This is a genomic window from Corynebacterium stercoris, assembly GCF_024160105.1.
Taxonomy (GTDB): domain Bacteria; phylum Actinomycetota; class Actinomycetes; order Mycobacteriales; family Mycobacteriaceae; genus Corynebacterium; species Corynebacterium stercoris.
Genome location: NZ_JAMFTQ010000020.1, coordinates 1 through 40,731, shown reverse-complemented (window position 1 = coordinate 40,731; position 40,731 = coordinate 1). Strand labels below are relative to the sequence as shown.

43 protein-coding genes are annotated in these 40,731 nt (G+C 64.2%); 15 read left to right on the top strand and 28 right to left on the bottom strand.

The features are described 5' to 3' along the window. Nucleotides 1–96: 96 nt before the first annotated feature. Nucleotides 97–723, top strand: a complete 627-nt coding sequence (locus M5J20_RS11535; RefSeq protein WP_253579464.1) for a GNAT family N-acetyltransferase — start codon at nt 97–99, stop codon at nt 721–723. Here the strand turns inward: M5J20_RS11535 and M5J20_RS10770 are convergent. After that, nucleotides 720–1,361, bottom strand: a complete 642-nt coding sequence (locus tag M5J20_RS10770) for an Rv2732c family membrane protein (RefSeq protein ID WP_253579462.1) — start codon at nt 1,359–1,361, stop codon at nt 720–722. The two genes, M5J20_RS11535 and M5J20_RS10770, sit on opposite strands and share 4 nt — an antisense overlap. A 154-nt stretch (nt 1,362–1,515) precedes the next feature. On the opposite strand from M5J20_RS10770, the gene M5J20_RS10765 reads away from it, so the two are divergent. Next, nucleotides 1,516–1,686 carry a toxin HicA gene (locus tag M5J20_RS10765; RefSeq protein ID WP_253579460.1) on the top strand — a complete coding sequence of 57 codons (171 nt, stop codon included), beginning with the start codon at nt 1,516–1,518 and terminating at the stop codon, nt 1,684–1,686. A gap of 404 nt (nt 1,687–2,090) precedes the next feature. Here the strand turns inward: M5J20_RS10765 and miaB are convergent, their stop codons facing one another. Then, nucleotides 2,091–3,635, bottom strand: coding sequence for a tRNA (N6-isopentenyl adenosine(37)-C2)-methylthiotransferase MiaB (gene miaB / locus M5J20_RS10760; protein WP_367614971.1), 1,545 nt, complete (start codon nt 3,633–3,635; stop codon nt 2,091–2,093). Between the two features lie 176 nt (nt 3,636–3,811). Between miaB and gluA the strand changes: the two genes are divergently transcribed. From gluA to M5J20_RS10740, 4 genes are all read left to right on the top strand, one after another. After that, complete coding sequence (gluA, locus tag M5J20_RS10755) at nt 3,812–4,537, top strand: glutamate ABC transporter ATP-binding protein GluA (RefSeq protein ID WP_253579468.1); 726 nt, start codon at nt 3,812–3,814, stop codon at nt 4,535–4,537. Nucleotides 4,538–4,568: 31 nt separating this feature from the next. After that, entirely contained in the window at nt 4,569–5,468 is a 900-nt protein-coding gene (locus M5J20_RS10750; protein WP_253579458.1) for a glutamate ABC transporter substrate-binding protein, read from the top strand. A 72-nt stretch (nt 5,469–5,540) separates the two neighbouring features. Next, a complete protein-coding gene (gene gluC, locus M5J20_RS10745; protein ID WP_253579455.1) occupies nt 5,541–6,227 on the top strand; it encodes a glutamate ABC transporter permease GluC in 687 nt (228 codons plus the stop codon). Continuing rightward, on the top strand, nt 6,227–7,183 hold the full coding sequence (locus M5J20_RS10740; RefSeq protein ID WP_253579454.1) for an amino acid ABC transporter permease: 957 nt from the start codon (nt 6,227–6,229) through the stop codon (nt 7,181–7,183). The genes gluC and M5J20_RS10740 overlap by 1 nt, the downstream gene beginning before the upstream one ends. Nucleotides 7,184–7,250: 67 nt before the next feature. Here M5J20_RS10740 and M5J20_RS10735 read toward each other — a convergent pair whose 3' ends face one another. From M5J20_RS10735 to M5J20_RS10715, 5 genes are all read right to left on the bottom strand, one after another. Continuing rightward, nucleotides 7,251–8,426, bottom strand: coding sequence for an aminotransferase class I/II-fold pyridoxal phosphate-dependent enzyme (locus M5J20_RS10735; RefSeq protein WP_253579452.1), 1,176 nt, complete (start codon nt 8,424–8,426; stop codon nt 7,251–7,253). Further along, entirely contained in the window at nt 8,423–9,151 is a 729-nt protein-coding gene (locus tag M5J20_RS10730) for a 6-carboxyhexanoate--CoA ligase (RefSeq protein WP_253579449.1), read from the bottom strand. Before M5J20_RS10730 ends, M5J20_RS10735 begins: the two co-directional genes overlap by 4 nt. Before the next feature lie 63 nt (nt 9,152–9,214). After that, nucleotides 9,215–9,850, bottom strand: a complete 636-nt coding sequence (gene recX, locus M5J20_RS10725) for a recombination regulator RecX (protein WP_253579447.1) — start codon at nt 9,848–9,850, stop codon at nt 9,215–9,217. Continuing rightward, nucleotides 9,819–10,952, bottom strand: coding sequence for a recombinase RecA (recA, locus tag M5J20_RS10720; protein WP_253579446.1), 1,134 nt, complete (start codon nt 10,950–10,952; stop codon nt 9,819–9,821). The genes recX and recA overlap by 32 nt, the downstream gene beginning before the upstream one ends. Nucleotides 10,953–11,165: 213 nt before the next feature. Beyond that, nucleotides 11,166–11,381, bottom strand: coding sequence for a DUF3046 domain-containing protein (locus M5J20_RS10715; protein WP_253579444.1), 216 nt, complete (start codon nt 11,379–11,381; stop codon nt 11,166–11,168). A 272-nt stretch (nt 11,382–11,653) separates the two neighbouring features. On the opposite strand from M5J20_RS10715, the gene M5J20_RS10710 reads away from it, so the two are divergent. From M5J20_RS10710 to M5J20_RS10700, 3 genes are read left to right on the top strand one after another with little or no spacing between them, the layout of a single operon-like run. Then, nucleotides 11,654–12,262 (top strand): biotin transporter BioY, encoded by a 609-nt coding sequence (locus M5J20_RS10710; RefSeq protein WP_253579442.1) that lies wholly within the window; start codon nt 11,654–11,656, stop codon nt 12,260–12,262. Next, nucleotides 12,262–12,951 carry an energy-coupling factor ABC transporter ATP-binding protein gene (locus M5J20_RS10705; RefSeq protein ID WP_253579440.1) on the top strand — a complete coding sequence of 230 codons (690 nt, stop codon included), beginning with the start codon at nt 12,262–12,264 and terminating at the stop codon, nt 12,949–12,951. The genes M5J20_RS10710 and M5J20_RS10705 overlap by 1 nt, the downstream gene beginning before the upstream one ends. A gap of 7 nt (nt 12,952–12,958) precedes the next feature. Further along, complete coding sequence (locus tag M5J20_RS10700; RefSeq protein WP_253579438.1) at nt 12,959–13,573, top strand: energy-coupling factor transporter transmembrane component T family protein; 615 nt, start codon at nt 12,959–12,961, stop codon at nt 13,571–13,573. 82 nt (nt 13,574–13,655) lie between these two features. Here M5J20_RS10700 and M5J20_RS10695 read toward each other — a convergent pair whose 3' ends face one another. From M5J20_RS10695 to pgsA, 6 genes are all read right to left on the bottom strand, one after another. Further along, a complete protein-coding gene (locus M5J20_RS10695) occupies nt 13,656–16,043 on the bottom strand; it encodes a lamin tail domain-containing protein (RefSeq protein ID WP_253579436.1) in 2,388 nt (795 codons plus the stop codon). Between the two features lie 225 nt (nt 16,044–16,268). After that, nucleotides 16,269–16,820 (bottom strand): hypothetical protein, encoded by a 552-nt coding sequence (locus tag M5J20_RS10690; protein ID WP_253579435.1) that lies wholly within the window; start codon nt 16,818–16,820, stop codon nt 16,269–16,271. Between the two features lie 390 nt (nt 16,821–17,210). After that, a complete protein-coding gene (locus tag M5J20_RS10685) occupies nt 17,211–18,122 on the bottom strand; it encodes a PspA/IM30 family protein (RefSeq protein ID WP_253579433.1) in 912 nt (303 codons plus the stop codon). Between the two features lie 64 nt (nt 18,123–18,186). Then, nucleotides 18,187–18,591, bottom strand: coding sequence for a helix-turn-helix domain-containing protein (locus tag M5J20_RS10680; RefSeq protein ID WP_253579431.1), 405 nt, complete (start codon nt 18,589–18,591; stop codon nt 18,187–18,189). Between the two features lie 8 nt (nt 18,592–18,599). Beyond that, entirely contained in the window at nt 18,600–19,157 is a 558-nt protein-coding gene (locus M5J20_RS10675; RefSeq protein WP_253579429.1) for a CinA family protein, read from the bottom strand. Further along, nucleotides 19,154–19,687 carry a CDP-diacylglycerol--glycerol-3-phosphate 3-phosphatidyltransferase gene (gene pgsA / locus M5J20_RS10670; RefSeq protein WP_253579427.1) on the bottom strand — a complete coding sequence of 178 codons (534 nt, stop codon included), beginning with the start codon at nt 19,685–19,687 and terminating at the stop codon, nt 19,154–19,156. The genes M5J20_RS10675 and pgsA overlap by 4 nt, the downstream gene beginning before the upstream one ends. A gap of 57 nt (nt 19,688–19,744) precedes the next feature. Between pgsA and M5J20_RS10665 the strand changes: the two genes are divergently transcribed. Then, entirely contained in the window at nt 19,745–20,032 is a 288-nt protein-coding gene (locus M5J20_RS10665; RefSeq protein WP_253579425.1) for a YciI family protein, read from the top strand. A gap of 15 nt (nt 20,033–20,047) precedes the next feature. On the opposite strand, the gene M5J20_RS10660 is transcribed toward M5J20_RS10665, so the two are convergent. The 10 genes from M5J20_RS10660 to dapB all read right to left on the bottom strand — a co-directional run bounded on the left by M5J20_RS10660 (nt 20,048) and on the right by dapB (nt 31,513). After that, nucleotides 20,048–21,217, bottom strand: a complete 1,170-nt coding sequence (locus M5J20_RS10660; protein ID WP_253579423.1) for a TerC family protein — start codon at nt 21,215–21,217, stop codon at nt 20,048–20,050. A 184-nt stretch (nt 21,218–21,401) separates the two neighbouring features. Then, nucleotides 21,402–21,992, bottom strand: a complete 591-nt coding sequence (locus tag M5J20_RS10655; protein WP_253579420.1) for a DJ-1/PfpI family protein — start codon at nt 21,990–21,992, stop codon at nt 21,402–21,404. Between the two features lie 14 nt (nt 21,993–22,006). Continuing rightward, the gene (locus M5J20_RS10650) at nt 22,007–25,174 is read right to left on the bottom strand and encodes an FtsK/SpoIIIE family DNA translocase (RefSeq protein WP_253579418.1); all 3,168 of its coding nucleotides are present in this window, start codon (nt 25,172–25,174) and stop codon (nt 22,007–22,009) included. Nucleotides 25,175–25,252: 78 nt separating this feature from the next. Next, complete coding sequence (locus M5J20_RS10645) at nt 25,253–25,879, bottom strand: TIGR03085 family metal-binding protein (RefSeq protein WP_253579416.1); 627 nt, start codon at nt 25,877–25,879, stop codon at nt 25,253–25,255. 21 nt (nt 25,880–25,900) lie between these two features. Continuing rightward, a complete protein-coding gene (locus tag M5J20_RS10640; protein ID WP_253579414.1) occupies nt 25,901–26,332 on the bottom strand; it encodes a hypothetical protein in 432 nt (143 codons plus the stop codon). 23 nt (nt 26,333–26,355) lie between these two features. Then, complete coding sequence (locus M5J20_RS10635; RefSeq protein WP_253579412.1) at nt 26,356–26,820, bottom strand: hypothetical protein; 465 nt, start codon at nt 26,818–26,820, stop codon at nt 26,356–26,358. A 98-nt stretch (nt 26,821–26,918) separates the two neighbouring features. Then, nucleotides 26,919–29,036 carry a ribonuclease J gene (locus tag M5J20_RS10630; protein WP_302467804.1) on the bottom strand — a complete coding sequence of 706 codons (2,118 nt, stop codon included), beginning with the start codon at nt 29,034–29,036 and terminating at the stop codon, nt 26,919–26,921. 2 nt (nt 29,037–29,038) lie between these two features. Continuing rightward, entirely contained in the window at nt 29,039–29,947 is a 909-nt protein-coding gene (gene dapA / locus M5J20_RS10625; RefSeq protein WP_253579410.1) for a 4-hydroxy-tetrahydrodipicolinate synthase, read from the bottom strand. A 65-nt stretch (nt 29,948–30,012) separates the two neighbouring features. Further along, nucleotides 30,013–30,765 (bottom strand): FAD-dependent thymidylate synthase, encoded by a 753-nt coding sequence (gene thyX, locus M5J20_RS10620; RefSeq protein WP_253579408.1) that lies wholly within the window; start codon nt 30,763–30,765, stop codon nt 30,013–30,015. A gap of 4 nt (nt 30,766–30,769) precedes the next feature. Next, on the bottom strand, nt 30,770–31,513 hold the full coding sequence (dapB, locus tag M5J20_RS10615; RefSeq protein ID WP_437177648.1) for a 4-hydroxy-tetrahydrodipicolinate reductase: 744 nt from the start codon (nt 31,511–31,513) through the stop codon (nt 30,770–30,772). A gap of 89 nt (nt 31,514–31,602) precedes the next feature. Here dapB and M5J20_RS10610 point away from each other — a divergent pair, with 89 nt between their 5' ends. The 3 genes from M5J20_RS10610 (at nt 31,603) to M5J20_RS10600 (ending at nt 33,762) form a co-directional block, all read left to right on the top strand. Beyond that, nucleotides 31,603–32,283, top strand: a complete 681-nt coding sequence (locus M5J20_RS10610) for an AMIN-like domain-containing (lipo)protein (protein WP_253579404.1) — start codon at nt 31,603–31,605, stop codon at nt 32,281–32,283. A gap of 27 nt (nt 32,284–32,310) precedes the next feature. Then, entirely contained in the window at nt 32,311–32,541 is a 231-nt protein-coding gene (locus M5J20_RS10605; protein ID WP_253579403.1) for a hypothetical protein, read from the top strand. An 81-nt stretch (nt 32,542–32,622) separates the two neighbouring features. After that, nucleotides 32,623–33,762: an oxygenase MpaB family protein gene (locus M5J20_RS10600; protein ID WP_253579401.1), complete on the top strand. Its 1,140-nt coding sequence runs from the start codon at nt 32,623–32,625 to the stop codon at nt 33,760–33,762. Nucleotides 33,763–33,812: 50 nt separating this feature from the next. Here the strand turns inward: M5J20_RS10600 and M5J20_RS10595 are convergent, their stop codons facing one another. From M5J20_RS10595 to M5J20_RS10585, 3 genes are all read right to left on the bottom strand, one after another. Then, nucleotides 33,813–34,148: a cupin domain-containing protein gene (locus tag M5J20_RS10595; protein WP_253579399.1), complete on the bottom strand. Its 336-nt coding sequence runs from the start codon at nt 34,146–34,148 to the stop codon at nt 33,813–33,815. Further along, on the bottom strand, nt 34,136–34,888 hold the full coding sequence (locus M5J20_RS10590) for a helix-turn-helix domain-containing protein (protein ID WP_253579397.1): 753 nt from the start codon (nt 34,886–34,888) through the stop codon (nt 34,136–34,138). The genes M5J20_RS10595 and M5J20_RS10590 overlap by 13 nt, the downstream gene beginning before the upstream one ends. A gap of 69 nt (nt 34,889–34,957) precedes the next feature. Further along, on the bottom strand, nt 34,958–35,161 hold the full coding sequence (locus M5J20_RS10585; protein WP_253579395.1) for a hypothetical protein: 204 nt from the start codon (nt 35,159–35,161) through the stop codon (nt 34,958–34,960). 1,116 nt (nt 35,162–36,277) lie between these two features. Between M5J20_RS10585 and M5J20_RS10580 the strand changes: the two genes are divergently transcribed. Continuing rightward, nucleotides 36,278–36,805: a cupredoxin domain-containing protein gene (locus M5J20_RS10580; RefSeq protein WP_253579393.1), complete on the top strand. Its 528-nt coding sequence runs from the start codon at nt 36,278–36,280 to the stop codon at nt 36,803–36,805. Here M5J20_RS10580 and M5J20_RS10575 read toward each other — a convergent pair whose 3' ends face one another. Together M5J20_RS10575 and M5J20_RS10570 are read right to left on the bottom strand one after the other, a co-directional pair. Next, a complete protein-coding gene (locus M5J20_RS10575) occupies nt 36,806–38,068 on the bottom strand; it encodes a copper oxidase (protein WP_253579391.1) in 1,263 nt (420 codons plus the stop codon). It abuts the gene before it with no gap. A 53-nt stretch (nt 38,069–38,121) separates the two neighbouring features. After that, a complete protein-coding gene (locus M5J20_RS10570) occupies nt 38,122–40,407 on the bottom strand; it encodes a polyribonucleotide nucleotidyltransferase (RefSeq protein WP_253579389.1) in 2,286 nt (761 codons plus the stop codon). A gap of 114 nt (nt 40,408–40,521) precedes the next feature. Here M5J20_RS10570 and M5J20_RS10565 point away from each other — a divergent pair. Beyond that, the coding region (locus M5J20_RS10565; protein ID WP_253579387.1) for an immunoglobulin domain-containing protein at nt 40,522–40,731 on the top strand (210 nt) is incomplete at its 3' end.

The window sequence follows — 40,731 nt, the reverse complement described above, 5'->3', positions numbered from 1 at the left end:
AACACGTGGCCTGGGTGCAAAACGAGCTCAATGAAACACCCCGCCAAATCCTCAACGGCGCAACCCCACGTGAGATACTCCACGAAGTATTCAAACGTGGCGCAAACACCGCATGACACCGCCTCGCCATTATTGGGGCATGACTATGGGGTTCTGGAGATCTCGGTTGTCGAGGGCCCCGGCTTCGCGGCTGCGCTGGCCGCCTCTGACACCTACCCGGGAGGCGAGGCAGCGTGGGAACGCGAGACCGAACAGTTCAGCGCTCTGCTCACAGCGGCATCGCGAGACTACCCGCGCGGCGAGCTGCGGATGGACACCATCGAGTGGGATCTCGATCGCATCACCGACGCCGGTGCGCGGCTAATGGACCGCGGCGGCCAGCAGCTCACCGGCATCGCCCGGGTTCAGGACGCGAATGGCGAGCCAACCATCGTCGGCCTGTGCGAGGCCGTGCACTACTCCTCCGACGACGACGCCGTCTGCGAGCTCGGGCTGATCTATGTGCTGCCGGAGTACCGCGAACGCGACATTGGCACAGCACTCATCGGCGGGACCATCGCGCGGGCCCGCGCGGTGTGGGAGGACCTGGAAACCATCTACATCTCCTACCCCGCTGACTCCCCTGCTGCTCGAGCGATCACTGCACGGATCGGTGCCGAGGCGGTGTCGTCGACGACGGCGTGGCAGCAGCTTCCGAGCGGGGACCTACCGAGCGGGGACTAACCTTCTGCGCGCTTGTGGCGCTCGGCGGCGCGCTTGCGGCGGTCGTCGATGAGCAAGGGGTTCTGTTCGTGCGAGCGCTCGGTGGCGGCTCGCTGAGCAACCGCGATGGCGTCGGTGCCTTGCAGCGCGGCGCGCTGCTCGGCGATCGCGGTCTGCTCCTCCGCGCGGCGGAAGATCGCCGGCAGGTAAGCGAAGACGGCGACAACCACGGGCAGCATCGCCAGGTAGATACCGGGTCCGTGGTGGTAACCGTGCTCCCAGGTAGTGGAGGAGCGCCGCAGCCAGAGCGCGAGGATCGAGAAGACCATCGCGATGCCGGTGATCATCCACCCCGGCACGGCAATGCGGTACCGCTTCGTCAGCATGGCGATTGTGGTGAGCACGACAAGGCCGATGAAGCCGAACCAGACGAAGAGGTACTCGGTGAGCTTGCCCTCAACCGCGCGGGAGGCTTCGCTGACGGCAAGGAATTGCAAGCCGGACACATCGGCAGCGAACGGCAAGAACATCGCAACGAAGAAGAGCGCGGCGCAGGCGAGAAGGATCCAGCGGAAGACGCCGTCGGCTAGCGTGGCGCTCGCCTTGCGCTCAGCCTCTGCGAGTGCCCGTGCGTCCTTAGGTGCTGCTGCTTCGCTCACGTCGGGTCTCCTTAGATTGGATTGCTTAAACTCCGGGATTCACTCTAGACGCTCGGAGATCTCAAGCGTTGTCCGCCCGATTCTGTCAAAGAGCACTAGACAGCCCAAGTCAAATCGGATTAGCCTAGGGGACGTGACAAAAAGGACCGAGGTCTTGAAGAAGATCGCAAGGTTTGCCAAGGCCACAGGTCAGGAACTGAAAATCAAAGAAGGCGCGTCTCACACACGAGTCTGGGTCGGTACCGAATACACGACAGTGCCTCGCCATAGCGAAATCCCAAACAAGCTGGCTGCGAAGATCTACAAACAGGTAGGTATGGAATGAGTCCCGAAAATTCGTTTCACGCAAACGTTGAACGCGCAGAAGGCTGGTGGATCATCCAACTCGAGGAAGAACCCGGCCTTCTCACTCAGACGCGCCGACTAGATCAGGTTCAGGACGCCGTGAGGGACGCGCTCACCCTCTTTCCTGAGCTAACAGAACACCCAGAATCTTCTGTTGTAGAAGTCGTTCTAATGGGCGACTACGAGGTGCTTCAAGAACACCAGAGAGCTCAAGCGGCGGCGAAGGCAGCACAAAGACGCGCGAATGAAACTGCAGCAGCAACGTCAAGAGCCCTCCATGAATCTGGTCTCTCATATCGGGACGTTGGGCATCTTATGGGCATCACGCACGGGCGAGCTCAGCAGTTGGCATCGCAGTAGCGGTTTCTGCCGTCTGCTGTAGCCCTACTCCCCGCAGCACCCGCTAGTGGCTGCGGGGACGGCGTCGGGTCGGCCGATCGTCGGCAAGCCGAGGCCCACGCCGACGGGCGCGGTGGTGAGCACCTGGCCCGCGGCGGAGTTGTCGCCGGCCTTGGTGCGACGGTGGGACAGGACACCGGAGTCGGCGATCAGGTAGTGCGGCGCGGCATCGGTCACGCGGACGTGAACGTAGTCGCCGGGGCGGATGTCGCGGTCGATGGCACCGGGCGCCTCAGGAGCGTCAACGACGGCGAAGTGCACGAGGCGGCCGTCGCGGGCGCGGCCGGAAAGGCGCTTGGTGTCGGCGTTCTTCTTACCGCCGCCGTCCTGGACAAGAAGCTCCACCTCGGTGCCGACGAGCTTGGCGTTCTCCTCCGCGGAGATCCGCTCCTGGAGTGCGAGGAGGCGCTCGAAACGCTCCTGCACCACGGCCTTGGGCACCTGGTCGCCCATCTCCGCGGCCGGGGTTCCGGGACGCGGCGAGTATTGGAACGTGAACGCGGAGGTAAAGCGCGCCTTCTCGACGACATCGAGAGTCGCCTGGAAATCCTCCTCCGTCTCGCCGGGGAAGCCCACGATGATGTCGGTGGTGATGGAGGCGTGCGGGAGCTTGGAGCGGACCTCGTCGAGAATCGCCAGGAATTTCTTCGAGCGGTAGCTGCGGCGCATGTCCTTGAGCACCTTGTCGGAGCCGGACTGCAGCGGCATGTGCAACTGGGGGCAGACGTTCGGGGTCTCGGCCATGGCGTCGATGACATCGGAGGTGAACTCTGCTGGGTGCGGAGAGGTGAAGCGGACGCGCTCGAGGCCCTCGATGTCGCCGCATGCGCGCAGCAGCTTTGAAAACGCGGAGCGGTCGCGCTCCATGTCGGGGTCGACGAAGTGCACGCCGTACGCGTTCACATTCTGGCCCAAGAGGGTGATCTCGGAGACACCCTGGTCCACCAGCGCCTGCACCTCGGCGAGAATGTCGCCCGGGCGGCGGTCAATCTCTTTGCCGCGCAAGGACGGCACGATGCAGAACGTGCACGTGTTATTGCAGCCCACGGACACGCTCACCCAGCCGGCGTAGGAGGACTCACGCTTGGCCGGCAGCACGGAGGGGAAGACCTCTAGCGCCTCGGCGATTTCGACCTGGGCGGCGTCCTCGACGCGAGCGCGGTCAAGAAGCGCCGGCAGCGCGGAGAGGTTGTGGGTGCCGAAGACTGCGTCCACCCACGGGGCGCGGGTGACCACCGCGTCCTTGTCCTTCTGCGCCAGGCACCCGCCGACGGCGATCTGCATGCCCGGGTGCGCGTCCTTGACATGCTTCAGCTGGCCGAGCGTGCCGTAGAGGCGCTGGTCGGCGTTGTCGCGCACCGCGCAGGTGTTGAAAACCACGAGATCGGGAGTTTCACCAGCGTCGGCGGCTACGTAGCCCGCGTCTTCGAGCATGCCGGAGAGCCGCTCGGAGTCGTGGACGTTCATCTGGCAGCCGAACGTGCGCACCTCGTAGGTGCGGGCGGGGGTGGGGGTAATCGCCGTAGACACGGCCAAGAGTCTAACGGCCCAGCATGCGGTGGCATAACCGCGGAAAACTTGAGTCGGCACAAGGAATCGTCGACACGCGCCCGCGTACCCCCGACGTAACTTTTCGGCCAAGTTGTAGTCTGCGTCACGGTTTTGTTGTAAATGTATTGCCCATGACACAGGCGACTGCGCAACCGATGATCCGCATCCAGGGAGTGAACAAGCACTTCGGCGATTTCCACGCCCTGAAAGACATCAACCTCGAGGTCCCCCGCGGCCAGGTGATTGTGGTGCTGGGCCCGTCTGGTTCGGGCAAGTCGACGCTGTGTCGCACGATCAACCGGCTCGAAACCATCGACACCGGCGTGATCGAGATCGACGGGAAGAAGCTGCCCGAAGAGGGCAAGGAACTGGCCAAGCTGCGTTCCGACGTCGGCATGGTGTTCCAGCAATTCAACCTCTTCCCGCACCTGACGATCCGGGACAACGTCACCCTCGGCCCCACCAAGGTGCGCAAGGCGAAGAAGGCCGATGCCGCCAAGCGCGCGAATGAGCTGCTTACCCGCGTGGGCATCGGCAACCAAGCCGACAAGTACCCGGCGCAGCTCTCGGGCGGCCAGCAGCAGCGCGTGGCCATCGCCCGCGCGCTGGCAATGGATCCGAAGGTGATGTTGTTCGACGAGCCCACCTCCGCCCTCGACCCAGAGATGGTTGGCGAGGTGCTCGACGTGATGACCGAGCTCGCGGCGTCCGGCATGACCATGATCGTGGTCACCCACGAGATGGGCTTCGCCCGCAAGGTGGCCGACCGCATCATCTTCATGGCGGACGGCGAAGTTGTGGAGGACACCGACCCGGAGTCCTTCTTCACCAACCCCCAGTCGGATCGCGCCAAGGACTTCCTGGGCAAAATCCTCCACTAATTCTCTGCCTCACTAGCTAAGGAGATCAACGATGAACCGTGCATTCCGCGTCATGGCCGCCACCGCGGCAGCTGCAATGAGCCTCACGCTGGCCGCCTGCGGCGGGTCCGACAGCGGCTCCTCCACCGCGGGCTCCGGCGCCGCCCCGGCCGGCGACGGCCTGCTCGCCCACATCGAGGCCGGCAAGGTCACCCTCGGCACCAAGTTCGACCAGCCGGGCCTGGGCCTGCGCAACCCGGACGGCTCCATGTCCGGCTTGGACGTGGACATTGCCACCTACGTGGTCAACTCCATCGCCAAGGACAACGGCTGGAACGAGCCGGAGATCACCTGGCGCGAGACCCCGTCCGCGCAGCGCGAGACCCTGATCCAGAACGGTGAGGTGGACATGATCACCGCCACCTACTCCATCAACAAGTCCCGCTCCGAGGCAGTGAACTTCGGCGGCCCGTACCTGCTCACCCACCAGGCGCTGCTGGTGCAGGAAGCGAACAACGACATCAAGGGCCTCGAGGACCTCGACGGCAAGATCCTCTGCTCCGTCACCGGCTCCACCCCGGCCCAGAAGGTCAAGGACACCCTCCCGGGCGTCCAGCTCCAGGAGTACGACACCTACTCCTCCTGCGTTGAGGCACTCCGCCAGGGCAATGTCGACGCCCTGACCACGGACGCGACCATCCTCGGCGGCTACTCCGCGCAGTCCCCGGGCACCTTCAAGGTTGTCGGCCTGGAGAAGGACGGCAAGCCGTTCACCGATGAGCACTACGGCATCGGCCTGAAGAAGGACGACGCGGCCGGCACCGAGGCCATCAACAAGGCCCTGCAGGCGATGTACGACGACGGCTCCTTCGACAGGTTCGTCAACGACAACGTCGCCGGCGGCGAGGGCGTCGAGAAGAACAAGCCTGGCGACCTGTCCTTCCTGAACTAATCCGCTCACCGGCGGGCTGCACCCAGGCCCGCCACGGGAGCTTTCGCTTTTCGACGTAGGAGACCCAACGCAATGGATGCACTGTGGGCAGATCTGCTGCCCAAGCTATGGCCAGCTTTTTGGACCACGATCAGGCTCACCGTCTACTCGGCGATCGGCTCGCTCGTGCTGGGCACGATCCTGACCGCCATGCGTGTCTCCCCCGTCGGTATCCTGCGCTCCATTTCCGCGCTGTACATCAACACGGTGCGCAACACGCCGCTGACACTCGTGATCCTGTTCTGCAGCTTCGGCCTGTACCAGAACCTGGGTCTCCAGTTGGCCAGCCGCGATTCCAGCACGTTCCTGGTGGACCAGAATTTCCGCCTGGCCGTGCTGGGATTCATTCTCTACACCTCGTGCTTCGTGGCCGAGTCGCTGCGAAGCGGCATCAACACCGTGCACTTCGGCCAGGCTGAGGCGGCCCGCTCCCTCGGCTTGAGCTTCGGGCAGACGTTCACCCAGATCATCTTCCCCCAGGCCTGGCGCGCGGCACTGGTGCCCTTGGGCAACACGCTCATTGCGCTGACCAAGAACACGACAATCGCGTCCGCGATCGGCGTTGCCGAGGCCTCACTGCTGATGAAGTCCACCATTGAGTTCCACGCGAACCAGCTTTTCGTCATCTTCGGCGTGTTCGCGCTCGGCTTCATCATTTTGACCCTGCCCATGGGCCTCCTCGTGGGCCGTCTCGCTGACCGTCTGGCGGTGAAGAAGTAATGGCGAACGAAGTACGCGCTACAGTCCTCTACGACGCTCCCGGCCCCCGAGGCGTGATGCTCAACCGCATCTACACCGCCATCACCCTCGTCGTCATCGCGCTGGTTGCCTGGTGGGTCTTGGCAACCTTGGGCTCCAAGGGCCAACTCGACGCCGCGAAGTGGACCCCGTTCCTCCACGCCAACACGTGGAAAACGTACATCCTCCCCGGCCTGTGGGGCACCATCAAGGCAGCGGTCACCAGCATCATCCTTGCGATCATTTTCGGTGTCGTGTTCGGCCTCGGCCGCCTCGCGGAATCCCGCCTCGTGCGCGGCCTCTGCGCCGTGATCGTCGAGTTCTTCCGCGCCATCCCGGTGCTGCTGCTGATGATCTTCCTGTACCAGCTGTTCGCGATCTATAACGTCGTTCCGCCGCGCGGCCTCGCGTTCTGGGCCGTGACCATCGCGCTGACGCTGTACAACGGCTCCGTCATCGCCGAGATTCTCCGCGCCGGCATCCGCTCCCTCCCGAAGGGCCAGACGGAAGCAGCCCGCGCGCTCGGCATGTCGCACTGGCAGACGATGTGGACCATCCTGCTGCCGCAGTCCATCGCGGCAATGCTCCCGGCGCTCATCGCCCAGATGGTCATCGCGCTCAAGGACACCGCGCTCGGCTACCAGATCGGCTACGTCGAGGTCGTCCGCTCCGGCACCCAGTCCGCCTCCGCAAACCAGAACTACCTCGCGTCCCTGTTTGTGGTCGGCCTCATCATGATCATCATCAACTACGCGCTGACCATGCTCGCCGAGCGTGTGGAGAAGCAGCTGCGCGCCGGCCGCGCCCGCCGCAACATCTTCGCCAAGGTCCCCGAGGCCGCGGGCGCCGGTGTCGGCCTCGAAACCAAGGACTCGGTCAACGTCGACTGGCACGCACCCGGCTACACCCCGCTGGAGAACCCGGACCGCGGCCACTAGCGCGACCGCATAACCTCCCACAGCAGGGCCCCGTTTCACGCCGAAAGCGTCGAATCGCGGGCCCTGCTTACCGACGTTCGAGAGCCTCCACCAGCGCTTCAATCTGCCCGATTGTGTGCGTGGCCATCACGGTCACGCGCAACATCGCCTTGCCGCGCGGCACGGTTGGATAGCGGATCGCCGGAACGAAAAACCCCGCTTCGCGCAGCGCCGCTGCGGCGGCCATCGCTTCGGCCTCGTCGCCGATCCAGATAGGAATGATAGGACTGGGCCATTCGGTGTAGCCGAGCGCGCATGCAAGCCGGGCGACATTGCGGTGGAGTGCACGCACCGGGCCGTCGTCGGAGTGCGCCGTGCGCTCCAGGACCTCGATCGCCGCGCGCACCGCCGCGCAGTTCGCGGCACTTGTCGACGTCGAGTACACATACGGCCTCGCCTGCTGCCGCAGCATGTCCGCTACATGCCTCGTCGTTGCCACTGCCCCGCCCTCCGCGCCGAGCGCCTTCGACGCGGTGGCCACCAGGATGTCGGGCGGCGTGTCCTGCAACCCGAAGTGCTCGACGATGCCGCGACCAGTGGCGCCCAACGTGCCGGTGCCGTGCGCGTCATCGACCATGAGGGCCACACCGTATGCGCGGCAGACCTCAGTCAGCTCAGGCAGCGGCGCGAGCGTGCCGTCCATGGAGAACAACCCGTCGGAGACAACCAGCGCCCGGGCGCCGGTGTTCGCAGCGGCGTGCTGGTCCAGCAGCTCGGCGAGGTGCGCCGGATCGCGGTGCCGGTACACCTTCGTCGCGGCCCCGGCCTGCTTGGCTAGGCGACAGCCGTCGATGATGCTGGCGTGATTGCGTTCGTCGGAGAAAATCGTCAGATCCGGGCCGGCGAGCGTGTGCAGCACCGCCGTGTTGGCGTGGAAGCCGGAGGAAAAGAACACTGCGTCCGGGTAGCCGAGGAAGCGAGCGAAGGCCTCCTCCACCAACCGGTGTTCGGCGGTGGTGCCGGTGGTGAGCCGCGAGCCGCCCGAGCCCGCGCCGTAACGCTCAAGCGCACCACGGGCAGCAGCGACAACGTGCTGGTCCGTGCTCAGACCCAAATAGTTGGAGGAGCTGAAGAGCACACGCTCGGCACCGTCGATGGTGGCTACCGGGTCTTGCGCCGAGGCGAACACCGCGGGCGTGCGCTCGAGCCCCTGATCGCGCCAGGCCTCGAGCGCTGTGGTCGCGTGCGTGTCCAGCCAGCTCATTCGTCGCCCCCGACGAGCACCGGGGTTTCTTCGAGGTACGTGATGAGACCCTCGAGCTGTTCCGCATCGACGATGAACACCCGCCCGCCGATCTCTGAGCCGAGCGGCTTCATGTTGGGGATGCGCACGTAACCGATGTCTTTGGTGCTTACGTAGCCGGTGGTGTAGTCCGGATCGTCGGAAATGCAGACCTCGGCCAGCACAGCCGGGTGGTGCGCCACCTTCGCCGCGAGAACGCGAGCTTCGGTGACGCGGTCCTTCGCGGGCGTGCGCTCCGCTACCGCGTGGTCGTCGTCCGCAATGCGCACCGCGTCCATGTTGGTGACCCGCACGCCGCGGGCTTGGTCGGGCTCGAGGCGCTCACCTGTGGCTGCATCGAAAAGCACGGCGCCCCGCATGTTGCGCACTGAGGTGACGAGATCCCACGCGGCCTCGGCGTGCGGCGTGCATGCGCGGATGTAGCCGAGCACCGTCTCGCGGGCTTCGGCTTCGTCGGCGCACTCGGCTGCGTCCCAGGGCAGGAACGGGACGCGGACGATTGCATCCGGGTCGACTTCGCGCACCGTCACGTTGACGGTGTCCGGGCACCCCTTAGGGTGGGCCAGCGCCCGGCGGCTCATCGCGGCGCAGACATCACTCACGTCAGCGGCATCGACGATTCGCTCGGCACCGGAGATGTGAGTCCCATCGAGGCTGGCGCGCATCTTTACGCTGTACAACGGCATGGGAGCCAGTGTAAGACCCCGCCTTGAACAGTGTTCAAGAAATGACGAATCTGGTGTGCCGGCCTACCCCTCTTGGAGGTCTGCAATCCGCGAATCGAGGGCCTCGCGGGCGAGCTGCATGCTCATCCCTGCGTTGTAGCCGCGGCGGGCCAGCACGCCCACGACCCGGCGCAGCGCCTTGTCGTACTCCGCCCGGTCCGCCGGCGGCGTCTTCACCTCGCGGGCCTTTTTCTCGGCAAATGCGCGGGCTTGACGAGCCTCATCTTCCTCGGTGATCTGGTCGAGAGCCTCGGCGCGCACGTCAGCGGCAACGCCCTTGTCCCGCAGCTCCATGTCGAGGGCGCGCGCGGACTTGCCTCGGCGAGCGGCACGTTGGCGGACCCATTCGCTTGCGAACACGCGATCGTCGAGAAGTCCTGAACCCTCGAGTGAATCCAGGACATCGTCGACAAGCTCCGGCTCGAACTCGGCGTCGATGAGGCGGCCGCGTAGCTCGTGCCGGGAACGTGCGCGCTGGTCGAGTAAGCCCAGCGCGCGTTTGCGGATCGGCGCGAGCGCCTCCTCGCGGGTGCGGTCGAAGAGGCCGGTGCCCTCCCCCGACTGGGACTGCTCCTCGTACGCCTCGAGCGCGCGCTGGGGTTTGGCGACCTTGGCCGGGTCGGGCTGGTTACTGGCCGCCGCCGAGGAGTTCATCGTCATCGTCGTCGAAGTCGATGTTCGGCACCATGTCCACCGGGTCGTCGCTCAACGCGTCGTCGGCCGCTTGATCCTGGTTCGCGTAGGCGCCGACGCCGAGGGCGCGGAAAATCTTGTCCTCAATCTCATCCGCAAGCTCCGGGTTGTCCTTGAGGAACATGCGGGCCTTTTCCTTACCCTGGCCGAGCTGCTCGCCCTCGTAGGTGAACCAGGAGCCGGACTTCTTCACAATGCCGTTGTCCACGCCCATGTCGATGATGGAGCTCTCGCGGGAGATGCCCTCGCCGTACATGATGTCGAACTCGGCGATCTTGAACGGCGGGGAGACCTTGTTCTTCACCACCTTGAGGCGAGTACGGTTGCCGATGGAATCCTGGCCGTCCTTCAACGTCTGGATACGGCGCACATCGCATCGCACGGAGGCGTAGAACTTCAGCGCCTTACCGCCGGTGGTGGTCTCCGGCGAGCCGAACATCACGCCGATCTTCTCGCGCAGCTGGTTAATGAAGATCGCGGTGGTGCCCGAGTTGTACAGCGCGCCCGTCATCTTGCGCAGCGCCTGGGACATCAGGCGTGCCTGGAGACCCACGTGGGAATCACCCATCTCGCCCTCAATCTCCGCCTTCGGCGTCAGGGCAGCCACGGAGTCAATCACAATCATGTCGATCGCGCCCGAACGCACCAGCATGTCCGCGATCTCCAGCGCCTGCTCACCGGTATCCGGCTGGGAGACCAGCAGATTATCGGTGTCCACGCCGAGCTTCTTCGCGTATTCCGGGTCGAGCGCATGCTCTGCGTCGATGAAGGCCGCAATGCCGCCAGCGCGCTGCGCCTGGGCAATCGCGTGCAGCGCTACCGTCGTCTTACCCGACGATTCCGGGCCGTAAATCTCCACAACGCGGCCGCGCGGCCAGCCGCCGATGCCCAGCGCCACGTCAATCGCCGTGTTGCCGGACGAGATGGACTGAATCGGCGGGCGGTTCTCATCGCCCAGGCGCATAATCGCTCCCTTGCCGAAGTCCTTCTCAATCATCGCCAGCGCAGCATCAAGCGCGTTCTGACGATCATTGCCAGAACCCGCGGCTGCCTTCTTCTTCGTTGCCATGAAACTCTCCTGTGGTGTTTGAAACGTGCGGTGTGCAAGTACTAGGTATTAGACGCTCGAACTGGGGGTTTCGGTTCCATCCGGGCGGAAACTTTTTGTGCACCGCTCACCCTACGGGGCGGCTCCGACACTCCAGACCATACACGAAAGGCTGTTCGAAAGTGTAACGAACACGCGGTAAAACGAACGTCGGAAAGCGACGTGCCCTGGAGGCTAGGTGCCGGGACGGTCGATGCCCAGCCTGCGTTCCTCCGGGATATCGAACGCGTCGCACAGGCCCTGCCAAACTCGACGCGGATCGACACCACTTTCGATGAGCTCCTCGGCCGTTTTATCCCCCGGCGGCAGCACCTGGGACTGCACAATCCACTGGGCGCGTTCCGCCCCGAACTCATCGCGCACGAGCTGATGGAACTCCGTCAATCGCATGGTGACTAACCTACCCGCGGGGTGCGGGAAGCGGAGCGGTGCGGGGTGCGGGGCGGTGCGGGGTCCGGGAAGTGAGGGAGTCTCGCCGCTAATGAGCTACATAATTGATTCCGCGCACATACGTGTGCGGGCCACACATAAATCTTCGGAATCCAGGATTTGTCGCAATACGCCGAAAGGGTTGCGATCTTCAGTGAGCAGCCCCCAGGCCCCAGCGGGCCAGCGCACCCCGTAACGCGAGACTTGAACGCCGTTTAGGTACGCTTCCACTCATGACAACAGCGCAGCCGGCAGGCACAAACCCAGGAAAAAGCAGGAACACAACGGCCACTGACATCGCGTACATCGCGGTTTTCGCTGCGATCATCATCGTCCTCGGCTTCGTCGCAATCCCCGTCGGCGCGGCCGGCGTGCCGATCGTGCTGCAGAACGCCGCCGTGATCCTCGCGGGTCTCGTACTCGGACGCCGCCGCGGCCTGGCCACCGCCGCGATCTTCCTCGCCGTGGGCCTCGCGCTGCCGGTACTCGCGGGCGGACGCACCACCATCGCCGCGCTGGGCGGCGCGACCGTGGGCTACCTGGTCGGCTACCTCGTCTCCGCCTGGGTCGCGGGCGCGATCGCCTACACCGCGCCATTCCGCACGAACCGCGGCGCCGCACTCGGCATCCTCATCGTCGCCGGTTACGTTGCGCTGTTCTTCCAGTACCTCTTCGGTGTCTTCGGCATGATGTGGCGTCTCGACATGACGTTCGGCGCAGCGTGGGCGGCCCAAGTGCCGTTCCTGCTTCCCGACGCCGTCAAGGTCGCCCTCATGATCGCCATCGCCGCCGCCGTCCACGCGGCATTCCCGGATCTGCGCCGCGCCCGCGCCCGCGCGTAATGCCGCAGATCGCCTTCGAGGGCGCATCCGTCTCCTACGACGGCGTGCAAACCCTCGCGCCGCTCACCGCCACGCTCACCGAGCAGCGCATCGGCATCATCGGCTCCAACGGCTCCGGCAAATCCACCACCGTCCGCCTCATCAACGGCCTCATCGAGCCGACCACGGGGCGCGTGCTTTACGACGGCTTAGACCCACGCACCGACGGAAAAGAAGTGCGCAAGCGCGTGGGCTTCGTGTTCTCGGACGCGGAATCCCAGATCGTCATGCCCCGCGTTTCTGACGATGTCGCGTTCTCCCTGCGTCGCTTCAAGCTGCCCCGCGAAGAGGTGCGGGCCCGCGTGGCCGCGGTGCTCGAGCGCTTCGACCTCACCGATCGCGCCGAGAACTCGCCGCACACCCTCTCCGGCGGCGAGAAGCAGATGCTGGCCCTGGCATCCGTGCTAGTCATCGAGCCGGACACCGTTATTGCCGATGAGCCCACCACGCTGCTCGACCTGCGCAACCGCCGCCGCATCATCCGCGAACTGATGGGCCTCGACCAGCAGGTCATCGTAGTTACCCACGATCTCGAGATGCTCCGCGACTTCGACCGCGTGCTGTGCATCGACGATTCTCAACTGGTCTATGACGGCGCACCCGCCGACGCCATCCGCTTCTACGTCGACCTGATGGACCGAAAGCCGTGAGGCCGCGATGATCCGCGAACTCCCCTTAGGTGTCTACGTCCCCGGCGACACCATTCTCCACCACGCCGGCCCAACCTTGAAGTTTGTCCTGCTGGTGGCGTTCATCATCTTCGCCACCGCCTGGCCGTCGCAACCTTGGCACTCTCTGGCGCTGCTGGTGTTCGTGCTGGCATGGTACGCCGTCGCCCGCATCCCAGCGAAAATCGCATGGAATCAGCTGGTGCCGCTGCTGCCGATTCTGCTCTTCCTCGGCGCCTTCATGTGGTGGCAGAACGGCCTTGCCGGCGCGCTGACCACGATGATCGGGCTCTTAGCGACCATCGCCGCCGCCAACCTGCTCACGCTCACCACAACCGTCGAGGAGCTCCTCGACGCCCTCGATCGCAACCTCGCCCCACTCGGGCGCATCGGCGTGCCGGTGGAGCTGATCACGCTCACCATCGCGTTGACGATCCGCCTCATTCCGCTCATGCTCGCTACCGCGAATGAGGTGCTTGACGCCCGTAAGGCCCGCGGCGCAGGTTTTTCCCTCACCGCGTTCGGTATCCCGCTGGTCATCCGCTCCGTCCGCCGCGCAAAGCTCATCGGTGAAGCGTTGATGGCCCGTGGTGCGGTAGACTAGTGGCTCCGGGAGAGCGTCGGAAAGCACAAAGGCAAAACAAAAAGCGGCGAGGAAATATCCCCGCCGCTTTCGCTATCTCGGATTAACGAGATGACAGATCGACAAGACGTGCCGTCGTAGCGACGGTCGTCGTCGAGGTGTTGCCGCAGGAGTCCGCGATGGTAGCCACAGCCGTGATACCAAGCGCGAGAGCTGCCAACAGCGGACCAGCCTGGGCCGCGATGTAGCCCAGGCGGGCAGTCTGCGCCGCCAGTGCCGGGTTAAAGAACCCGAGCTGCGCCTGCGCAGCCGCATTGAACTGTGCAAACACATCGTTCACCGGAGCGAGGAGGTTCGCCGCGAGCGGAAGACCGAACTGCGCCAGCAGTGCCGCAGGAATCAGCAGCGCCGCGGACACGCCCCAACCCGTGAGGGTGTCAACGCACTTCTGGCTAATCTCCAAGCTGCCCGGCTCTACTGCAGTGGTATCCGGTGTGGTGGCGCCAGGTGTCGTCGTCGCCGGTGTCGTCGTCGTAGTTGTCGTGGAAGTCGTGGAAGTCGTACTGGGAGCGGTGGAGGTCGCCGGAGTGGATGGTGCCGGTGCAGGGTAATACCAATCGCTGCCACCCGACGTGGATCCCGGCGTCTCGCACGATTCTTCCTTAGTCTCGATAGCGCTTCGGAGAGCCACCTTGCCAGTCGCACCGTCGTCGGCCCAGAGATGACGCGTGGTCGTAGTCTTCTTGCCGTTCTTGCACGCGCTGACCTTGGTGAACTTCGCGTAACCCTCGTTGGCGTAGTTCTCAGTCATCGCCGACGGGCGGTCCTGCACCTTGGAATCCTCCACGAGTTCACCACTGTTGTACTTCAGCAGAATCGACTGACCAAAGCACACCTCGTCGCAGAGTGCGCGAAGTTGCTTCGCATCCGCATCCCAATCCAGCGCCATGACTCCTTGGAACGGCGATTTGTAGCGCTGCTTCAGCGTGGACTCGCCGTCGGAACCCAGCTCGACGAGCAGCACTTCACCACTAGCCTCCACGCCGACTGCATACACATTGCCCTCGATGTGTTCGACTGCCTCGAGGCCAGCGTTCGCCCCAATTTCACCCACGTGGTTCTTCAGATTCCACTCCTGCGTGGCTTTGAGCTCCCCGCTTGCCGACGAAGGAATTTCAAACCTCAGCACCGACGGACGAGACTCGTTCTTGTTTGCGTTGTCGCGTTCAGTCGCGACATAGAGGGCACCGTCATCCCCCACCGAAATGCCCTCGGAATCCGGTTTGCCGGTCCCATCCGGGTAGCGGAGAGTCCACTGGCCTGCGAGCGAATAGGTCTTCTTGGCCTCGTCGTAGTCGACGGCGAAAAGCTTGCTGTCCCCGTTGTTGACGATCCAAGCGCGTCCGTTCTCGTCAAAGTCGACACCCGACATGTCCTCCACGGCGAAGTCCGCACCGAGATCGACGGTGCCAACGACGATGGAATCGTTTGGCCACGGCTCGCCAGGCTGTGGCTTGGGCTCCTCGAACTCCTCGTTAGCAGCGCCTGGGGTCGACATCGTGTTGACGAAATCACCCGTGCCGTCCGGCACCCGGCCATACGTCTCGTTGGCGTGCTCTTTCCAGCTGGCTTCGGCCGCAAGTTCGTTCTTGGGGGTGAAGATACGGACGCTATCGGCTTTGCCTAGACCGAAGCCCTCACCGCCGCCCAGAACCTCTGCGCCCTCGGTGTAGAAGCGTAAGAAACTCTTCGGCGCGATCACAGTGCTTCCCGGGAAAACCAGCGGCGCGTGCTTGTCATCATTGTCGATTACCAGCCAGCCGGAGATGTCGACAGGCGCGTCGCCAGTGTTGTAGAGCTCAACCCAGTCGGCGACGGGGTCGCCGTTGCTCTCAACCTCGTTGATGACAACCGTAGTCGCCGGCTGCAGCGGCTGAGCGTTCTTCGGATCGAAGGTTGGCGTCGCCGGATCCTCGGTCTTTCCTTCCGGGGCCTTGTTCGGCGCGTTGCGCGTCGACTCGCCAGTTACACCGAACTCACCGGTCTTGTCCGGTAGGCGCCCCCACGAAGTCTTCTGGCCGTTGTGCTCTGCGTGAGAAGTCCATGTGTATGAAGCAACCTCGTCGCCGTGTGCAGTACGAATGGTGATGGAATCATCACCACCCAGACCAAAACCCTTCGACCCGTCCGGAGTGTTGACGTTCTTCTCGGTATAAAACGAGTAGTAGCCACCTGCAGCCACGATCGTGCCCGTTGGAAAAGTGATCGGCGTGCTCTTCTTGCCGTTGTCTATCGCGGTCCAACCGGCGATATCGATGTCCGCGTCGGAGGTGTTGACAAGCTCAACCCAGTCGGCGACTGGGTCTTCATTCGTAACGACCTCGTTAATCTTGATTGGACTCTCGGGCGCACCCGTTGCCGGGACCGTCCAAGCAGTAAGCGCCAGCGCCGCCGCGAGCGGTGCGGCGAGGGCTTTCTTCCACTTCTTCATATTTCTCCTACCTGCCTCAAATGGGGCATGCCCCTGAAAGCCTGCCACCTACGAGCTGGAACAGACCTGCCAAGGTTATGGGAGCAAAATGAACGGATGATGACTTAGAGATGACGACTTGGGGTTCACCCTTGGCCGGTTCAAGTAGCGCAAAAAGCGGCAGCCCCGAAGCAGGGACCACCGCCTACTCCTAAGTAGCTAGAAAACTACGCATCGCCGGAGGTTTTATCCGCATGCGGATGCGGTAGTTGCGACAGCGAGAGTGCTGAGTGCAAGCCCGGCGAGGATCGGGGCATTCTGGCTCGAAAGCGCTCCAAGGTGTCCGACTTGGTTTGCGAGATCCTCGCTGAATGCACCGAGCCGCAGCTGCAGCACCGCAGTTGCCTGCTGGAGCACATACCTTGACACACCGAATACCGTAAGGACGGTGGGATTGCCCATCTGCGCGAGCAGCGCCACAGGAATCAGCACTGCCGCGGTCACACCCCATCCAGTGAGGGCGGCAGTGCACTCCTGGTTCAAGTCCGCGCTGGACCCGGTGACGGTATCCGAGGTTCCTGCTCTCGCCTCGAAGTTGTCGACTGCGGTCCAAATAGAACCATCGAGGTCCGCACCGGAGGAATTTACCAAATCAGCCCGATCGACCGCTGCGTCTGCGCTAGAGACAACCTCATTGATCCGGTTTTGGCTTTCAGCGGCATCCACGGCCGGGACTGTCCCAGTGCTTAGCACGAGCGCCACTGCGAGCGGGGCGGCGAGGGCCTTCTTCGATGTCATCATGACTCTCCTACTTGCGTCCTCAGTTGCCGTCCCTGCAAGCCTGCCGCTTACGATCTGGAACAGACCTGCCAGGGCTGTGGGTGCAACCTTAACCGAGATCGAGACCTGGGTAGGGGAAAGCGGTTGGGTGGTTCGACTTTCGCCGTAGCCTGCTCCTGTAGAGATTGTCCATACTTTTACAGCCGCGGTCCCCGAGCTGCGTCGAAGGTGACCGGGTGTAAAAGTGTGGTCAATTGTTACAGCCACTGAGGGCCCGCGCTATCTCGCTCGCTGTCACGGATCGACGGGCAACCCGCCCCGCTCGGTGCCTCGCCTCGCCCGCGCCAAAACGCGAAAGAGCGGCGGCCCCGCAATGGGGACCGCCGCCAATCTCGAAGAGACTAAAGACTACGCCTCGCCGCGCAGCTCGCGCATGCGCTGAGCAACTGCGTCGTCGGAAATGCCGGCCTCGGACGGCTGAGCAGCCTGCGGAGCATCAGCGGCCGGCGCGGACTGTGCCGGGCGGGATGCGCCAGCGTCGGAACCCTGCGGGGCGCCGGCAGCGCCGCCCTGCTCGATAGCCGGCTTGGAGCCGGAGGTCAGCTCGCCAGCCATCTCAGCACGGATCTGCTCGAGGCGGCCGTGGCCAGCCATCTGGATACCGGCCTGCTCCACCTCGGCCATGCGGCCCTCGATGGAGTTCTGGGCCAGCTCGGCGGCGCCGAGGGCGTTTGCGTAGCGGCGCTCGATCTTGTCGCGGACCTGATCCAGGTTCGGGCCGGAGGCAGTGATGGAATTCATCTGCTGCATGGTCTGGGAGACCTTCTCCTGCATCTTGGCCTGCTCCAGCTGGCTCAGCAGCTTGGAGCGCTCAGCGACCTGCTGCTGCAGGTGAGCTGCGTTGCGCTCGACGGCCTGCTTGGCGGATGCTGCCTGCTGCAGGGCCTGGTCGTGGAGCTGCTTGGTGTCCTCGACGCCCTGCTCGGCGGTGACGAGCTGTGCCGCGAAGGCCTCGGCGGCGTTCTCGTACTCCTGCGCCTTCTGCGCGTCGCCTGCACCGCGGGCCTTATCTGCCAGCTGCAGGGCCTGGCGGGTGTTGGCCTGGAGCTTCTCCACGTCCTCGAGGCGGCGGTTCAGCTGCATTTCCAGCTGGCGCTGATTGCCGATCACGGCCGCTGCCTGCTGGGAGAGCGCCTGGTGCTGGCGCTGCGCCTCGTTGATGGCCTGCTCGATCTGGACCTTCGGATCTGCGTTCTCCTCGATCTTGTTGTCGAAGAGCGCCATCAGGTAGTTCCAGAACTTCTTAAACGGGTTCGCCATGGGTCGAAGACCTTTCGTGGTAAGTAACTAATTCTGCCCTACCACTGTAGACAGGTTTTGCCCGCTACGCTTCCGCCGCGGCCGGTGCGGTGGTCGCAAGCTCCTCGTTCAGCTCCGGCAGGGACATGTTCGCCACAGCTTCCATAAGCACTTCGGCAACGGTCGTGCCCAGGGCCTGGCAGATCGACGCCAGCACCTCAGAGGACACTTCCTTGCGGCCGCGTTCCAGCTCGGACAAGTATCCGGGGGACACAAGGGCAGCGGAGGCGAGGTCGCGCAGCGTCATGCCCTTGTCGGCGCGGAAGGCGCGCAGAGACATGCCGAGTGCCTCACGCATAAGCGGTTCGCGCTTTGCGCGCTTGCGCGGACCGAATGCAGCCTCCTCGGCTCGTTCGGCCTGGGCTTGGGCGGCTTGAATCTGTGCCGCGACGTGGGCGGGAATGTGGCGGAGCGCTGTTGTAGTTACCATCACGTCTCCTAACGGTTCTCATCGGCAATTTGTTCCCGGCGCACCGCGGTAAGTGCACCGCGCAACGCGGCCTCGACGGCGGCGGCGCGGATCTCGTTGCGGTCGCCTGCGAGGACGCGGACGGGTTCGTCGCAACCGTCGATAAGCGTGAAGCGCCCGAGCGCAGCGGGAACGAGCTCGGCAGCGGCGGATGACGCGGTCCAGCGCGGACCTGCGAGCCCGATCCAGACCTCGCCCGGCTGGTGCCCGTCCTGCGGATCCGGGCCGGCGACACCGGTCAGCGCCACCGCCCAGTCTGCACCGCATGCCGCGCGGGCACCGCGGGCCATCTCCCGAGCCGTCGCAGCCGACACCGGGCCGCACTCCGCGAGCACCTGCGTATCGACGCCCGCCAGCCCCGCCTTCAAGTCCGTGGCGTACGTGATCAGTCCCCCGCGCAGCACGTCGGAGGCACCCGGGACGCTAGCGAGCGTCGCGGCAGCGAGGCCGGCGGTCAGCGACTCGCAGAAGGCGATGGTTTGGCGGCGGGCGCGGAGTTCGTCGATAAGCGTCTGTGCAGTGCTCACTTGTTCACCTTTTCAGCGTCGAGGAGGTACTGGATGCCGGTCACGACAGTGACCGCGACGGCCAGCAGCATCACGATGAGCGTCGGGGTGTCCATCCATGCGGGCAGCGGGCACAGGTACATGCCGACACCGACGGATTGCAGCGCCGTCTTGAGCTTGCCGCCCTTGGACGCCGGCACCACCTTGCCCTGACGCAGCATCCACATGCGCCAGAACGTGATGCCGAGCTCGCGGACCACAATGACCACGGTGATCCAGACCGGCAGCGTCGAGGCGATGTTGAGCGTCACCAGCGCGGTGATCATGAGCGCCTTGTCCGCGATCGGGTCGGCGATTTTGCCGAAATCGGTGACCAGGCCGCGGGCGCGGGCGATGTCGCCGTCGAGTTTGTCCGTGATCATCAGCGCCACGAACAGGCCGAACGCCCACCACCACTGCTGCGTGAGCACCAACCAGGCGAAAACCGGGATGAAAATGATGCGCAGCGAGGTGAGGATGTTCGGCAGGTTCCAATTCGACTGGTCGGTCACGCTTACCACCCTACAGAGCGCCCCCGGCGGACCCGAGTCGCGCCTAGACTGCCTCCCATGAAGTATTTCGCAATCACCTACACCTACGGCGAGGACGCTGCACTCGTCGACGCCACCCGCCCCGAGCACCGAGAGTTTGTGGCCAACCAGCTGTCGCTGGGCCGCGTGGTCGGCTCCGGCCCGTTCGTGGACGGCGGTCAGGCACTGATCATCATCCAGCTTCCGGACACCGCCACGGAGGCGGATGTCACGGAGATCATGGACCAGGACCCCTACACCGTCAAGGGGGCGCTGGCGAAGCGCGAGATCCGGGAGTGGAAACCGGTCTCGAACATCTTCAGCTAGGCGGCCTCGCCTAAGTTACTTGCCGCCGCGGGCCACGTCGAGGTGGTCCGTGTCGCGCGAGCCTGTCGCGGTGTGGTCGCCCTTGCCCGAGGTGGCCGGGTCATCGATCCACTCGATGTGGTTGCCGTCGCTGTCCACCTTGCGCCGGTTGCCGTGGTCGTCGTAGTCGATGTGGAACTTCGGCCCGTTCGGGTCCTTCTCGCCGGAGGCGATCAGCTGGCGTTCCTTGATCATCGAGGCAATTGCGGTGATCACCAGCGTGGCAACGATGACCACCAGCGAGGTCACGGTGCCGATCTCCGGCACGTTGAAGCCCTCGCCGCCGTTAATGAAGGGCAGGTTGTTCTCGTGCAGGGCGTGCAGCAGGAGCTTCACGCCGATGAACCCGAGGACGATGGCCAGGCCGTACGGCAGGTACACGAGCTTGTCTAGCAGGCCGTTGAGCAGGAAGTACAGCTGGCGCAGGCCCAACAGCGCGAACGCGTTCGCGGTGAAGACCAGGAACGGCTCGGTGGTGATGCCGAAAATCGCCGGGATGGAGTCGAACGCGAACATCACGTCGATGAAGCCAATGGCGAGCAGCGCGACGAACAGCGGGGTGACGGCCTTCTTGCCGGCCTGCGTCACGGAGACGAGCCGGTCGCCGTGGTAGGACTCCGTCACCGGGATCGCCTTGCGCAGCGTCTTGACCACGAACATGTCGTTCGGGTCCTGCTCCGGCTGGTCGGTGGCCTCGTCGTAGACCAGCTTGACCGCGGTGTAGATAAGGAACGCGGCGAAGATGTAGAACACCCAGGACCACGCAGAAATGATCACCGCGCCCAGCAGGATGAAGATGAGGCGGAACACCAGCGCCATGACGATGCCGATCAGCAGCACCTTCTGCTGGTACGCGCGCGGGATCTTGAACGTGCCCATGATCAGCGCGAACACGAAGAGGTTGTCCACGGACAGCGATAGCTCGGTGATGTAACCGGTGAAGAACTGCACCGAGTGCTCGGCATCCCAGAGCCACCAGACGATGCCGCCGAAGACGCAGGCCATCGCCATGTAGAACAGCGCCCAGCCGCCGGATTCCTTCATGGAGGGCTCGTGCGGGGTGCGGACGTGCGAGACGAAATCAAAGATGAAAAAGCCGAGAATGACGGCGCTGGTAACCAGCCAGATCCACAAGGGGACGTGCATGCGTGCCTCCGGTCAGGGGTGAGTAAACGACCGGAGGTCTCCCCCACCAGCTTCACGACGGCGGGCCGCCCCGACCGGGACCCACCAGATGCAGGTGCCGTGTTGACGATCGCGGGCGATTGCGGGGTACTCCCCTCCAACGGGTGGCAACTTTACCCGTCGGCCGGGTTGCGTGCACTACCGGCTACGCGAAAAGGTCATTCTTCGGGTCGAGCACCGCGTTGAGTTCCAAAATGTTTTGGACTTCCTCCGCGGCGGGTTCCCCAAAGTGGTGGGCCACAAAAGCGAGCGCCATATCGGTCCCGGCAGACACACCTGACGAAGTCCAACGGTCGCGGTCATGCACCCATCGGGCAGTGCGCACCCATTCGACGTCGCCGCCGAACGAGGTAGCCCAGTCGTAGGCGCGCTTGTTGGTGGTCGCGCGGTATCCCTCCAGAAGTCCGGAAGCAGCGAGTAGTGCCGCGCCCGTGCAGACAGAAGTGGTGATGTCCGCGCGTTCAGACATCCGAACCAGCTCAGCCCCGAAGGCTTCATCATCCACCAACCGGCGGGTGCCCGCACCGCCGGGCACCATGAGCACGTCGCCAGTCATTTCGTCGTAGCTGGCGTGCGCGGAGACCTCGACGCCTTGACTACTCGCAACTGGCCCACCGTCCGCGGAGAGCAGCTCAACGCTTAAACCCTCCACCTTGGCGAAGACTTCCACCGGCCCAGCAACGTCCAGGAGTTCGAAGTCCTCGAAGAGCACCACCGAGATGGTGCGCGGAACCATCGAAGCTCCTGTCACTAGAACGCTCCGCCGGTCGGGTTGTAGGTGGCCTGCACCGTGGTGGTGGTGTCGTCGGCATCGGCGTCGGTGTCGCTGCCGTCGAAAAGCGCGGGCTCCTCGGTGGGTGCCTCGGCGGGGTCCGCGCCCTTGATCATCCACAGGATGGTGTCCAGCTCTTCGGGCTTGACCAGCACCTCGCGCGCCTTGGAGCCCTCGGAGGGGCCAACCACGCCGCGGGTTTCCATGAGGTCCATGAGGCGGCCTGCCTTGGCGAAACCGATGCGCAGCTTGCGCTGCAGCATCGACGTGGACCCGAGCTGGGAGGTGACAACGAGCTCGACGGCCTCGAGGAGGTCGTCCATGTCCTTGCCGATCTCCTCGTCGATCTGCTTCGCCTCGGCGGCTTTGTCCTCGGTCACGCCCTCGACGTACTCCGGCTCGGACTGGTTCTTGGCGGCCTCAACGACAGCCTGAATTTCCTCGTCGGTGACGAATGCGCCCTGCAGGCGCTGCGGCTTGCCTGCACCCTGCGGGATGAACAGGCCGTCGCCCATGCCGATGAGCTTCTCCGCGCCCGCCTGGTCCAGGATCACGCGGGAGTCGGTGAGCGACGAGGTGGCGAACGCGAGACGGGACGGCACGTTCGTCTTGATCAGGCCGGTCACCACATCCACACTCGGGCGCTGTGTGGCCAGCACCAGGTGGATGCCGGCGGCGCGCGCCTTCTGGGTGATGCGGACGATTGAGTCCTCGATCTCCTTCGGGGCCGTCATCATGAGATCCGCGAGCTCATCTACCACGCAAATGATGAACGGGTAGGGGCGCATCTCGCGCTCCGAGCCCGGAGGTGCCGTCAGCTCGCCGGAGCGCACCTTGCGGTTGAAGTCTTTGATGTGGCGCACGCGCGCGGACTTCATGTCCATGTAGCGCTGCTCCATCTCCTCCACCAGCCACTGCAGGGCGGCGGCTGCCTTCTTCGGCTGGGTGATGATCGGCGTGATCAGGTGCGGGATGCCCTCGTACGGGGTCAGCTCCACCATCTTCGGGTCGACAAGGATGAGGCGGACCTCCTCCGGCGTCGCGCGTGTGAGCAGAGAAATCAGCATCGAGTTCACAAACGCGGACTTACCGGAACCGGTCGAGCCCGCCACCAGCAGGTGGGGCATCTTCTGCACACTCGCGGCGACGAAATCGCCCTCGATGTCCTTGCCCAGGCCGATGAGCATCGGGTCCGCGTCTGAGGCGACCTTCGGCGCGTCGAGCACGTCGCGGAGGCGCACCATTTCGCGGTCCTGGTTCGGCACCTCGATGCCGACGGCGGACTTGCCCGGGATCGGGGTAAGCAGGCGAACGTTGTCCGTCGCCGCCGCGTACGCCAAGTTGGACTGGAGGTTAGTGATCTTCGAGACCTTCACACCCGGGCCCAGCTCGACCTCGTAGCGGGTCACTGTCGGGCCGCGGGAGAACCCCGTCACCTGCGCGTCCACGTGGAACTCTTCGAAGACGTCGGTGATCGCCTCGATCATCCTGTCGTTCGCCTGCGTGCGGGTCTTCGGCGCCGCGCCCGGCACCAGCAGGTCGGTCGCCGGCAGCACGTAGTCCGACTGCACCTGCGGCGTACGCTTCACCGGCGTCGGCGCCGCCGGCTTCTCCAGCTCCGATTTCGGGGTGCTCGCAGGCACAGCCGCCGCGTCGATGCCGCTGCGCGCGATGATCGCCTGCCGCATCGCCTCGCGGGAAGTGTCTACCGCATCCGGGGCGGGTGCTTCACGACGCTCATTTGCTTTCTCCGCAGGTTCCTCCCGCGGCAGCACCTGCGTCTCCTCGCGCGGCTCACGCGGGCGCGCCGGCTGGCGCTTCGGCTCACGCGACGGCTGGGGCGTGGGTGCGGCCTCAGACTCGCGGGGGACGACGACAGTGTCATCCTCGATCTCCCCGGCCCAGTCGATGACGGTGTCTTGGTCCACGTCGCCGTCTGCCGGGTAATTGTCGAGTGGCGTGCGGCGGCGGGTGCGCGGCTGGCGCGGCGGGCGGTGCGGTGCGCGAGGCTCCGCCGGAGGCGTGCGCAGCTGGGTGGTGCGCTCATCCGAGCGCTCGCGGCCCTCGGCGATGTCCTCGATATCGCGGCTGGCGCGGGAGTACTGGTCGGCGGGATCTTCGTCGTCGTCAAGCTCTGAGCCCTGATCCTCACCCTTCTCAAGCATCTGGGAGATGAGGGCCTTGAGGTAGTCGTACGCCTCGCGCACGGTGATGCCTGTGGTTTTCAGGGCGCCGTAGATGATGACGAGCGCGAGCAGCGGCACCGCGACGTACGGCGAGAACGCCGCCGCAAGCATGCCGCCGAACAGGGCACCGATGGCGCCGCCGGCGACGCGGCGGGCCTCCCAATCCGCAGGCGTGCCGGCGAAGACATGCACGAGGCCCAGCATCGCGACGGCGATGATCGTCAGTCCCAGCGCTACACGCCCCCGCACGGCGGCTGGGGTGCGCACGTTGAGCATGAGGGCGATGGCGATGCCGACCAGCACCACCGGCAGGATCAATGCGCCCGCACCGATCACCCAGTGGCAACCCTGCGCGATAACGTGGCCGACCGGGCCGGCGATGTCCATCCACACGCTTGCGCCGATAATGGCCGCGAAACCGATCAGCACTAAACCCCACGCATCGGCGTGGGAAATTGGGGCATCCGCTTCACGACGCTCGCTCTGCGCCGGCGTCTCCTCGCGGCGCTCTGAGCGCCCCGAGCGCCCACTGCGCTCACGACGAGCCGCGCTGCGGGGTTGGGGCTCGTCGTCGTACTCCGGCGCGTAGTTGTCGTAGCTCTTGGGGTATGCCGGCTCCTCTTCCCCTTCTGCGCCGAAGGGGTCGAAGGTGCCCTCATCTTCCTCGTCTCGGTTGCGGCGTCGGTTGCCCCCGATGCTGGAACCGATTCCGGCGAACGCCGAGCCGACCCAGCGGGCGGCCGAACCGATGGACTCCCCCACTACCTTTGTGGCTGACCCGACGCGCTCGTCCGCAGTTTCCGCGGCGACCATGGATGAGGTCGGCGGATGGGTCATGGACACGGGGCCGCCGTGATCCCGCACGTGGCCGCGCGATCCCGGACGGGCCTGCAGTGAGCGGCTGCTTTCCGGGCCGGTTCGGGCGCGCGTGGAGCGTGGTGCGGAATTTTTGACAGACATGCAAGTAACAGTAGTACCTCATGTCACATTCATCCCATCTGCCACACGGGGCGAGACGGGAATCGTTAAGGAACGTGCTTAGACGCCGCGCTCGAGCTTGGCGGCTGCCGCAGTGTTGCCGGAAATTTCGACTTGTGCCGTGTCGCGCCCAGACACCCAGATCAGCAACTCGCCCGGCTCACCGCTGACGCGGATCACGTTGTCGCCGCGCTCAGTAACGCCCTTCTTCCCGCCGAGCGTGATGGGCGGCAGCGTTGGCGGCGTGAGCACCACGGGCACATCGGAGGAGCGGAACGCAAGCGCACCGAAACGCTTCGCCCACTGAAGCAGCTGCTTGTTCACAGCCTGACTGAATTCGCGGGGCGCAATCTCCCCGCCGCCGCGGCGCACATCCTCATGGTGGATGAAGTGCTCGGCGGTGTTCATCGCGCTATCCACCGGCTTGATGAGCGCCGGCGGTCCAGCCATCCATTCCCGGACCACATCCTCGTACGGGCGAGCCTTTTGCTTTTCCGTCTCTTTCTCCAGGATCGGCTCCAGCGGGGACACGAACATGCCCGGCGTGGCCCAGGGCTTACGCTCGCGGATAAGGAGATGGACGGCCAAGTCGTGGGTCGTCCAGCCGTCGTTCAACGTGGGAGCATCCGGGCCGACCTCGAGAAGGAGCTCGCCGAGGCGCTCGCGTTCTTTCTTCGCAAAAGTCATGGCCCCAGCGTAGCCAGAACTTTAGAACGAGGATCGAGCCGAAAGCGCGAGAAAGGGGTTGTGGTAGGCGAAGTGCATGAACTGGCCGCGCAGGCGGAAAACCGGCGCAAAGAACGCGATAGCGGGATCAACGGTCACGCGCTTGACGGAGTCGCGGCCCGGGCCGAGATCGGTCACCTGCATGCCGGGCATGTGACACTCGCCGATACCGCCCTTGCTCCAGAGGCACAGGATGTAATCATGCGGGTAGCTGCCCAGCACCTCGACGGCGTGGGAATCCGGGTTCGACTCGCCGGGGCGCACCACGTCGTACTCGAGCCACCGCATCATGAACGGCGCCTCGAACGGGACCGGGGTACCGGGGCGGACTTCACGTGGACTCGCACCCGCCGGCGCGGCGGCAAGAGTCACGGCGGTGAGGGCAGCAAGGGCGGAAGCAGCGATCTTCTTCATGGGAGAAACCTCGAAATTCGGGTCTAGTAGCGGTACGAAAGCCCCGCCCAGGAGCTTAGCGCAGCCAGGTTACTCGGGAGGTGGACGAAGAACGAGATGATAGGTGCGAAAGGCTTGACCACCGGGTCCACGGTGACAACCTTGCCGTAGTTGGCGTAGCCGAGCTCGAGCGCCGCCTGGCCGTTGACGTAGCACGAGCCCAGGCCGCCCTTCGCGTTCATGTGGCACATGATCCAGTTCTGGTCGAATTTGCCCACGACGCGGATGCCCTGGACATCGGGGTTGCGGTAGTTCGGGTCGCCGAACTTGACCACGTTGTAGCTGCGCCACTGGGACGCATAGCCCGGGTCGTACGGGACGGGCGTACCGGGCGGCAGCGGACGACCGCCGGTCCAATCGACATCATCGGCGAGCGCAGGACCCGCAGACACGGTGAGAACGGCTGCGGCTGCGAGAGCACTGGCAAGTAACCGAGAGGTGGTGTGCATGCTTAATTATTCGCAGGACCCGGCGAACGTGTTACAGACCACATAGCGATGCCCCAGCGCCATGGGCGGCACTGGGGGCGTCGGCAAGCGAATGTCCCTTAGAGGGACTCGCGGGCGGAGGAAACGTCGTGATCGTCGACGGGGCCGAGATCGGCGGCCATCGGCACGATCGTCGGCAGGATCACCGGCTCGCGGCGGTACTTCTGCTCGATCGCGCGGGACACCTTGCGACGCAGCTGCTGCACCATGCGGAACGGGTCGTTCTCACCCTCGGCGGCAAGGTCGTTCATGACGCCCTCGACACCCTCGACGACGCGCTTGTTGAAGTCGCGGTCGTCGTCCGACCAGCCCGTGGTGGACACCGTCGGCGCGGACAGCAGGCGGCCGGTGCGGTCGTCGATCACGCAGGTGATGGACACGACACCGCCGGATGCGAGCGAGGTGCGGTCCGCCAACACGTCGAGGTCCACGTCACCCATCGTCTCGCCGTCCACGTAGAGCTGACCCACCTGGTACTGGCCGACCACCTTGACCTTGCCCTTCTGCATGTCCACCACGACACCGTTCTGCGCAAGGGCGACGTTCTCCGGGCGCACGCCAGTGGAAATCGCCAGCTCCTTGTTCGCGCGCATGTGGCGCCACTCGCCGTGCACCGGCATCGCGCAGGTCGGACGCGCGGCGTTGTACAGCGCGAGCAGCTCGCCTGCGTAGCCGTGGCCGGACGCGTGCACGTGCGCCTCCGAGTTGGTGATCACGTTCGCGCCGATCTGGGCGAGGTTGTTGATCACGGCGAACACCGCTTCCTCGTTACCCGGAATGAGGGAGGAGGACATGATGATGGTGTCGCCGTCGCGGATGGTGATCTGGCGGTGCTCGCGGCGGGACATGCGAGAAAGCGCAGCCATCGGCTCACCCTGGGTGCCGGTGGTAATGAGCACCGTCTTGTGCGGTGCCATCTTGGCGGCTTCCTCGATCGGGATGATTGTGCCCTTCGGCGCCTTGAGCAGGCTCATCTTCTCCGCAATCTCCATGTTGCGCAGCATGGAGCGGCCGTTGAAGGCAACCTTGCGGTGATTCGCCACTGCAGCGTTGATAGCCATCTGCACACGCGCCACGTTCGAGGCGAAGGAGGCGATGACAACGCGCTGGCGAGCTTGGCCGACCAGGCGGGTCAGGGTTTCCTCGATACCGGCCTCAGAGGAGGAGATGCCCGGGATGGTGGCGTTGGTGGAATCGCACATGAACAGGTCGATGCCCTCATCGCCGAAGCGGGACAGCGCCGGCACGTCCGTCGGCTTGCCGTCGTACGGGGTCTGATCGAGCTTCACGTCGCCCGTCATCACCACGTGGCCAGCACCGGTCTTGATGGACACGCCCAAGCATTCCGGGATGGAGTGGTTGACGTGCCAGAAACGGACGCGGAACGGGCCGACGGTGATGTCGGAGTTGCGGTCCACCTCGTGGAGCTTCGGCTTCTGGCGGTGCTCGCGCGTCTTCGCGGCGATCAGCGCGTTGGTGAAGCGCGAGGAGTAAATCGGAATGTCGTGGCGCAGCTTAAGCAGCCACGGGATCGCACCGATGTGGTCCTCGTGGCCGTGGGTGACGATGAGCGCCTCGACCTTGTCCAGCTTGTTCTCGATCGGGCCGAAGTCAGGCAGCACGAGGTCGACGCCGGGCTCGCCGGAGTTCGGGAACAGCACGCCGCAGTCGACGATGAGCAGGCGGCCGTTGTACTCGAAGACGGTCATGTTTCGACCAACCTCGGAAATGCCGCCGAGCGCGTAGATGCGCAGCGTATTGTTCGCCGCCTTCGGCGGGGCGGGCAGGCGCTTCGTCAAGTCGGCACCCTGCATCGACTTCACCGGGTTTCGGCGGTCGCCGCCTCCGTTGCCGCCGCGGCCGCGGCCACGACGACGGTTCCGGCCGTTGCCGTTATCCTGGCCGCCGTTGCCGTTGTTGCCGCCGTTACCGTTATGCTGCGCGCCGCTGTCGTTGCCACTGCGGTTACTGTCGCGGCCGCTATTGTTCTGGCCGCGCTCGGGGAATTGGCCGGTGCCGTCGCCGCCCTCGCGGGACAGGCGCTCGTCGCGCTCAACGCGCGAGCCGCCGGCCTCGGGTGCCGTCTCAGGCGCCTGGAATACCGGCTGCTGGTCAACGGGTTCCGGCGGGCCTGCTTTCCGCGTCACCTTCCGGGCGCGGTTACGGGGTTCATTCATATCTAAAGGACTCCAGCCTTTTCCATGTCTTCTCGGAGCGCCTCCAGCTGCGCCTCAGTCGCCGAAACGACGGGCAGCCGCGGGTCTCCCACTTCGATGCCCTGCAGACGCAGAGCAGCTTTCGCAAACGTGACACCGCCCAGCACCGCCTGGTGGCGCGCTAGGACATCAATGGTGCCGGCGTTGATTTCCCGTGATCGGGCGAGGTCGCCAGCCTCAAAACTCGTGAGCAACTCTTTCAGGGCGCGCGGAGCCGCGTGCCCGACGACGGAGATGAAGCCCGTCGCGCCCAACGCCAACCACGGCAGGTTCAGCGGGTCATCGCCCGAGTACCACGCCAGCCCAGTCGATTCGATGAGCTCGGCTGCCTCGAAGAAGTTGCCCTTCGCGTCCTTCACTGCTTGGACGGTGTCCAGCTTCGCCAGCTCGGCGATGGTCTGGCCCGCGATCGGAATGCCCGAGCGGCCCGGAATGTCGTACAGGCAGATCGGCAGATCCGTTGCCTGGGCTACCGCCGTAAAGTGCGCGAGCAGCCCGGTCTGGGATGGCTTGGAGTAGTACGGGGTGACCACGAGGAGCGCGTCCGCACCAGCTTCCGCCGATGCCTTGGCCAGCTCCACCGAGGTACGGGTGTTGTTCGTGCCGGCACCCGCGATCAGCGGGATGCGGTCCCCCACTTCTTCTTTCACCGCGCGCAGCAGCGCGAGCTTCTCCTCCGTGGTTGTGGTGGGCGACTCGCCGGTCGTACCGGCGAGGACGAGGCTGTCGATGCCGTTGTCCACGAGGTGGGCAGCCAACCGTCGCCCTGCATCGAGGTCGACGTCGCCGTCTTTGGTGAACGGCGTGACCATTGCGACGCAGGCAGTGCCGAAGATTTCGGCCCCTCGGTTAACTTTCAGAGATGTGCCCATGAAAACACAGACTACCCCGCGCAATCATGACAAAGCACACCACTCGCCCGCGGCACGGCGAAAGCTTAAGAAAGGTACGGGGTGGTCGCCATCTTTGAGCCGTCGGCAAGCTCGCTCACGAGGAAGTCGCTGAAGAGGACTGGCGACTGCTCGCGGAGGATCTCAAGGCAGCGAATCGCCAGCGCGCGAATCTCGGTGTCCGCGTGCTCGGAGGCCCGGGCGGCGATAAACGCCCGCCATGTGCGGTAGTTGCCGGTGACCACGAAACGGGTCTCGGTGGCATTCGGCAGGATCGCGCGTGCGGCCTGGCGGGCCTTCTTCGCGCGGAGCAGCGCGTTCGACTCGGCGGCCATGTTTTCCTCGAGCGCCGCGAGCAGCTCGTCGTGCACGAAGCGGGCATCGTCGACCGCCCGGAGGAACAACCGGCGCAGATCTTCATCCTCGGCGATCGCGTCCGGCACGACGACTTCCCCGGCGCCGGAGTGCACGTATCGCTGGGAGAGCTGGGAAAAGGAGAAGTGGCGGTGGCGCAGCAGCTCGTTACCCGCCGAGCGGGACAGACCGCGGATATACAGTGTGGCCGTCGCATGCTCGAGAAGTGCGTCATGGCCGACATCGATGATGTGGCGCAGGTACGCATCGTTGGCGCGGGTGTGCGGGTTGGGTTTCTCCCACGTCTCGTAGCAGGCGCGGCCCGCGAACTCGACGAGCGCCTCCGCGTCCGTCGCCGTCTCGTCAGCCGCCCAGTCGACACCGGTCGGCAGCGTGAACTGGGTAGCGGCGATGAGCTGGACGTCGAGCTCGGACTCCACTGCCACGGCGCTACAGCCCCAGGTACGCGTCGAGGCCCACAGTCAGGCCGGGGTGGCCTGCCACCTCGCGGACACCGGTGAGCACGCCCGAGACGAAGGACTCGCGGCCGTAGGAATCCTGGCGGATGGTCAGGGACTGATCCCGGGTGCCGAAGATCACTTCCTCGTGCGCCACCATGCCGGTCATGCGCACGGCGTGCACCTTGACACCGTCAACGTTGGCTCCGCGCGCACCGTCGAGCGACTGCTCGGTTGCGTCAGGCATCGGCTCCATGCCGGCTTCGCGGCGGGCGCGCGCAATGCCCTGAGCAGTCTTGATCGCGGTACCGCTCGGCGCGTCCAGCTTGTTCGGGTGGTGGTACTCCACTACCTCAGCGGACTCGAAATACGGCGCGGCCTGACGTGCGAACGCCATGGTCAGTACGGCGGAGATGGCGAAGTTGGGGGCGATGAGCACACCGATGCCGTCTGCGGCGGCGCACCACTTGCGCACCTGCTCGTAGCGCTCGTCGTCGAAGCCGGTGGTACCCACCACGCAGTGGATGCCGTGGCTGATACAGAACTCGAGGTTGTCCATCACCACGTTCGGTGTGGTGAAGTCGACGATCACCTCCACGCCGACGTCCACGAGCGCCTCCAGCGAATCGTCGCGGTCAATCTCGGCGACTAGCTCCAGATCTTCCGCAGCGTTCACACCTGCGACAACAGCGGAGCCGACGCGCCCCTTGGCACCAAGCACACCAACTTTGATCATGCTGGCCATCGTATCCACGGTTAACGATTGCTTCACAATTGGGCATTTGCCTGCCGACGCCCGCATTTTCGCCCATATAGTCGGAACTTATGGGAACGCATGTGAATCGAACGTCGAAAAGCGTCGCACTGCTGGCGGGTGCCGCTCTGCTGCTGACCGCCTGCGGGCAAGAAACGCAGCAGGTGGCGGAACCGACAACGTTCACCAGCGCGGCGGTGTCGACGAGCGAGGAGACGACGACGGAGACTGCGCCACCTGTCACCGAGACGGTGGAGACCACGGTGGAGCCGGCCGATACGGAAGCGCCGCAGTCCGTATTCACTACCGACGGCGTGCGCGTGCCGTCGCAGGGCGCGCCGGAACTGGTAATCCAAGATGTGCGCGCGGGCACGCACGACGGGTACGACCGCGTGGTGTTCGAGTACGCGGGCCCCGGCACGCCGGGCTTCATCGCGGGCTACAACGCCGATCCCCGCCAACAGGCATCGGGCTACCCGCTTGAGGGGCTCAAGGGAAACGCGTTTCTCGAGGTGATGATTCAGGGCACACCCATGATGATGATGTCCCAGCGCGAGGACTTGATCGGCGTCGGACCGGTTCGCGTCGCCCCGGGCGGTGGCTTGGTGGGGGCGGGCAACGTGCAGGGCGTGGTGCACGGCGGCGTGTTCGAGGCGGACACCCAGTACGTTATCGGCCTGGACAAGGTGCGCCCCTACAACATTTACGTGCTGGAGAATCCGACCCGCGTGGTCGTGGACTTCCAGCAGTAGTACCCATCCGAGAGGAGGAGCGTCCGAATGACCGCTACGGCGTGGCTGGGCATTGGTTTTGTAGTGCTGTTGCTCGTGGCTGGCCTGACTGCCGTGGGCCTGACGCTGCGCGACATTTCACGGGAGGATTTGGATGATCCAGCGAAGTCCAAGTGGGGTCTGCTCATCGGACTCTCCCCAGGCGCCGGGCTCTACGCGTGGCACCGCCGCAAGGAGCTGATGGGGCACAGGGATAGCGAGGACCCCAAAACTAAGTGATCTTGGTCTCATGCCAGGATCAGTCGTGATACGGTTCACATATAGCTAGTTTCCGTCCTCGAGCGCAGGAGTGACCACGAAATGTCCCAGGAAAACCCCGAGTACAACTACAACGAGGATGCCCGGCCGGAAAACGGCGAGGTGAGCAAGGATTTTGATTCCCTCGGCAAGTTCGATGACTCCGGTAACCGCGGCAAGCGCGAACTGAAGCGCGCGCCGCTGGGCCCAGACTCCCTGCTCTGGCAGTGGGGCGCGGACAACCGCCTCCACCTGCTGCGCGGCTACACCGGCGTGCTCCAGAACATGCACCCGGCAATCGGCAAGTCGCTTTTGGATCACTCCAAGTTCTTCGAGGAGCCGTTCTCCCGCCTCGAGCGCTCCACCCCGCAGATCATTTACTCGATCTACGACGACGGCACGCGCGCCAAACAGATCCGCGACTACCACCACGGCATCAAGGGCACGCTTCGCGACGGCACGCGCTACCACTCCCTCAACCCGGACGTGTACTGGTGGGCGCACGCCACCTTCGTGTGGCGCGTGATCTGGGCGCAGGACCTCTTCGGCACCCCGTTCACCGACGAGGAGAAGGAGCAGATCATCCAGGAGGGCGTGACCTGGTGGGACATGTACGGCATGTCCGAGCGCCCGGTGATTGACACGCTCGACGGCTACATCAAGTACTTCGAGGAGATGGAGAACACCGTTCTCGAGCGCAACGAGACCGTGGACTTTGCGCTGCGCACCGCCCGCGTCGAGCCGGTGAAGGCGCCGGACGGCGTGCCGGAGGCCGTGTGGAAGGTCATTTGGAAGCCCTTCATGAACTCCCTGATCTGGATGACCTACGGCACGCTCAACGACAAGCAGCGCGAAATCCTCGACCTGCCGTGGACCGAGAAGGATCAGAAGCGCTTCGACCGCATCGCCGATGCCGTGCGCAAGCTCTTCGAGATCCTCCCGGAGGACAAGCGCTACATGGAGCCGGGCCGCTCCATGATGATCAAGGCCGGCATGATCGACGGCGAGTACAAGGAGCCCAAGCTCGCCGCACCGTACGGCCACGGTGAGGAAGCACCGGCTGAGGCGGAGGCTGACACCGATACCAAGGTGTCCAAGGCACCAAAGGCATCCAGCGGGGCCCTCGGCATCGGAGCGAAGGCCGCGATCGGTGCCCTCGCCGCGGTTGCAGTGCGACAGCTGCTGAAGGGCCGTAAAAAGTAGCGTCGAAAAGCACGAAGCCCCATAAGCTCGCCGCCGGTTCCAGCGGCGGGCTAAACGCCACTGACGATGATCAAGGTTACGGTCGAAGCTTCGTCGGCGAACAGGTCGTGCGGAATGCCGGCATCAAGGTGCACCGCAGTGCCAGGCTGGATTACAACCGTTGAACCTTCGGCAGTAAAACGGACACGTCCGGTTTGCCCCATCACGATGATGGGGTGCTCGACCTTGTGCTCCGGCATCACGTTTCCAGCAGCAAACCCGATTCGTACAACCGTAGTGTCGGCGTAGCGCCCGATCACCTTCACCTCCGGGCGCGATACGGTGTCGCTACCTCGGGGGCGAGATTCTGCGGTGCGGGGCTGTTGTAAGCCGGTTATTGTGTCCATGCTTCGTCCCTCGTTTCTTCGTCAACATTAAGACCGATGCCACATTCACCGTGGCGGTCGAATGGCACGAGCCCAACGGAGTTGCGGCCCGCGCGCTCACGGATGTATCCGGCGTGGATATGGCAGATGACCGCATCCGGTGCGGTGCCGTCAGCGCGGACGAACGGGCAGGCACGCAGGCCGATCGTGGCATCGCCCCGGTCGTACGGGTCAAATCCGAGCCGCCGAAGGTCTCGGAGCGCAGCACCCGTAGGGTCGTCGGCTTCGATCCACGGAGTGCTATCACCGGCGATCTCCGCATCTGCCCCCTCGATGCCGGTCCGCACACCTCGCTTTGCCCACGCGCGGCCTAATTCCTCGGCATGGTTGGCGATGTCGACGTCGGCCGCCGATGCACGGCGCCTGATCTCAGCAGCAAGCACCTCGACGAGGCCAATATACTCACTGACCAGCTCAATAGGCCTCGGAGAACGGAGGCAGTACAACAGCCACGGTCGCCCGCGACCCGGTGTCTTTTGGGATTCCGCGGTAATAACTCCTGCATCCATGAGCACCTCGAGGTGCCCCCGAACCGTGTTGGTGTGCGCGCCAACCGCTGCGGCAATGTCGTTGACGCGTGCAGCCCCGCCGCGGCGACGGATTGCTTCAAGCACCTCGCGTTGCTTTGCGCTCGCAGACGCGGCCCTTTCCATCGCCGTCGCCGTTGAACACGGCGCAACCAACTGGTCCTGGTAATCCATACAAGAAATAGTACGATAATTTCCGTGTAAAACAAGAGTATCGCTGCGCACCGATTATGGAATGCCGCACTAGGAGCGGTTATCCTCATCTGGCTCATAACCGCTGTCGCTGTCAATGCCACCGCGCTCGGCGGGCGGATCGGGCCAGTTTCCTTCTGGGCGAATATCCACACGCTCATAATCGGAGTGATCACTACCGCGGTGGTGGTGTACTCCGCACACTTTGAGATAAAGCTCGATGGCACGCTCGCGAACCGCCACCGGGTAAATCATCGAGAACTCCTCACCGACGACCGAGGTTCACAGGAAAGCTGCAGTGCCTGTCGTTAAAAATTGTACGATAAAAGTCGTGAAAAATAACGCGGCCGCGCACGTTGCATGGCAGAAAACCCTAGGCATCCTCATTGGTGCATGGATACTCATTTCAGCGATATTAGGCATGAGTGCGGCCAGCGGTGCATCGATCTCGTGGTGGGCATGCATCCACACATTCACTCTTGGAGCGCTCACTAGTGCAGTAATCGGGTACTCTACCCACTTCACGGCGACACTTACCCGTGGACCATTACCAGCACTGCGACCATTGGCAGCCAAAATCTTGATCCTCCAGGGCTGTCTGATGGTAATGCTTCTGCGGCCCGGCTGGACAACGGCGCATACAGTGGCGGCGTGTCTCGCCGCAGCCGTCATCCTCTGGCATGCAGCAACACTTACTCGGATGCACCAGCGAGCCCTCGCAAACCACCTTGCGACCACATCGTGGGCCTACGTTGTCGCTTGCCTACTGCTCGCACTAGCGATCGGGTTAGCCATTGCGGCGCAATTCACCGACCGCCATGATGCGTTGGTCGCGGCGCATGCACGTTCCGCAGTGTGGGGTTTTGGATGGACTGTCCTGATGGGAACGGTGATTACGCTTCTGCCAACGGTTGCGGGAGTGCCCACAGTCCTTCGATTCCGCGACGCGCGGGTTTTCGTGGCGCATGGTCTTGCGGTGGCAGTTACCGCAGCGTGCATTGCGGCTGGGTGGTCACGCACCGGAGGCCTAATTTTGGTGGGTCTTGCACTGACATCGGCGTGGGTGTTGCTGCCGATAATCGCTGAGTTAACCCGTCCCGTCGCGTCCCTCAATGTCGCTACCGTTCACATTACCTGCGGCACGCTTTGGGTCCTTGCGTGCATGGGCGGAGACGCGGTCGCGCTCATTTTCGGCTCGACTGCGCGTCTCAGCACTGCGGGTGGACTGCTCGCACTTCTTGGCGCCGGCTTTGCCCAGTCGATTCTGGGGGCAACGTCACAGCTGATTCCAGTGCTTACTGGTAATGCCGGTGCCCGCGACCGTCTTGCGGCGGGTCTTTGCTTCCGGGCAGTGTTACTCAACCTCGGCGGGTGCGTCGCCGTCTTACTCTCTCCGGTCGTTGGCGCTGTCTGCATGACCGCAGCCGTCGTTTGGCATGTCTCAACCCTCTTGATCTCGATGACGAAGGTGAAGCGCAGCATATGATGAAGCACTCCAGAACTAACCGCCCGACCTCACTGGTTTCACGACGCGCTGACTCGCTCGCATGGCTAATTATCGTCGCGTTCATTACGACTGTGGCATACTGCGCCGTGCTGCGTGGCAGCCCATCCCACCCACCAGGTGGCCCGGTGCTGCAGGATATCCGCATCACCGGCATGGATTTCACCCCGTCGAGCATTGAGGTCGATTCATCGACTCCTGTAGTGCTGCGGATTACTAACGACGACTCGCGCGAGCACAACCTGAAGCTCGGCAGCGGCTTCACTGGACCGATCTACCCAGGTGATTCCGTGGTTTTTGACTTCGGCACGTTCGAATCGGACACCCAGGGCTGGTGTACAAAAGCGGGCCACAAGGCAATGGGAATGGTCTACGACGTCTTCGTTCGAGAATGATCATTGGGCGGTAAGTACAGCTCGTTGCGCACGTACTGCGCGGGCTGTCAACGGCAAAAACGCGGTGAGACAGCCAAACACCACTAGGCTGAACGCGATCTTCGCGATCGAACCTGGGACCAATAGCCAGCAGATCAGCGCCGCATTGAACAGTATGACGCGAGCGACCCCTCCACGGTTCTGCTCAGCTAAACCTGCACGAGTGGCCGATGGGCCTCCTCCCATCGTGGTAGGAAGCAAGTAACTCATCGTCCCGAACAGCAGCTGGGCCGCGAACCCGAGCAGGAGCGGAAGCACCGGTGCGGCGCCGGACAATCCAAAATCATCAGCGGTGAGGAATTGCACGCCTAGCCACACAGCTGACGCAACGAGCCAGGCAACTGCGGCGAGCGCGGACAGGCTCCAGTAGGTAGCACGCTGTTTTGGTTCACCCACTGTCCGCAAAACCGCGGCTAGCCATGTTTGAAGCGCAAAAGCCCATGCCCCCGCGTAGCACAACAAACCGACGCCTACAGGGACTCCATTCCCTGTTAGCGCTCCGACAACTCCGATGCAAACACCCACGCATGCAACTCCAAGCATGGCGCCGGGCCTATCAAATGTGCCATTAACTCGCCACATGGCTGAGAAGAGCACGGTCAGCGACGCGGCCGCGGCCAACCCCACGAACCCCCCGAGATTGCTCAGCAAGTGTGCCACCAAAATTCGGCTCTGCCATTGGCCCGGTAGGTCAACCGCAAGAGCGATACCAAAGATCGTGCCAACAACGAGCGACACAGCAGAGACAACGTACCCGCCAACTACCGGGCGAAAGCGTTGCGTTTGACCCGCAGCTTGAAGTTGGCGGAAGATCACTAAACTATGCCAAGCCGCGACCACGCATACGACAATCGCACCGCAAGCCGTGATCAGCCAGTGCGACGCAAGGATGGGCCGAAGAATCTGGCCAGCAAGCACCACCAGTATTCCAGCGTTGAGCAACCGCGATCGCAGCAGTTGCGCTGGGCGAGCTGCATCATCGAGCCGTTTGTGTAGGAAGCGTTCAGTAAGGTTCTGGGACCAGACCATGATCGAGTTGGTCAGAATGCCCAGCGTAAAGATGTGGACGAGGAGCCACCGTGATTCCGGGATCAGTGGATGGGCTAATCCTACGCAGAGAAATACCACTATCCACACTGAAACGGGACGCGACACCTTGCGGTGCCAGACCCGGGGATTCCAACGTTGGGCTTCCCGCTCCAAAGCAGCGGTTCTCTCCGGCATGCTGGAATCCTATCACGCAATTACTACGGATCAATCCGGGTTAAATTACGGTATTACTCCCCGTCCTCGACCGGGACGAGCGAGATCTTGCCGCGGTTGTCGATGTCGCGGATTTCCACCTCAACTTTGTCCCCGACCTTGATGACATCCTCGACATTCTCCACGCGGGTGTTGCCGCCCAGGTTGGAGACATGGATGAGCCCATCGGTGCCCGGAAGAATGGACACGAACGCACCGAACGCCACAGTCTTGACAACGGTACCCAGGTAGCGCTCGCCCACCTTCGGCATCTGCGGGTTCGCGATTGCGTTGATCTTCTCGATCGCGGCGTCAGCAGCGGAACCCTGAGTTGCGGAGACGTAGATCGTGCCATCGTCCTCGATGGTGATCTCCGCACCGGTGTCCTCGGTGATCTGGTTGATGGTCTTGCCCTTCGGGCCGATGACCTCGCCGATCTTGGACACCGGGACCTTGACGGTGGTGATCTTCGGGGCCAGCGGGCTCATCTCGTCCGGGCCGTCGATGACCTCAGCCATGGTCTCGAGGATGGTCTCGCGGGCCTCGCGCGCCTGGTTCAGCGCGGACGCGAGCACGTTGGACGGAATGCCGTCCAGCTTGGTGTCCAGCTGCAGCGCGGTGATGAACTCGCTGGTGCCGGCAACCTTGAAGTCCATGTCGCCGAAGGCATCCTCAGCACCGAGGATGTCCGTGAGCGCCACGTACTCGGTCTCGCCGTTGACCTCGCCGGAAACGAGGCCCATGGCAATGCCGGCCACCGGTGCAGCCAGCGGCACACCGGCGTTGTACAGCGACAGCGTGGAGGCGCAGACGGAGCCCATCGAGGTGGAGCCGTTGGAGCCGAGAGCCTCGGAGACCTGGCGGATGGTGTACGGGAAGTCCTCGCGGGTCGGGATGACCGGCGCCAACGCGCGCTCGGCGAGGGCACCGTGGCCGATCTCGCGGCGCTTCGGGGAGCCAACGCGGCCGGTCTCGCCGGTGGAGTACGGCGGGAAGTTGTAGTGGTGGATGTAGCGCTTCGTGTCCTCCGGGTGGAGGGAGTCGATGTGCTGCTCCATCTTCAGCATGTCCAGGGTGGTCACGCCGAGGATCTGGGTCTCGCCGCGCTCGAACAGGGCGCTGCCGTGGGCGCGCGGGATGAGCTCAACCTCAACCTCGAGGTCGCGGATGTCGGTGACACCGCGGCCATCGATGCGGAAGCCCTCGGTGAGGATTTTCTCGCGCACGATCTTCTTCTGCACAGCGTTGTATGCCGCGCGGATTTCCTTGGACGCCGCGGAGGTCTCGTCGGCATCGTCCGCGTTGGCGAAGCGGCCGATGAGCTCAGCCTCGATCTCCTCCATGTATTCGTTGGAGGCGTCCTCGCGCTCGTGCTTGCCGGCGATGGTCATGATCTTACCCAGACGCTTGGCGGTCTTCTTCTCCACCGCGTCGTAGACCTTGTCCGAGTACGGCGGGAAGAGCGGGAACTCCTTGGCGTCCTTGGCAGTCTTCTCAGCCAGGGCAGCCTGCGCCTCGCAGAGGGTCTTAATGTACGGCTTCGCCGCCTCCAGACCCTGCGCGACGGTCTCCTCGGTCGGTGCCGGGTAGCCGTCGGCAATAAGCTTCACGACGTTCGCACCAGCGCCAGCCTCCACCATCATGATGGCGACGTCCTGCTCGGTGCGGCGGCCGCGCTTGCGCTCGACGATGCGGCCGGCGACGACCATCTCGAAGAGCGCGCGCTCGTGCTGCGCGTGGTTCGGGAAGGCAACCCACTGGCCCTCCGGGTGCTTGTCGTCGGCAATTAGCGCCATGCGCACGCCGCCGACCGCGCCGGAAACCGGCAGGCCGGACAGCTGCGTCGCCGCGGACGCGCCGTTGATGGCCACGACGTCGTAGTACTCCTGCGGGTCAATCGACATCACAGTCACAACCACCTGCACCTCGTTGCGCAGACCCTTGACAAACGTCGGGCGCAGCGGGCGGTCAATCAGGCGGCAAGCCAGGATGGCCTGAGTGGACGGGCGGCCCTCGCGGCGGAAGAACGAGCCCGGGATCTTGCCCGCGGCGTACATGCGCTCCTCAACGTCCACGGTCAGCGGGAAGAAGTCGAAGCCCTCGCGCGGCTGGTTGGATGCAGTCACGGTGGACAGCATCATCGTCTCGTCGTCCAGGTAGGTAGTGACGGAGCCGTCCGCCTGGCGGGCGAGCTGGCCGGTTTCGAACCGGATGCTGCGGGAGCCGAAGTCGCCGTTATCGATGGTGGCGACTGCCTCGGTGATCCCGAATTCCTCATCAACAAACACGTCGTACGAATTCTTGGGCGTGAAGTTGCTCAAAAGATCCCTCTCCTTGGGTCTATGTTTTGGCGATCATCGATGCCGCCAATGTGTCTAGTCATGCAACGTCACACCATATTACCAGCTTGCGCGGGTTTGGCAGAGTCGGCGGCCATGCGCGGCGGTGCTGGGGCAGCAACTGGAGCTCTCAGCGCCACCCAGGGCTGCAGACGTTTACCTCACTTCTGCAGAAAGCCCTCTCAGGGACTGAAGCTTTCCTGTGAACCCTCGGCCATCGGTGAGGAGTTCCAGATGAATTACCCGTTGGCGGTTCGTGAGCGTGCCGTCGAGCTTTACGGCAAGGGTCTAGAGCCGCAGCAGGTA

Excerpts from the sequence above, each read along its gene's own strand:
- gluA (WP_253579468.1), top strand. The coding sequence starts at position 3,812 with ATGATCCGCATCCAGGGAGTGAACAAGCACTTCGGCGATTTCCACGCC.
- M5J20_RS10750 (WP_253579458.1), top strand. The coding sequence starts at position 4,569 with ATGAACCGTGCATTCCGCGTCATGGCCGCCACCGCGGCAGCTGCAATG.
- gluC (WP_253579455.1), top strand. The coding sequence starts at position 5,541 with ATGGATGCACTGTGGGCAGATCTGCTGCCCAAGCTATGGCCAGCTTTT.
- M5J20_RS10740 (WP_253579454.1), top strand. The coding sequence starts at position 6,227 with ATGGCGAACGAAGTACGCGCTACAGTCCTCTACGACGCTCCCGGCCCC.
- M5J20_RS10735 (WP_253579452.1), bottom strand. The coding sequence starts at position 8,426 with ATGAGCTGGCTGGACACGCACGCGACCACAGCGCTCGAGGCCTGGCGC.
- M5J20_RS10730 (WP_253579449.1), bottom strand. The coding sequence starts at position 9,151 with ATGCCGTTGTACAGCGTAAAGATGCGCGCCAGCCTCGATGGGACTCAC.
- recX (WP_253579447.1), bottom strand. The coding sequence starts at position 9,850 with ATGACGATGAACTCCTCGGCGGCGGCCAGTAACCAGCCCGACCCGGCC.
- recA (WP_253579446.1), bottom strand. The coding sequence starts at position 10,952 with ATGGCAACGAAGAAGAAGGCAGCCGCGGGTTCTGGCAATGATCGTCAG.
- M5J20_RS10715 (WP_253579444.1), bottom strand. The coding sequence starts at position 11,381 with ATGCGATTGACGGAGTTCCATCAGCTCGTGCGCGATGAGTTCGGGGCG.
- M5J20_RS10710 (WP_253579442.1), top strand. The coding sequence starts at position 11,654 with ATGACAACAGCGCAGCCGGCAGGCACAAACCCAGGAAAAAGCAGGAAC.
- M5J20_RS10705 (WP_253579440.1), top strand. The coding sequence starts at position 12,262 with ATGCCGCAGATCGCCTTCGAGGGCGCATCCGTCTCCTACGACGGCGTG.
- M5J20_RS10700 (WP_253579438.1), top strand. The coding sequence starts at position 12,959 with ATGATCCGCGAACTCCCCTTAGGTGTCTACGTCCCCGGCGACACCATT.
- M5J20_RS10695 (WP_253579436.1), bottom strand. The coding sequence starts at position 16,043 with ATGAAGAAGTGGAAGAAAGCCCTCGCCGCACCGCTCGCGGCGGCGCTG.
- M5J20_RS10690 (WP_253579435.1), bottom strand. The coding sequence starts at position 16,820 with ATGACATCGAAGAAGGCCCTCGCCGCCCCGCTCGCAGTGGCGCTCGTG.
- M5J20_RS10685 (WP_253579433.1), bottom strand. The coding sequence starts at position 18,122 with ATGGCGAACCCGTTTAAGAAGTTCTGGAACTACCTGATGGCGCTCTTC.
- M5J20_RS10680 (WP_253579431.1), bottom strand. The coding sequence starts at position 18,591 with ATGGTAACTACAACAGCGCTCCGCCACATTCCCGCCCACGTCGCGGCA.
- M5J20_RS10665 (WP_253579425.1), top strand. The coding sequence starts at position 19,745 with ATGAAGTATTTCGCAATCACCTACACCTACGGCGAGGACGCTGCACTC.
- M5J20_RS10660 (WP_253579423.1), bottom strand. The coding sequence starts at position 21,217 with ATGCACGTCCCCTTGTGGATCTGGCTGGTTACCAGCGCCGTCATTCTC.
- M5J20_RS10655 (WP_253579420.1), bottom strand. The coding sequence starts at position 21,992 with ATGGTTCCGCGCACCATCTCGGTGGTGCTCTTCGAGGACTTCGAACTC.
- M5J20_RS10650 (WP_253579418.1), bottom strand. The coding sequence starts at position 25,174 with ATGTCTGTCAAAAATTCCGCACCACGCTCCACGCGCGCCCGAACCGGC.
- M5J20_RS10645 (WP_253579416.1), bottom strand. The coding sequence starts at position 25,879 with ATGACTTTTGCGAAGAAAGAACGCGAGCGCCTCGGCGAGCTCCTTCTC.
- M5J20_RS10640 (WP_253579414.1), bottom strand. The coding sequence starts at position 26,332 with ATGAAGAAGATCGCTGCTTCCGCCCTTGCTGCCCTCACCGCCGTGACT.
- M5J20_RS10635 (WP_253579412.1), bottom strand. The coding sequence starts at position 26,820 with ATGCACACCACCTCTCGGTTACTTGCCAGTGCTCTCGCAGCCGCAGCC.
- M5J20_RS10630 (WP_302467804.1), bottom strand. The coding sequence starts at position 29,036 with ATGAATGAACCCCGTAACCGCGCCCGGAAGGTGACGCGGAAAGCAGGC.
- dapA (WP_253579410.1), bottom strand. The coding sequence starts at position 29,947 with ATGGGCACATCTCTGAAAGTTAACCGAGGGGCCGAAATCTTCGGCACT.
- dapB (WP_437177648.1), bottom strand. The coding sequence starts at position 31,513 with ATGATCAAAGTTGGTGTGCTTGGTGCCAAGGGGCGCGTCGGCTCCGCT.
- M5J20_RS10610 (WP_253579404.1), top strand. The coding sequence starts at position 31,603 with ATGGGAACGCATGTGAATCGAACGTCGAAAAGCGTCGCACTGCTGGCG.
- M5J20_RS10605 (WP_253579403.1), top strand. The coding sequence starts at position 32,311 with ATGACCGCTACGGCGTGGCTGGGCATTGGTTTTGTAGTGCTGTTGCTC.
- M5J20_RS10600 (WP_253579401.1), top strand. The coding sequence starts at position 32,623 with ATGTCCCAGGAAAACCCCGAGTACAACTACAACGAGGATGCCCGGCCG.
- M5J20_RS10595 (WP_253579399.1), bottom strand. The coding sequence starts at position 34,148 with ATGGACACAATAACCGGCTTACAACAGCCCCGCACCGCAGAATCTCGC.
- M5J20_RS10590 (WP_253579397.1), bottom strand. The coding sequence starts at position 34,888 with ATGGATTACCAGGACCAGTTGGTTGCGCCGTGTTCAACGGCGACGGCG.
- M5J20_RS10585 (WP_253579395.1), bottom strand. The coding sequence starts at position 35,161 with ATGATTTACCCGGTGGCGGTTCGCGAGCGTGCCATCGAGCTTTATCTC.
- M5J20_RS10575 (WP_253579391.1), bottom strand. The coding sequence starts at position 38,068 with ATGCCGGAGAGAACCGCTGCTTTGGAGCGGGAAGCCCAACGTTGGAAT.